This is a genomic window from Vreelandella sp. L-15 (assembly GCF_056857635.1).
Window position 1 is genome coordinate 1 of sequence record NZ_JBSXNN010000036.1, and the last position, 41,000, is coordinate 41,000.

Annotated in this window: 53 protein-coding genes; 27 read left to right on the top strand and 26 right to left on the bottom strand. The window is 60.0% G+C overall.

The window, feature by feature from the left end; all coding sequences use genetic code 11:
* The first annotated feature begins 529 nt into the window (after window positions 1–529).
* Entirely contained in the window at window positions 530–1,633 is a 1,104-nt protein-coding gene (locus AC13CY_RS04255) for a hypothetical protein (RefSeq protein WP_483052335.1), read from the top strand.
* 31 nt (window positions 1,634–1,664) lie between these two features.
* Here AC13CY_RS04255 and AC13CY_RS04260 read toward each other — a convergent pair whose 3' ends face one another.
* From AC13CY_RS04260 to AC13CY_RS04300, 9 genes are all read right to left on the bottom strand, one after another.
* Window positions 1,665–2,009, bottom strand: a complete 345-nt coding sequence (locus AC13CY_RS04260; RefSeq protein ID WP_074214926.1) for a hypothetical protein — start codon at window positions 2,007–2,009, stop codon at window positions 1,665–1,667.
* Window positions 2,010–2,349: 340 nt separating this feature from the next.
* Entirely contained in the window at window positions 2,350–3,870 is a 1,521-nt protein-coding gene (locus AC13CY_RS04265) for a type IV secretory system conjugative DNA transfer family protein (RefSeq protein ID WP_228219489.1), read from the bottom strand.
* 146 nt (window positions 3,871–4,016) lie between these two features.
* A complete protein-coding gene (locus AC13CY_RS04270) occupies window positions 4,017–4,433 on the bottom strand; it encodes a hypothetical protein (protein WP_074211788.1) in 417 nt (138 codons plus the stop codon).
* A gap of 574 nt (window positions 4,434–5,007) precedes the next feature.
* Window positions 5,008–6,621, bottom strand: a complete 1,614-nt coding sequence (locus tag AC13CY_RS04275) for a hypothetical protein (RefSeq protein WP_371858623.1) — start codon at window positions 6,619–6,621, stop codon at window positions 5,008–5,010.
* A gap of 611 nt (window positions 6,622–7,232) precedes the next feature.
* A complete protein-coding gene (locus AC13CY_RS04280; protein ID WP_074211786.1) occupies window positions 7,233–8,555 on the bottom strand; it encodes a hypothetical protein in 1,323 nt (440 codons plus the stop codon).
* Between the two features lies 1 nt (window position 8,556).
* The gene (locus tag AC13CY_RS04285) at window positions 8,557–9,315 is read right to left on the bottom strand and encodes a type-F conjugative transfer system pilin assembly protein TrbC (RefSeq protein WP_158414255.1); all 759 of its coding nucleotides are present in this window, start codon (window positions 9,313–9,315) and stop codon (window positions 8,557–8,559) included.
* A gap of 200 nt (window positions 9,316–9,515) precedes the next feature.
* The gene (locus tag AC13CY_RS04290) at window positions 9,516–10,523 is read right to left on the bottom strand and encodes a TraU family protein (RefSeq protein ID WP_022524162.1); all 1,008 of its coding nucleotides are present in this window, start codon (window positions 10,521–10,523) and stop codon (window positions 9,516–9,518) included.
* Window positions 10,520–11,206: a hypothetical protein gene (locus AC13CY_RS04295; RefSeq protein WP_022524163.1), complete on the bottom strand. Its 687-nt coding sequence runs from the start codon at window positions 11,204–11,206 to the stop codon at window positions 10,520–10,522. Before AC13CY_RS04295 ends, AC13CY_RS04290 begins: the two co-directional genes overlap by 4 nt.
* Entirely contained in the window at window positions 11,184–11,759 is a 576-nt protein-coding gene (locus AC13CY_RS04300) for a hypothetical protein (protein ID WP_053857262.1), read from the bottom strand. Before AC13CY_RS04300 ends, AC13CY_RS04295 begins: the two co-directional genes overlap by 23 nt.
* Here AC13CY_RS04300 and AC13CY_RS04305 point away from each other — a divergent pair.
* The gene (locus tag AC13CY_RS04305) at window positions 11,758–12,300 is read left to right on the top strand and encodes a hypothetical protein (protein WP_022524165.1); all 543 of its coding nucleotides are present in this window, start codon (window positions 11,758–11,760) and stop codon (window positions 12,298–12,300) included. The genes AC13CY_RS04300 and AC13CY_RS04305 overlap by 2 nt on opposite strands.
* On the opposite strand, the gene AC13CY_RS04310 is transcribed toward AC13CY_RS04305, so the two are convergent.
* Window positions 12,297–12,683, bottom strand: coding sequence for a DUF2274 domain-containing protein (locus AC13CY_RS04310; protein WP_082116937.1), 387 nt, complete (start codon window positions 12,681–12,683; stop codon window positions 12,297–12,299). The two genes, AC13CY_RS04305 and AC13CY_RS04310, sit on opposite strands and share 4 nt — an antisense overlap.
* A 119-nt stretch (window positions 12,684–12,802) precedes the next feature.
* On the opposite strand from AC13CY_RS04310, the gene AC13CY_RS04315 reads away from it, so the two are divergent.
* A complete protein-coding gene (locus AC13CY_RS04315; RefSeq protein ID WP_074214923.1) occupies window positions 12,803–13,420 on the top strand; it encodes a helix-turn-helix domain-containing protein in 618 nt (205 codons plus the stop codon).
* A 730-nt stretch (window positions 13,421–14,150) separates the two neighbouring features.
* On the opposite strand, the gene AC13CY_RS04320 is transcribed toward AC13CY_RS04315, so the two are convergent.
* From AC13CY_RS04320 to AC13CY_RS04330, 3 genes are all read right to left on the bottom strand, one after another.
* The gene (locus AC13CY_RS04320) at window positions 14,151–14,348 is read right to left on the bottom strand and encodes a hypothetical protein (RefSeq protein WP_483052336.1); all 198 of its coding nucleotides are present in this window, start codon (window positions 14,346–14,348) and stop codon (window positions 14,151–14,153) included.
* A gap of 385 nt (window positions 14,349–14,733) precedes the next feature.
* Window positions 14,734–15,270 (bottom strand): hypothetical protein, encoded by a 537-nt coding sequence (locus tag AC13CY_RS04325; RefSeq protein WP_074211784.1) that lies wholly within the window; start codon window positions 15,268–15,270, stop codon window positions 14,734–14,736.
* A 185-nt stretch (window positions 15,271–15,455) separates the two neighbouring features.
* Entirely contained in the window at window positions 15,456–17,810 is a 2,355-nt protein-coding gene (locus AC13CY_RS04330; RefSeq protein ID WP_074211783.1) for a DNA topoisomerase, read from the bottom strand.
* Window positions 17,811–18,269: 459 nt separating this feature from the next.
* Here AC13CY_RS04330 and recD2 point away from each other — a divergent pair, with 459 nt between their 5' ends.
* The 11 genes from recD2 to AC13CY_RS04385 all read left to right on the top strand — a co-directional run bounded on the left by recD2 (window position 18,270) and on the right by AC13CY_RS04385 (window position 25,332).
* Window positions 18,270–20,435 (top strand): SF1B family DNA helicase RecD2, encoded by a 2,166-nt coding sequence (gene recD2 / locus AC13CY_RS04335; protein ID WP_230834744.1) that lies wholly within the window; start codon window positions 18,270–18,272, stop codon window positions 20,433–20,435.
* Complete coding sequence (locus AC13CY_RS04340) at window positions 20,416–20,637, top strand: Rmf/CrpP family protein (protein WP_230834743.1); 222 nt, start codon at window positions 20,416–20,418, stop codon at window positions 20,635–20,637. Before recD2 ends, AC13CY_RS04340 begins: the two co-directional genes overlap by 20 nt.
* An 18-nt stretch (window positions 20,638–20,655) precedes the next feature.
* Complete coding sequence (locus AC13CY_RS04345) at window positions 20,656–21,129, top strand: hypothetical protein (RefSeq protein ID WP_230834742.1); 474 nt, start codon at window positions 20,656–20,658, stop codon at window positions 21,127–21,129.
* The gene (locus AC13CY_RS04350; RefSeq protein ID WP_074211779.1) at window positions 21,126–21,404 is read left to right on the top strand and encodes a hypothetical protein; all 279 of its coding nucleotides are present in this window, start codon (window positions 21,126–21,128) and stop codon (window positions 21,402–21,404) included. The genes AC13CY_RS04345 and AC13CY_RS04350 overlap by 4 nt, the downstream gene beginning before the upstream one ends.
* A gap of 76 nt (window positions 21,405–21,480) precedes the next feature.
* A complete protein-coding gene (locus AC13CY_RS04355) occupies window positions 21,481–22,503 on the top strand; it encodes a helix-turn-helix domain-containing protein (protein ID WP_074211778.1) in 1,023 nt (340 codons plus the stop codon).
* A 9-nt stretch (window positions 22,504–22,512) separates the two neighbouring features.
* A complete protein-coding gene (locus tag AC13CY_RS04360; RefSeq protein ID WP_074211777.1) occupies window positions 22,513–22,806 on the top strand; it encodes a hypothetical protein in 294 nt (97 codons plus the stop codon).
* Window positions 22,784–23,188, top strand: a complete 405-nt coding sequence (locus tag AC13CY_RS04365; RefSeq protein ID WP_074211776.1) for a hypothetical protein — start codon at window positions 22,784–22,786, stop codon at window positions 23,186–23,188. The genes AC13CY_RS04360 and AC13CY_RS04365 overlap by 23 nt, the downstream gene beginning before the upstream one ends.
* Window positions 23,185–23,676 carry a hypothetical protein gene (locus AC13CY_RS04370; RefSeq protein ID WP_139296702.1) on the top strand — a complete coding sequence of 164 codons (492 nt, stop codon included), beginning with the start codon at window positions 23,185–23,187 and terminating at the stop codon, window positions 23,674–23,676. The genes AC13CY_RS04365 and AC13CY_RS04370 overlap by 4 nt, the downstream gene beginning before the upstream one ends.
* 40 nt (window positions 23,677–23,716) lie before the next feature.
* Window positions 23,717–24,025 (top strand): hypothetical protein, encoded by a 309-nt coding sequence (locus AC13CY_RS04375; RefSeq protein ID WP_228219487.1) that lies wholly within the window; start codon window positions 23,717–23,719, stop codon window positions 24,023–24,025.
* A gap of 32 nt (window positions 24,026–24,057) precedes the next feature.
* On the top strand, window positions 24,058–24,633 hold the full coding sequence (locus AC13CY_RS04380; protein WP_228219486.1) for a hypothetical protein: 576 nt from the start codon (window positions 24,058–24,060) through the stop codon (window positions 24,631–24,633).
* Window positions 24,634–24,837: 204 nt separating this feature from the next.
* The gene (locus AC13CY_RS04385; RefSeq protein ID WP_228219485.1) at window positions 24,838–25,332 is read left to right on the top strand and encodes a hypothetical protein; all 495 of its coding nucleotides are present in this window, start codon (window positions 24,838–24,840) and stop codon (window positions 25,330–25,332) included.
* 126 nt (window positions 25,333–25,458) lie between these two features.
* Here the strand turns inward: AC13CY_RS04385 and AC13CY_RS04390 are convergent, their stop codons facing one another.
* The 4 genes from AC13CY_RS04390 to AC13CY_RS04405 form a co-directional block, all read right to left on the bottom strand.
* The gene (locus tag AC13CY_RS04390; protein WP_253557042.1) at window positions 25,459–25,764 is read right to left on the bottom strand and encodes a hypothetical protein; all 306 of its coding nucleotides are present in this window, start codon (window positions 25,762–25,764) and stop codon (window positions 25,459–25,461) included.
* Between the two features lie 147 nt (window positions 25,765–25,911).
* On the bottom strand, window positions 25,912–27,102 hold the full coding sequence (locus AC13CY_RS04395; protein WP_253557041.1) for a phosphoadenosine phosphosulfate reductase domain-containing protein: 1,191 nt from the start codon (window positions 27,100–27,102) through the stop codon (window positions 25,912–25,914).
* Between the two features lie 53 nt (window positions 27,103–27,155).
* The gene (locus tag AC13CY_RS04400; RefSeq protein WP_228219483.1) at window positions 27,156–27,392 is read right to left on the bottom strand and encodes a hypothetical protein; all 237 of its coding nucleotides are present in this window, start codon (window positions 27,390–27,392) and stop codon (window positions 27,156–27,158) included.
* Between the two features lie 41 nt (window positions 27,393–27,433).
* A complete protein-coding gene (locus AC13CY_RS04405; RefSeq protein ID WP_228219482.1) occupies window positions 27,434–27,661 on the bottom strand; it encodes a hypothetical protein in 228 nt (75 codons plus the stop codon).
* 242 nt (window positions 27,662–27,903) lie between these two features.
* Here AC13CY_RS04405 and AC13CY_RS04410 point away from each other — a divergent pair, with 242 nt between their 5' ends.
* The 8 genes from AC13CY_RS04410 to AC13CY_RS04445 all read left to right on the top strand — a co-directional run bounded on the left by AC13CY_RS04410 (window position 27,904) and on the right by AC13CY_RS04445 (window position 32,892).
* Entirely contained in the window at window positions 27,904–28,185 is a 282-nt protein-coding gene (locus tag AC13CY_RS04410) for a hypothetical protein (protein ID WP_228219481.1), read from the top strand.
* 120 nt (window positions 28,186–28,305) lie between these two features.
* Window positions 28,306–28,521 carry a helix-turn-helix domain-containing protein gene (locus AC13CY_RS04415; RefSeq protein ID WP_483052337.1) on the top strand — a complete coding sequence of 72 codons (216 nt, stop codon included), beginning with the start codon at window positions 28,306–28,308 and terminating at the stop codon, window positions 28,519–28,521.
* A gap of 34 nt (window positions 28,522–28,555) precedes the next feature.
* Window positions 28,556–28,744: a hypothetical protein gene (locus AC13CY_RS04420; RefSeq protein ID WP_228219479.1), complete on the top strand. Its 189-nt coding sequence runs from the start codon at window positions 28,556–28,558 to the stop codon at window positions 28,742–28,744.
* Between the two features lie 14 nt (window positions 28,745–28,758).
* Complete coding sequence (grpE, locus tag AC13CY_RS04425; protein ID WP_228219478.1) at window positions 28,759–29,859, top strand: nucleotide exchange factor GrpE; 1,101 nt, start codon at window positions 28,759–28,761, stop codon at window positions 29,857–29,859.
* 234 nt (window positions 29,860–30,093) lie between these two features.
* Window positions 30,094–30,546, top strand: coding sequence for a type II RES/Xre toxin-antitoxin system antitoxin (gene parS / locus AC13CY_RS04430; protein ID WP_228219477.1), 453 nt, complete (start codon window positions 30,094–30,096; stop codon window positions 30,544–30,546).
* Complete coding sequence (locus tag AC13CY_RS04435; RefSeq protein ID WP_228219476.1) at window positions 30,543–31,007, top strand: RES family NAD+ phosphorylase; 465 nt, start codon at window positions 30,543–30,545, stop codon at window positions 31,005–31,007. Before parS ends, AC13CY_RS04435 begins: the two co-directional genes overlap by 4 nt.
* A 137-nt stretch (window positions 31,008–31,144) precedes the next feature.
* Window positions 31,145–31,615, top strand: coding sequence for a LexA family protein (locus tag AC13CY_RS04440; protein ID WP_228219475.1), 471 nt, complete (start codon window positions 31,145–31,147; stop codon window positions 31,613–31,615).
* The gene (locus AC13CY_RS04445) at window positions 31,615–32,892 is read left to right on the top strand and encodes a Y-family DNA polymerase (RefSeq protein WP_228219474.1); all 1,278 of its coding nucleotides are present in this window, start codon (window positions 31,615–31,617) and stop codon (window positions 32,890–32,892) included. Before AC13CY_RS04440 ends, AC13CY_RS04445 begins: the two co-directional genes overlap by 1 nt.
* 322 nt (window positions 32,893–33,214) lie before the next feature.
* Here AC13CY_RS04445 and AC13CY_RS04450 read toward each other — a convergent pair whose 3' ends face one another.
* The 8 genes from AC13CY_RS04450 to AC13CY_RS04485 all read right to left on the bottom strand — a co-directional run bounded on the left by AC13CY_RS04450 (window position 33,215) and on the right by AC13CY_RS04485 (window position 36,967).
* Window positions 33,215–33,754 (bottom strand): hypothetical protein, encoded by a 540-nt coding sequence (locus tag AC13CY_RS04450; RefSeq protein WP_228219473.1) that lies wholly within the window; start codon window positions 33,752–33,754, stop codon window positions 33,215–33,217.
* 102 nt (window positions 33,755–33,856) lie between these two features.
* On the bottom strand, window positions 33,857–34,570 hold the full coding sequence (locus tag AC13CY_RS04455) for a DUF7168 domain-containing protein (protein ID WP_074211738.1): 714 nt from the start codon (window positions 34,568–34,570) through the stop codon (window positions 33,857–33,859).
* A 31-nt stretch (window positions 34,571–34,601) separates the two neighbouring features.
* The gene (locus tag AC13CY_RS04460; RefSeq protein WP_228219471.1) at window positions 34,602–34,796 is read right to left on the bottom strand and encodes a hypothetical protein; all 195 of its coding nucleotides are present in this window, start codon (window positions 34,794–34,796) and stop codon (window positions 34,602–34,604) included.
* A gap of 121 nt (window positions 34,797–34,917) precedes the next feature.
* Window positions 34,918–35,289, bottom strand: a complete 372-nt coding sequence (locus AC13CY_RS04465; protein WP_228219470.1) for a hypothetical protein — start codon at window positions 35,287–35,289, stop codon at window positions 34,918–34,920.
* Window positions 35,276–35,458 carry a hypothetical protein gene (locus tag AC13CY_RS04470; RefSeq protein WP_022524254.1) on the bottom strand — a complete coding sequence of 61 codons (183 nt, stop codon included), beginning with the start codon at window positions 35,456–35,458 and terminating at the stop codon, window positions 35,276–35,278. Before AC13CY_RS04470 ends, AC13CY_RS04465 begins: the two co-directional genes overlap by 14 nt.
* Window positions 35,459–35,480: 22 nt before the next feature.
* Complete coding sequence (locus AC13CY_RS04475; RefSeq protein WP_228219469.1) at window positions 35,481–35,840, bottom strand: DUF5983 family protein; 360 nt, start codon at window positions 35,838–35,840, stop codon at window positions 35,481–35,483.
* Between the two features lie 351 nt (window positions 35,841–36,191).
* Window positions 36,192–36,473 carry a hypothetical protein gene (locus tag AC13CY_RS04480; RefSeq protein WP_228219468.1) on the bottom strand — a complete coding sequence of 94 codons (282 nt, stop codon included), beginning with the start codon at window positions 36,471–36,473 and terminating at the stop codon, window positions 36,192–36,194.
* A complete protein-coding gene (locus AC13CY_RS04485) occupies window positions 36,458–36,967 on the bottom strand; it encodes a hypothetical protein (protein ID WP_483052338.1) in 510 nt (169 codons plus the stop codon). The genes AC13CY_RS04480 and AC13CY_RS04485 overlap by 16 nt, the downstream gene beginning before the upstream one ends.
* 474 nt (window positions 36,968–37,441) lie before the next feature.
* On the opposite strand from AC13CY_RS04485, the gene AC13CY_RS04490 reads away from it, so the two are divergent.
* The 5 genes from AC13CY_RS04490 to AC13CY_RS04510 all read left to right on the top strand — a co-directional run bounded on the left by AC13CY_RS04490 (window position 37,442) and on the right by AC13CY_RS04510 (window position 40,801).
* On the top strand, window positions 37,442–37,759 hold the full coding sequence (locus tag AC13CY_RS04490) for a hypothetical protein (protein ID WP_074211732.1): 318 nt from the start codon (window positions 37,442–37,444) through the stop codon (window positions 37,757–37,759).
* A gap of 4 nt (window positions 37,760–37,763) precedes the next feature.
* On the top strand, window positions 37,764–38,246 hold the full coding sequence (locus tag AC13CY_RS04495; RefSeq protein ID WP_228219466.1) for a PH domain-containing protein: 483 nt from the start codon (window positions 37,764–37,766) through the stop codon (window positions 38,244–38,246).
* Between the two features lie 7 nt (window positions 38,247–38,253).
* Entirely contained in the window at window positions 38,254–38,619 is a 366-nt protein-coding gene (locus tag AC13CY_RS04500; protein ID WP_074211731.1) for a hypothetical protein, read from the top strand.
* Window positions 38,620–38,695: 76 nt separating this feature from the next.
* Window positions 38,696–38,923 carry a hypothetical protein gene (locus tag AC13CY_RS04505; RefSeq protein WP_228219465.1) on the top strand — a complete coding sequence of 76 codons (228 nt, stop codon included), beginning with the start codon at window positions 38,696–38,698 and terminating at the stop codon, window positions 38,921–38,923.
* Between the two features lie 195 nt (window positions 38,924–39,118).
* Window positions 39,119–40,801 (top strand): LA2681 family HEPN domain-containing protein, encoded by a 1,683-nt coding sequence (locus AC13CY_RS04510; RefSeq protein WP_228219464.1) that lies wholly within the window; start codon window positions 39,119–39,121, stop codon window positions 40,799–40,801.
* Here AC13CY_RS04510 and AC13CY_RS04515 read toward each other — a convergent pair.
* A partial coding sequence (locus AC13CY_RS04515) for a hypothetical protein (RefSeq protein ID WP_483052339.1) occupies window positions 40,772–41,000 on the bottom strand: 229 nt, incomplete at its 5' end. The genes AC13CY_RS04510 and AC13CY_RS04515 overlap by 30 nt on opposite strands.

The following is a 41,000-nucleotide window of genomic DNA, read 5'->3' on the forward strand; positions in this document are numbered from 1 at the left end:
CTGAGAAAAACCAACGCACAAAAAACGGAATCGGTTGACCCATCGTGACCGCTCAGCGTACAAAACTCTCTCCAGCGTGAAGGCCGTGTGCAAATCGGTCACGATCACCGTAATGACCGGTCACGTTCGCCGGAATACGCATGATACCGGCATATCGGGATATGTTCAGGGTTCATTGCGTGGTGAAACGGGCAATAGCTCTTCTGACACTGAGCAGGCTTCTCGCGAAGAAGGTAGTAGTGTCTCTCAAAACGATAGCGGAAGGCTCGCTTTCGCTGAGGATGGTACGTTGTCGGTTACTGGCTCCGATGGTGAACGATACTCAGTTAAATACAATGAAGGGGAAGCCCGGCAGGTTCTTGAAAGCCGTGCAGGTGAGGATCGTGCCTCGATGCTATATGCTGCATCGACCGATTATCAGGAAGCTGTACAGGCTCAGCAGAAGGCACACGAAGAGTGGACTGCAAGTAGATCGGGCTCTTTGCCCACACCAGCTAATCCGCAAGTCGTTTCCGATATGCAAACTGACATGACCAATCTGCGAGGTCGTGTCGACCAAAAAATGGGAGAAGACCAGGCTGAGATAGATGGTCAAAGAGCCGATGTAGTTGGGACGGTTGGTGCTAACACTTCTGATGTCGGCGCAAGGGCGGGAGATGCCGCTGAGGCCACCGCTCCTGTCGCCGATCGGGGTGTGCGTGATCTTTCTGTCGATACCGGAGCACAACTCGACAACATACAGTCAGCTGCTCAAGCACCTGTAGAAAGGCCGGACGATTACCATGTGGTCGATAATGGGCAGTCCTTATCCGTGGTGGATAGGCGTGATATAGCGGCTGCGGATCAGGCAAACGCTGATGCTCTGATTACTGGAGGTCCAAGGAGTAACATCCAAGTCGGAAATGACACTTTTGTTCCTACCTTCTATACACAGGACGAGAGCGGCCAAGCTCAGGCTGTCTACGCTGTTGAACGTGAAGGTGGCCATGCTTATTACCAGTACGGCGGGGATGGAACATTTGAGCCTGTCGACGTAGCGGTTCCTCCCACTCAGGATCAGATCGACCAACAAGCGCAGACTGGGGCTACTGTTCAATCTATGGAGGCCAACCTGAATAGGTGGCAGCTCCGTGAGGATCAATCAGCTTCTGAATCGCAGCCAGGGAATGAGCAGCCTGAAGGCCCTGCGGACGATCAGGCATCCACTGGTACTACAGGGGTTGCTCCTGGGCCTCAGGGAGGTCAACAGGGTGCCTCCCCCGGCCAGGAGCCGGGAGCAACGACTCAGGGGGGCCAGGTGCCCCAGGCGTCCGCCTACGGTGCCGAAGCCGGTCAGCAGCCGGGGGCAGTCCCGCAGCCGGGTGACGTGCCCCAGGCGTCCGCCTACGGTGCCGAAGCCGGTCAGCAGCCGGGGGCAGTCCCGCAGCCGGGGGCAGTCCCGCAGAGTGGCGGTGAGCCTTGGGATTCGACTGGGCAGGCGCAGGAGGCCCCTGAGCCGAGAAGTGGCTGGTCCGGCAATAATAGTGGTGGTTCAAATTCGAGTGGTGAGCCACCAGCGTCGGCTCAACAACAGGAACAGCCCCCTGGCCAAGATGAGGAAATTGATCCCAGAGAAAATATGGACTCAAGGTAATGAAAAGCCCCCGCAGATTGCGGGGGCTTTTTTAGGCGTTACGGATAAGTTTCTTGTAACGGTGGAGGAAGATCATTTGCAGAATGAAAAATGCAATGAAGGAGGCCCAGATATAGGGGCTGTTATGGCTTATTACCCCACCTTGATTAGCGTTGGTGTGATAAAGAAGAAAGAGGAAAGCCACAAGGTTGAATCCTAGAATTAAATAGACGTTAACCTTGGCTCGCCACCGGATCGCCCTCACAACGCTTTCTTCGTCTGCTCCAATGAGATGGTGAAGCTCATTAGCGATCACAGAACCGCCAGTGTGTGATGCAGCCTGACGACGAGCATTGAGCGCCCGTTGGCGTTTTGCATTTCGCTTATTCTTTGCCATAAATCACCCCCGAGCGTTTGGTCATTCTTTATGGTTAATTTAAGTATACGGTACGACGTTTTCAATGTAAAACTATAAACTACTTCCTTATCTTGTCGGCGGGGTCAAAATAGCTGCGGGAATGTGAGAGGTGACTAATAAGATCAAGGTGAGCATGTATGATCGTTTTGACAAGCCAAAGCATGTAGCCCGCAGCAAATTTCACTACTTCCACGATTCCCTTTGACAGTATATCCATTATCGGGCGGAAAACCTCTTTGACGCCTGGTAGTACGCCTAAAAGGAACATGGCGAATATTGCGATAGTCCCCCAGAATACAATAGTTATCATCTTTGCACCTCAAGCTACTTCAGTGAGAAATTCATTAAGCCGATCCTCAAAATTGAGTGGCTGCTTGTTCGCTGGGATCTTTTTATTGTGCTTGACGGCCTTGAAGGATGGTATTTTCTTTGGGTAGTTAATCATTGGGGTTCTGAGGTGGTACATGCGCGCTCCCATCATCATTACCGCATGACCCATATCCATGGCTCTTAACTGGTCGGGCGTGACACGAAACTCCTCGATTTCACGCCAGCTTTCCCCCATGCCACCGCCGTCTGACATGCTTGACTGAGGCGTTGTGCGAAGATACTGGGCGCTTTCACCTTGATTGGCCGAAACGGACACCGATCGCTGGAACCGTTTTGTTTTGCCGAGAATTTCAGCCGCCTCCTCCGGGCTATCCTTCGAGCCAAATTTGAAGAATATCTTGTTCCAGGTGTTTTGGATCACAATGTCAGCAAAGTCAGGAGAGACACGGTTCAACTGGCTGAACGACTGAAATGCTGGTATGAGGGCGATGTTTGCCGAACGGGCTTGCTCAAAGAGCCTGCCTACGCCCTCCATAACATAGGCACCCATCTCATCGAGCAGAGCAATGAAATGTTCTGGCCGTTCTCCTTTAGGAAGATCCTGTATATGGGCAACGGCAGATCGTATGTCCGATACAATCATCTTGCCGAGATTCAGAGCAGCGGTGTCCTTCCCCATTGTTGGCAACGAAACATAAAGCATGTGCCCTTTGCGGATGATCTCTGTAAGGACGATCTCGGGTGCATACACGTTAAATACTTTCCCGAATTTCCCTTGTGCAAAGAGCGCAATGCGGCCTGCCATGCCTCCCAGCGTCTGCTTCATGCGGTTGAGGTCAATCTTCGTCCCTTCCTTGGTACGGGTGCGGAATTGATCCAGGAAGATCGAGAGGGCTCGCCTTTCAGAGCCCTGGGGTGTCATCCGTTCGAGGTTTTCAAGCGCCTTATCCGATTGTAGTAGGATGGAAAGATCACCGAAGTGGTAAAGCTGACCGGAGGCTTGCAAGGCTGCGATGATGACAGTCAAGGCGTGGTTGGCCGACTGTCGGTAGTGATCCGCGCCAGGGTTGTTTTCGGCGGAAGGGATCAAATTCATGAGGCGGGAGGCTACCTCATCTGGATCACCATGAAGGACGGGGTTATAGGTGTTAGCATTGTCAGGATCGGAGACATCGATGATATAGAGTTCATCCTCTCGCCCGGTCACTTTGGCCATGTAGGCGAGGTGGTCACGAGTATCGCGATCGATCTTCGCATCGATGAATAGCCAGCCCCCACCTCTTGCTGTCTGCTGCCACAGGATGTACTCACCAATGGTCGTTTTACCCACGCCGGATTGCCCCACGATCGCCGTGTGACGTTTCCCGAGGTTGTCTGGCATGTTGACTCTGGTGTTCTTATCGGTTGTCAGGCCAATGTGCAGGCCACTACCTTTGTCATCAATCGGTTCGTCAGACGGAAGAACAAACCCTTCACGCGAATCTTCATCGATCCTCTCAAGGGTCGCCATGGCTTGGCTCCAGGTGAGCTGGGCCATGCCAATAGTGCCCAGGAGCCCCGCAGGCCACACAGGCAGCGCTCCGGCTGCCCAGGGGGTGGCTGTGGCCACCCCAGCTGCGATCGCAGTGAGAGCCAGTGCATCCCTCCTCCCGGCAATCATGGGCAATCCTCCAAAATCACATCATCAGCCTTGAAGATCCCGGCTGCCCATGAGGCAGGAGCAATATGGCTCTTTGAATCTGGTAGCGGGGCTTGGTGACAGCGGATCGTTGGTGTCGCTGAGGGATCGGTACTATGAAGGCTGATCAGGTGCCCTGGGTAGGCAGCGAAAACAAGCACCCCAATATGGCCATGGGGCAGCTCGTGAGGGGGTTGGCCACCAAGGTTCTCGAACCATGCCGTCTGCCACTCAACCGCATCATAGGTAATGATCGATTTATTCGCTATTCCTCCAGAGTCAGGGCCACCATAAAGACGATTGCTTTCCCCTTCCGGCTGTTGGGCGTATGTACTTGCTGAAATAAGCAACGCTATGAATGCCGTCATAGATGCTGAATCTCTTAGGCTCATCATTTGCTGTTCCTGTCATAGTATCCGCTTGGAAGTTTGTCTCGACTGCCAGCCCCACCCACGCTTGGTAGCATAGTGTCTGGTAGGACGCGCCCTCCAGGAACGAGAGAGTCAAGAAAGGTATTCCACATGCTGTATTGGAATCTTTCGGTGTAGGCATCTCCAGATGTTGTGACAAAGGTTATTCGGCCTGTGTAAACTACGCTCCCATTAGGCGTTATAGAGCCTTCTTTTGTTCGATGCCCGTAGGTATGAAACGCAGGCGTCCCAGGCGTCACAGTAGTGATAGAGGAGCCATCGCCCCAGTCTACAACTGCCTTCTCGACTTGCCGAACATTCCGCCCGCCATGTTCAAATGAGGTATATGTCACAGCTATATCTAGCTTGGTTTCCAGACCAACATATCCGTTGTTTGGGGTAAATCGGAATGGTTTTTGGCCAGCATTCTGGACGACCTCCTTGGATGAAGCACTGCCTGAAGCCAAGGCATTAGCTTGATCAGTTATTCTGTCTATCGGGCTCCCGTAGGAGCCCGTAGAAGCTAGAGCCAAGCCAAAGCAGGTAATAACTCGCTTGGTTAGTTTGCCCATGTCTGATTGAACTCCGCTTTAGCTTTTTCAGACAAAGTTTCGACATATTCAGAGAAATCCATGTCGCCAAGGTCTAGCGCAAGAAATTCGTCAATGGTGAATCCTGAGCAGTCTGGTTTGTACTGGCGGTCGTAGGTTGTAGATGCCTCGGCCACACAGCTTCCCAGAACCTCGAGCATGCACGGTTCATACTTCTTCTCCGAGTAGGTATACCAAGGCTTTGCCGTCAAATTCACCTCCACGGTAGCTCGGAATTCACACTCACTGTCAGTGCAACCCCCCGTGAGTGTGACAGGCGGCGTGCTATTGACATAGTTGTTCATGTCGCTGATGTTGTTACTAATGTCTACCTCTGTCCATCCTGAGTTATACCGACATTGGTAAGATGACCCAATGCACATGCGAAGTCCTCGAGTTGGACTGTCTGTGCCGAGCGGATTTGTATACGCCTCAAAATGGACATTGTTGTGCGCCCATGAAAATTCACCCCATCCTGTATTCGGAAAGTTGATGGGCCATTTCATATCAATGGGCACACGCATTTGCCCTCCAGCCCCTGCCTTCCAGGCATGAACATCGTATTCGCAAGAACCATCATCGAAGCAGCCACCTTCCACTACTGAATAGCGGTTGATCGCACGAACGTGGTGGTCCTCAGCTGCTAGGCGATGTGTCTCCCAGCCTGGGCTGAAGCCATATACAGGATGGTCGGGTGGGCTCCCGCATGTGTCCTCTGAGCAGACTGCTGCATATATGTCTGGGCTTGATGGACAGTCATAGCCAGCCAGCATGGAGTTGGTATAACCCTCTTCAGTTGAACACTCTTCCTTCCATTTCCAGAACCTCACGCGGTTCCCGTTCACATTCAGCTCGTTTGTCCATCCTCCCGAGGACTGGTAGAAAGGGAAGCGTGCAGTTTTTGTCTCAGCACCCCCTGCATTTTGAGCTGCAAGCTGTGCTAGTTGCTCTCGCCCTTGCTCCTGAATTATTCGTGCCAGCATGGAATCAAATTCACACCAGCGCTGATATTCATCCACCTGGGTTTGAGTATTCGCCAGAGACCAAGGCCTAGTCCAGTGTGAACATATTTGCTTCGCATACGCCATATCCCCCTTGGCAGGGGCGTTGTAGACATAGTTTGCAATCGTGCAAAGCGTGTTATTTGTCGGAACAAACCCAGGCGTTACCTGGACAGCTCTTTTGGCCATCCTGGCTGCTGCCAGCTCAACATCCTCAAGGTCGCAGTAATCCGCGCCGACACCTGTGGCCATGGAGATGAAGGAGCTAGTGAGTACGACATCCTCAGGATCATCCTGACAACATTCCATGTGCTCGATAGCATTGAGAATATCAGCAGCCGCAGTGCCTGCTAGAACTGCGCCCAATGGGCCACCGTAAAAAGTAGCAAGCGCGGTTCCAACCGTTGCATTGAATTCCATCATGCGACGGAAATCACTTGTAATAGCTTTGCACTCACGCTTGAAGCCGGAAAAGATGCGCATGTTGTCATCCAAGCCGCCTTCCGCCGCAATCATGTCCATAACACCAGCTGCGGCTATAGCATCTGAGAAAGCACCCTCATCATCGCTTACCTCAGGCATCACCTCGTAGGAGCTGGGATCACACTTTCCTTCCTCGCGGCAGGAGTATGTCTGCTCTTGTCTGACGCAGAGGCCATCTTGCTCCTTTGTGCATTCGTACTCGGTAATGCTGCAATTCGGGTCATTGTTGCACCGCGGAGTTTCACCTATATAGCACCGCTTCCTGACTCGTTGACCGATCACATTACCAGAATCATCTAGTATATCTTCGCTACTTATGTCAGGTCCGCACCCGTAAGAGGTGTCAGCATTACAGGTCGATTCACTTTTCTGCCACTCCTCCTTCCAGCTGTCAGGCAATATATTTGAGTATTGTGTGAAGGTTCCTGGGTATGTCTCGTCAAAGGTATTGACCAGCTCCCATTCATCACTGTTGTTCAGTGCGTCAAGGTTGCAGCTATTGCTATAGGGGTCTCCGTAGCACATATACGTGACAGAGTATCGCCAACAGTTCCGATGCACTGTATGGCCGTTAATCTGGCGAGGTGCATTGTCTACACACACCTCCCCTGCCCGATAACATTCCGCATAGTCATTGAGATTTTGTGCGCTTGCATTACCAGTGACAATCACCATAGCCATTAGCGCGAGCGCTCTGATCGCGTACAGCATCAGTTTGTCTCCGGTCGACGTTGCTCAAAGGCATCACAATTTTCAGTCACGGTGTCCTGAAAAATCGGCGCCGCTTCGTCATAGCTATATTTCTTTGTGCTATCACTTGGGTTCCGCCGATAGTGAATGGTGCAGCGTCCATTGCTACACGTTTGCCTTATGTAATATCCAGACGGGGCACCTGGCATCAGCTCTGGGTAGTGCCACCCCAAGACACGAGAGTATTCAAATCGGAAGGATGACCGCCAGCCGTCTCCGTCCTGATTAAACTGGTAGACGAGACAGTTGAATGGGTGGTTACAAGCCTGGCAAACGAATCTCCGGTACAGATTGGAGTAAGGCTGCCATTGGTAAACAACCTGTCCTGGCGTACAGGCCTCACTACCGACTTGCTGGACTTGAAGTTTACGCTCACAAGTAAACTGAGCAGTCTCACGCTGTACGTCGCACGTTTTTGATTCCGGCTCACAAGTTACGAGTCGAGTAGGGATGTCGACGGTACATGTATCTGTTGTGATCCGATCAGGCTCACACTGCCCGCCGCCGTCGATGTCCAGGAAGTCTATCGTTCTGGGGTCATCAGGATTGCATGAAACCGGAATATCGCCTTCGCTGAACAGCTGGTTGATCTGTCCCCCCAGGCACTTTGAACGGTCCTCTGCATACTGACTGCCCTGATCGAAAGTCGGGTTGTCCCGGACATCCGCGATGGTGTTTGAGGGGTGATTAGGATCTTGATTGACGCGATCGTTGCCCTGTTGGCGCATGTTGTTGCCGCCCCAGGCATCTCCATGCAGCTGGTGCATCGTCATCACACAGGATGTTCCTGAGCACTCAGCCTCGACTCGGTATGCACCGTAGAGATCGCCGCCGCTGAACGCGGCCTCGCCCCCTGCCGGGACTTCTCGCGTCTGCGTATAGCGATCGTCGCTGCACCGGATGCCTTGCGTCAGGGCATCACAAACGGCGACTCGCAGCCTCTGCAAGTCACCGTCATCGGATTGCTGACACTCTTCGATATTGACCCGGATACCACCCGCCGTCAGTCGAGCGCCGTCACGGCACCGGAAATTCCGCTGCTGCTGTTGCTTCACCTGGAGCCCAACCTCGCCCCCCAGCTCCCCCGAGGTCTTGGTGTCCTCAAGGCCCAGGGCTGAAGTCGCTGACTGGAAGCTCTTACCAGGGTCGAAGTCTTTTGCCCAGGCGCCCCCTGCCCTCAGGCCCGATTCACTCGGCCCAGCTATCGCGATAGTGCTCAATGGCACGAGGGCCGCCATGGCGACCCCCGTGAAGAGCTGTTTCAGATGAACGCCCTTCGGCATGCTATTCCTCCCAGAGATGGTCAGTGTTCTGTCCCTTCGGCCCCACGGCTGGCCCCATTGGCGTGTCGTAAACTTCACGATCTGAGCCTTCGTACCGCTCCTTGAGACGTTCCGCGTTGCGTTCAGCCAGGTCATCGGTGAGTGATTCCCACCGCTCCGAGCCGATACCCGGCTGCTCGGACGCGCTGAGTGCCCCTTCGCCTTTCAAGGCATCGATGTACACGGCTGCATTGCTGGCCCCGCGGTCTTGGAACTCCTCTAGGGCATATAGGGCTGTCACTGACCCTTCGACCTTCCAGTAGGAGTCTGGGGCCGCCTCCGGGCAGGCTTTGTAGTCGAATGCCTGGCCATTGATTTCCCCTGTCCTGGGCTCTGCGGTTTGGCAAACTCCCATCGGGTCTTCTTTGGCAAGCACGATGGTTGGCACGCTGTCGACCGCATAGGTGTCGAACAGACGGGGATCTATCTGGATCGGTGCAGTCATCCCGCCTGGACGCAGCACCTTCAGCAGCCGCTCCATGGTGAATTGCCTGAGGTCCATCCCCGGCTCTACCCCCCGGAGCACCAGCTCACCACCGGCCCGAGCGGCATCGAGGGCATAACCGCGGATCATGCTTTCCGGCATTGAGAACGAGATGAAGAAATACAGGCGGTCTTGTTCACCCAACCCAAGCGAGCCGCGCAAGGCCTCCCATTCGGCTGCCATCTCTGGGTCAGCAATCCCGCCTGTCTGGCCGGGCTTACGGATGTTGTCCACCATGGCAGCCCCTGCGGCCTCCCCCGCAGAGTTGGCGCTACCTGCCCCCATGGCTTCGAGAACTCGCTCTGCGCTTCCCTGGCCAGGGAAAGGAAGCTGGGCTGCGCTCTCGCCTTGAAAAGCCGAGAACGCGCTGTGAGCGGCTTCCTCGGGTGTCTTTTGCCCGAGGGCTGTTGAGCTGGTGAGAACCAGTGCAAGGAGTGTCAGAGAGCGCAGCATTGCTTACCTACCCAGATCAGGAATGCGGAATCGGTACGGACGGCTGTGTTGGCGGGCGGCATCATCCCCCACCGAAATTCGGACATGCCCAGAACAGCGGTTTGGTTACTCGCGACCGGCGCAACCGGGTCGATCCTGTACTGGCTACGGATCATGTTCGGCAGATAGACCGACTGGCACTCGGCCCATGGGCCGATGGTGGAAAGCAGACCAGCCATCCGGGTCTTCCGCTGCATGTACTTTCCGAGGACGTGCAGATTGCCCCCCTGAGGAGAGCTGTGTGTCGGGCTGGAGCCGGTCAGCGGGTACAGGACGCCTTGCGATCCCTGGCACCAGAACATCATGTCAAGAGGTCGACCGGCTGCTGAGGCAACGGCGTCTGGAATGCAAGAAAGAGCGCCAACCGGGTTAGCGAACAGGGCGGACTCAGGAAAGGCGATCGAAGTCCAGGTATCGTCCTGCCAGGTGGGATCTACCTCGGTGAGATCCGCCAGGTTGAACCCCGAAGTGTTCATGCACCCGAGTGAACTCATCATGTTGAGCACACTGAACAGGGGGTAGATATACCAATGAACCTGCATCCTGGTGACGGAGCCGTGGTCACGGCCGGAGCCATACTTCTGGTTCGAGGTTTGCTCGTCATACCCCTCGAGCACTTGCACCCCGCCCAAGGTCGACATGCAACCGGGAGTGCGTGCCACCTCGGCCAGGAAGGTGGGCTCCCAGTACGTCATCCCAATCCCAGGCATATCCACACCGTAGGGGCCAGGGCACATGCAGATAGGGTCCATGTGCATCAGGGGCGGGTTTGAACCACCCCCCATGGATATGCCCGCCACAGTCACCGGAAACATGTTGTTCCAGTTGGGGTCGTTGATCGGATTGAACACCTCCCCCTGGCAAGCGGCTGAGCCTGTCAGGGGAGAGGCAGTAGCTAAGCTGGCCGCGGCCAGTGATAGGGCAGCCAGGCCGGAAAGGACCGTTCGTTTCATGGCAGGTGGGCCTCCAGGGTCTCGACATCGTAGGGGTAGGCAAAATGCGTCACTTCGATGGCGTCGGGACGGCTATCCCGCACGCCAGCCAGTGAAGGCGTGTGAGTGATGCCCAAACGGTCGAAATGCCATTCCTCGGCGAAGTAGACGGCACGCCCCAGGTCAGCAGCCAAATCGCCGGGATCGCCCGCGGTCACAATGACGGTCAGGTTGACCGGGTGACGCTTCTTCAGCTCCACGGCCAGTTCGCGCTGCCTGTCCACCCGTAGATCGACAACGAGGAGCCAGTTCTGCGGGCGAACCTTGTCCAGGGGATTAACCTTGGTGCCTGCCTCGTAGATGGTGCCCCACTGATAAGTGCCGTCCGGTTGCCGCTTCAGCGCTTCGATGTCTTCTTGAAGGGTGTAGGAGGGGTCTACGAAATGGGTTTCGGTATGCTCGGCGACGGGTACATACCAGTCGGGGATGTCGTTGGTGTGTGTCTGGGCCTGACCCGCCAGGTGCTCATGGACTGAATCCCAGTCGACGCCATGAGCTTCAGCCACGATGGCCAGACGCATATCCGGCTCGCCGATTTCCCAGGTAGGCCCGAGCGTTCCGAGATCCTGGTCAGCGGCCAGGGCGGTACTTGAGAGCGCTACCGTGAGCGCTGCAATTTTACTATACTGTACTACGATTTCCATTTTTCAGCCGTTCCAATCTGCGGTAGACACTGCGCTCGGTCATGTCAGCCGCCGCAGCGATTTCGGCAGCCGACAAGCCTTCACAGTGAAGGGCAAGCAGGTTCTCGTTGGACAGCCCTGATCGAGCTGAGCGTTTCGGAAGGTCGATGAGGTGGGCTGAGACGGTGGACGTGGGTTCAATCTCCACGGAAGCCTCAGTATCGATCTCGTCGTTGAATTCTTGGGTAAAGCCAGGGATCTGTTCAGCCATCAGATCGTACTGCTCAGCACGGGGCTCACTGTCCGCCTGACCCGCCTTATGGACAGTGACGGGGAGTACGGTATGCCGGCGCCAGGTGCTAATGGCCAGGAAGGCGGCTTCGCCCGCGTATTTCATGATGGCATCATGGGAATAGCTGGCGTCGTACTCCCGCCCAAGCCAGGCAAGGTAGATTTCCTGGCGCATGTCGTCCTGCCATTGCCGCGGTATGTGCAGACGGGAGGCGGTCCACCCGACCAATCGCTGCATTTCGGATGGCGGTTGTTTCGACAAGTATTCAAAGAGGTTAGCCATGCGAGACACGCTCCTGAACGACCTGATCAATACGCTTGAAAGGCATGGCTGCGAGATCAAAGTGAGCATCCCCACGACCCGTGGGCGTGCTGAGCGCAGCTCGACGGATAGCGACCTGGGCCGGCGCATCAATACATTGCGTGACGAGTACGGCATGACCCTGGCCAAGATCGCCGAGCTGCTGACCTCGAAGCTCAACAGCAAGATTTCCGTGGCATCCGTCAATGCCTGGACTGGTGGCGTAACCCCTCGGAAAGTCCCCTACGAGCGAGTGCAGGGCGCCCTCGAGGAGATCATGGAAGAACATGAGGCAATCGAGGGCGGCGCATGGGTCGCCGCTGATGAGGTCAAGGCAACGGTGGATCGCTGGATGGAAGTGATGACCCCACGACAAATCGCCGTAGCCGCCGACGAGGCTGTGACCTCGATTCGGAGCTGGCATACGGGCAACCATCGGGTGCTGCGTACCAAGTGGAACCGTGTGGTCCCTCTGGTCGAGCAAATGCGTGAGGTCATCCAGAAGCGGCATGGTGAAACCTAGCGCCCCATGCCCTGTTTTGGCTGACCGTGCTTGCGGTCTTCCTCGCCTGTGGTGTGATTTCTCCCACCCCCACCATCACGAGGCTCGCCGGCCGGGGCCTCACCCCCCTGGCCTTGCTGCTTGGCCTCTTGCTTGGCCTCTTGCTTCTCCTTCCGCTCCTGGTCCTTCAGAAACCGCTTGAACTCGCGGTCCCTGTCCATGACGTTCCTCAGCATTAGGTCGACCAGATCACTGGTCGAAACCTTCTCGCCGAAGGTGAGCTGGTACAGCTCACGGTATTGATCCAGCCGATTGATCGTGGATTCAGGCAGTTGTGCCTGAATCTGCTTTTTGGGGTCGTGCTCTACGCGGCCAATGAGCATTTCGGTCTCCTGGGTTATCATGACGACGAAGCAATCTTGCAGCTACGCTGACTGCTGCGGATAGCCCGGGACCGTTAGAAATCGTTATCTGGTATAGCTACATGTTAGTGGCGTCGAATTCCGGCGTATGGGAGAGAGCATTGGATCACGACAATGAAAACGACGACCTGAAGAAGGTCATTGAGGCCGGAAAGCGCAAGCCTGGCCCCGGCCCGAAGGGTGGGCAGAAGGGAAAGCCAAAGGGGCCGCGGAGTGACTACCTGCAAATCGAGCCAGACACCCCTGGCTACAAGCTGGTACAAATCATCTTTGAGCGGGCGGTAAGCGAAGGGATCTCTACCACTGAGCTGGCTGAGAGCCTTGGCATAGCACCCTCCACGTTGAGCCACCTGAAAACAGGCCGTCGCCAGGCCAGCAGCTTGGGCCGGGATGTGGTGGAGCGATTCGCGGAGTGGCTGAACTATCCCGTGCTGGCTGTCATGATCCTGGCCGAGCAGGTTCGTTTGGAGGACTTCTACTCGCCTCAGAATGACCTGGATCGTGCAATCGACAGGGCGCTGCACTTCATGGCTGATGATCCTGAGTGGGGCGGTATGATGCCCAAGGATCTCGATGGGGCCTCAACCCACATGAAGCTATGGAGTGTCTGGATGTACGAGCGAGCCACCAAGACTCGGCTGATCACGGGTGGCGTTGACTACCTGGACCTGTTGAAAGCCATGGAAGATTTCAGGGCTGACCACCCCTCGAGCAGCTAGGCGAATCCCCTTACCAAGGTCAGGGGACGCCTGAGCGGCGTGCCGACTGGCTTCAGTAGACAGCCTATGAGCCCCGGCCCTGGATTGGCCAGTACGGGAATCGATCCCCGTTCCCATGACTTGACTATGATTACGGGAATCGAACGGGTTAGACGCATCTTGCCGACTGGCTGAGATAGAGCATTCCGTTGGTGCTCTCATGAGAACCGCTCCTGTAACGCTCTTCATGGTGCTCTGGTAAAGCTATATCAGGGCACATATTTGGGCATAATTAGTTGGCATATCAGCACTTTTTCAGCGTTCCTAGTAATGCTCGATCGCTGCTTATACTGAATGCTCGAGACTCTTTCCACATACAACGAAAAGCACATGGGCCGCTCCGCGGCCTGGGTACGAGGCAAGCCTCGAAATGCCTAGCCCTGGTGGCTTCCTATCCTGCAATTTCGCCCGCATGGACTTCGTTCTGTGAGGGCTGTAAAGCTGCGCTGTGGTGACCATGCTTGGGCACTGCCGCTTGCAATACGAAAAGCACATGGGCCGCTCCGCGGCCTGAATACGAGGCGGGCCTCGAAATGCCTAGCCTTGCTCGATCCAAAACCCGGAATTCGCCCCAAAGGCACTTCGTTCTAACTGGCCCTGGCTGCTGTCGCTCACGCACCGAAAGCGCCAGCCGCAGGCCCGGTGGCATGGCCTCCCCACACCCCGAACAGCACACACTCGCCGTGGTCGCTCACGCACCGAAAGCGCCAGCCGCAGGCCCGGTGGCATGGCCTGCCCACACCCCGAACGGCACACGCTCCCCGTGGCTGCTCACGCACCGGAAGCGCCAGCCGCAGGCCCGGTGGCATTGCATCTCCACACCCCGAACAGCACACACTCGCCGTGGCTGCTCACGCACCGGAAGCGCCAGCCGCAGGCCCGGTGGCATTGCATCTCCACACCCCGAACAGCACACACTCGCCGTGGTCGCTCACGCACCGGAAGCGCCAGCCGCAGGCACGGTGGCATGGCCTCCCCACACCCCGACAGGCACACACTCCCCGTGGTCGATCACGCGCCGATAAGGCGTTCGTGAGGTCGTCACCTATGCCCGTTGGGGATGCCCTCCCGCAGTACGCTCGTACCCCCTAAGGATGCAGCCTGGCGATCGCACACCCATGTCGCCTGTAGTGCCCGTATATGCCATCTCGGATAACGCTCTATGGGACGCTCTGGCGGTGTCTTATCGCTCTATCTGCCAGCCAAAAAAAAGGCTCCGCGAGATGCCCCGGGAGCCTGTTTGCCGCTTGTCAGCGATACCGTATCAGGATGCTCTACTCACCCTCCCCTGTGTGCTGAAACCCTAGGTCGGGACGTGTACTGCGAGCTGCACCGATGGCCTTGTTGATGCGCTTCAGGTGATCGATAAAACGGGCTCTACGCTCGATCAGCGCCTGTGCTTCAGCAATCAGTTCGCGGGCCTCGTCGGGGATGCTTTTCGAGCGTGCGGCGGTGCCTGGGCGAGACAGTCGAACGGCAATCCACTTGGAGGCGGACTGGCGGTTATTCTTCTGCTTGTCCATCCACTTCACCCACACCGGATGCGGGCACCCAAGGCACCCGTACCCGCAGCGGTTGAGGTCCATCAGGACGGCGCCGTGTGAACGCGGCTGAGCGTCACGCAACCGCTCATGGAGTTCTACTAGCTGGCGGTTGTACTCCCCCATGATGGCCGTGATGTCATGACTCAGGGCGCCTACCATCTGGGCGGACTCGTCCAGGTAGGTTTGCCTGTCTACCGTGCGTCTATAACGCGACTTGCGCTGTGTCGGGGAAGCCCCCTCAGTGTTGCTGGATACGCTATCGGTCATGCGTCATTCCTGTGTCACCTACCATGTCCATAGCTGGTGCCATCCCCCCAGTGAGAGAGAGTCCAAGCTGTGTTCTTTCGCCCCCTTCCTTGGCGAGGGGAAGGGCCTATTCGAGCGGCATGCAGGTGGTCGATCTGGTGTGTCTATCCCCGCCCAGGGGGTGCCCGGGCGGGCCTCGTGCGCGGCTACCGCGGGTGCTCGCTCAGGAACAGCCGGCACTCCTTGATGCAGGTGCGGGCGGCCTCGGGAATCTTGACCCCGTAGCGCTTGGCGGCGGCTTCAGCGGCGGCCATCATCTTGGGGGTCGGCTCCCCGTTCTGGAGGTGCTTGTCGATGAACGCTTTGCACTCCCTGAAGGAGGTCAGCTCACCATTCAAGGTGACGCCGTTCTCGTCCGCCAGCCGCATCGCCAACGCCTTCATCTTGTCGGTAGGCGGGGGCGTCTGCTGCATCACTTCATCCAGGAATGCGCGGCAGGTGTCGAAGCTGTGCTCAATGCCTTCAGGCAGCGCCAGATCACGCGAAGCAGCGATCTTCCGGGCAGCGGCAATCATGTTCTCGGTCGGTGCGTTGGTGGCCTCACGAACGGCCTCGGGGGCGTTGTCCATGGTCTCGATAACCTCGTTGATGCGGGTGGTGATGAAGTCGCGTTGCTGAGTGATAAAGGTGTCGCGCAGCCGCTTGGCCTCGGCATCGCTGGAGGCGTTCTGGATCGCGTCGAGTTCGCGCTCCCAGGCGGCCGTCACGCGGACATCGGAGAGCATGCGCGGGGTGTTATCGATGAAGGCGCGGCCTCGGGGAGTGGACACGATCAGCTGCTGCTTGCCCTTGCGCTGAGTGGCGATGTACTCGCGATCGAAGAGCGTCTGAATCACCGTGTCGCGGGTGGCCGGGGTGCCGATCCCCTCGGCCTTCTTGAGAGCCGCGGCATCCTCGCCTTCTACCTGTCGTCCAGCGTTGAGCATGGCGCTCAGCAGGGTGTCCAGCGTGAAGTGCTTGGGAGGCTCCGTGCGGGCCTCGTGAAGCCTCACGGCCTCGATGGGCAGGCTGGCGCCGGATGCCAGCGGGGGGAGATCCTTTTGCGCTTTCGGCGCCTGGAACGCGGTCATCCAGCCCGGGTCAACGACGCGCTTGAAGGTGCCGGCGAACAGCGCTGGCTGGCGCTCCAGTACGTCTTCCACATCGACGCTGGCGCTGACCTTCAGTGACTCGACCGTGGCCGGTGGGAGCAGCGCTTGGATGAACTGCTGGGCACACGCCAGGTAGACCTTTCGCTCGGCGTCTGAGCGTGCCGACAGGTCCGGTGTCTTGTGCGTGGGGATGATCCCGTGGTGGTTCATCGGCTTGTCGGTGAAGCACCGTGGGCGCGGCACATCGGCCCCTTCCAGGCAGTGCCGGCGACCCGCCAGGCGTGCTGGCGCCATGAGCCCGTCATCGGCCTTGGCAGCGCCGCCCAGGATCGCCAGCAGGTCATCCCGGTTGTAGAGGCTGGCAGGCAGCTCTCCGTGCTCTGTCCGGGGGTAAGTCAGGTAGCCATCGCTCCGCATGGTGTCGGCCGCCTTGAGGGTCTGCGTGGCCGTCATCCCGTGCTGTTTGGACATGTCGCGCTGGAGCGCGGTGAGGCTGTACGGAAGCGGTGGGTGCTTGGCGGTTTGCTTGGTGTCCGCGGCCAGAATGTCGGCCGTGTCGGCGCCCTCGAGGCGTTGTGTGAAGGCCTCCATGGCGTCCCGGTCCAGGAACAGCGGCTTGCCATCGTCCTGGAGCTTGATGCCGCTGGCGCCAGCAGGCGGATCGACCGGGGCATAGCTCAATTCGCCACCGCCCAGGGTGATCTTCGCCTGGTAGTGGTCGACCGGGACGAAGCCCTCAATCGTGCGATCGCGATCGACCACCAGCCCCAGGGTGGCGGACTGCACACGGCCGGCAGAAACGACGCCTGCCTTGCCCTTCCCCTTGCCCAGATCCTTGCCCATGAGCCCGATGCGGGCGGACGCGGTGTAGGCCCGAACGAGGTACTGCCAGAAGCCATCGGCGTTGGCGCGGGCCTGCTGGGCTCGCCAGTAGGAGATGGTCTCCCCACCTTCCCGGAGGCGCTTGGCCGCGGCCTGCACGTCTGACGCTTCCATGGAGCCGGTGAGCCACATGCGCTTCACCATGCCCCGGTATTTCGCGTGTTGCAGAACCTCGTAGCCGATCGCCTCCCCCTCACGGTCGGGGTCGGTCGCCAGCCACACCTCACTGGCCTGGGAGAGGGCTTTCTTCAGGTTGCCCAGGTACTTCTTCCCCCGGTCTGTCGGGGTCTGCGGAAAAGCGGTAGGCAGCGGCAGCAGGCTGCGTGGATCACGCCAGTTGGCCTCAGGGCTCACAACGGCAGGCTCGACCGGCGCCAGCAGGTGGCCAGCCGCCCATACCAGCGTCAGGGAGACCCCATTCCAGGTGCCGGTATAGGAAGAGCCGTTGCGTGTCAGCCCCAGGGCAGGGGCTATCTTGTCTGCCTGATCCGAGTGCTTCTCACACAGAATGAGTGCTTGTGATGTCATCCTGTTGGTTGTCCTTCGGTAGGGATTGTCGAGCGGAATATCGCCCCGCTCGGGAGCATGCCGACAATACGATGTCTTCCATTCCCTGGGTGTGTTGCATTCCTATAAATCGTCGTCTAGTATAGCAACACATAGGCAGGGGAAACAGAGAAACCCCTGCCGACCGAATTACGCGGAGTGCGCCCGTGGCTCCTCTCTCTCCCCTGACGCGGCTTTGGGGATGCGCATCAGCCGCCTGGTCGTCCCGGTCACCGGGGCTACCGGAGAGCCCGCTGAGCAGCCCTGATCCGGCTTCTCTCTCTCACACCGCTTAGTGGGCTCCCCCGTAGTAGAACCAGCGCTTCAGTCGGGCGTGTCCCGGGCGTGCTAATAGGCCGCGCCGCTCTGCCAGAGCCTATTGACTCCCACCCTGCATTTGCCCGGCTCTCCCCAGCCGGGCTTTTTTTGTGAGGTAGCACCATGGACAACCTGGAGCAGTTGAGCGGAGTGGTTGCCGATGTCCGTTTCGTGGGCGAGGAGGGATTCCAGATCCTGACCGTGCGCGATGAGGCGGAACGCGAGGTGACCCTGGTGGCGGTGTGCCAGCCGCTCAATGAAGGGGAGTCGGTAGAGGCTCATGGCGCCTGGACGACCCATCCCCGCTTCGGGCAGCAGTTCAAGGCCGAGAGGCTGGTGACCCAGGTGCCCCGGGAGTCGAAGGCCCTGGGCGCCTACCTGGCCAGCGGCAAGGTGGCCGGTGTCGGCCCGACCTTCGCCAAGCGGCTGGTCGCGCACTTCGGTGACGGCCTGCGGGATGTCCTGGGCGACGAGAAAGCCCTGCGAGCGGTGCCCGGTATCGGCAAGAAGAAGGCCGCACGGATCGCCGGCAGCTGGAACGAGTATGAGGAAGCCCGGGAAGCCCTGATCTTCCTCCAGGGGCACGGCCTCGGCGCCTCGCGGGCCATGTCGGTATTCCGCCAGCTGGGCCAGGACACCATCGCGAAGGTGTCGGCCAACCCCTACCGGACCTTGCTCAAGACTCGCGGCATCGGGTTCCGCATCGCCGATACCATGGCGCGGTCGATGGGGTTCGAGCTGACGCACCGGGATCGCATCATCGCCGGCCTGCGTCATGTCGTGGATGCCCGCTCAGCCTCGGGCCACACATTGGCAACCTCGGGGGAGTTGGCCTCGGAAGGCGCGAAGCTCCTCGAGGTGGATGTGGCACGCACGACCTCGGTGGTTGAGCTGCTGCTGGCGCACGAGAAGCTGGAGCAGGTGGAAGGTGGGCTGGTGGGATTGCCGGCGCTGATCAATGCAGAGCGCACGGTCGCCGCTGCCCTGCTGGCGCGAGCGGTCACCTGGGAGGACAGCGGGCTGGCCAGTGTCGATGGCGAGCTATCCGATGGGCGCGTGCTCAGCGACGAGCAGCGTGAAGCCCTGGTGACCTGTCTGGCTTATGGCGTGGCGGTGCTCACGGGCGGCCCGGGAGTCGGCAAGACCACGGTGACCGAGGTGCTGGCGCAGACTCTGGATGACAGTCGCTATGAGCTGGCGCTGTGTGCGCCGACTGGGCGAGCCGCACGCCGGATGAGCGAGGCGACCGGGCGACCCGCGACGACCATTCACCGGCTGCTGGGGGCTGGCGCCAACGGCTTCGAGTTCAATGCGGACAACCCGATCGAGGCGGACGTGGTGATCATCGATGAGGCCTCGATGGTGGACGTGCAGCTGTTCCGCGCCCTCGTCGTCGCCCTGCCCGACCACTGCCGGCTCTACATCATCGGTGACCAAGATCAGCTGCCCTCGGTTGGCCCGGGGAACGTCCTGCGGGATGTGATCGCATCGGGGCGAGTGCCCGTCGCCCGGTTGCAGCAGATCCGCCGCCAGGGGGAAGGCTCCCAGATCATTGTCCAGGCGCACGCCGTCAATCAGGGACACCCGCCCCAGTCTGTCCCGGGTAGCGACTTCGAGATTGTCGCGGTGCCCGAGGGCAGTGACCCGGAGCTGGTCCTCCAGGAGGCGTTCCGCGTGGCCACGACCGAGATGCTGGCGCACGGCTTCGACACCCTGCATGAGGTGCAGGTGTTGACGCCCATGCACGGTGGCCCGGTGGGCACCCGATCGCTCAATGACGCACTGCGGGCCTACCACATCCCCGGCGACCGGGGCTCGGTGACGATCAACGGCCGGCGCTGGGCGGCCGGCGACAAGATCGTGCAGACCGAGAACGACTACAACCGGGAAGTCTTCAATGGCGACCTCGGGTTCGTGGTGGCGGCCGACCCCGAGGAAAAGACGGTGCTGGCGCGATTCGAGGACCGGGAGGTGCTGTTCACCAGCGATGCCCTCGGCAAGTTGCAGCTCGCCTACGCCATGACCGGCCACAAGGCCCAAGGGTCGGAGTTCCCCGCCGTGGTGATCCCGCTGGCGCGATCGCACTGGCACATGCTCGAGCGGCAGTGGCTCTACACCAGCATCACCCGGGGGAAGCGCCGCGTGGTGCTCGTGGGCCACCCCTCAGCCATCGAGCGAGCGGCCCGGCACGTCACCGGGCGGCGGCGGCTGACCTCCCTGCCGCTGTGGCTGCGCCAGCCCACCCCTGCAATAGAAGAAGGAGAGCCGCATGGCCAACCGAGCGCTTGATGGCGCCGAGAGGAAGGGGCGGGAGGCACGCGACCGTGGCGACCCCCGGCACGCCTGTCCCTACAACGACAACCGGAAGGACTGCGGCCGGCTGACCTTTTCGCGGGCCTTCCGCAATGCCTGGCTGCACGGCTGGGAAGACCGAGATCGCGAGCTGGCGCTGGCGCCAGCCGCCACAGACAACGGCGACCCTCGCCCCTGACCAAGATGGAGAATCCAGATGGAGCAAGCCTACGTTCCGATGGCCCGGTGGGGCCGAGACCACTGGCGCTGCCTGGTCTACGTCGAAGCCGTGATGGTGGAGATGGCCGGCTTCCAGGTGGGCGCTGATCCGCGCATGACCGCCAATCGCCGGCACTACCGCGTCCTGGCCGAGCAGTGCCCGCGCCCCAAGCGCCCGAGTCACCCGGTTCGCCCGGGAATGGTGATGCGCCCGGAATACGCCACGACGCTGGCGGACGGCACCCAGCCGGACCCGTGGCACGACGACTGGAGCTGCGTGCAGGACTTCGCCGCCGAGGGACTGTTCACGGTCGGCCCCGAGCAGGTTGAGCCCGGCACCACCCTGACCTTCAGTGAAGCGGGGCTGGCGCTGACGGCCAAGCTGCGCCAGCACAAGGCGGCCGGTGGCCAGTACCGGGATTTCGCATGCGAAATCGCCCCGGATGCTGCTGTGGCAGGAGGTGACCTATGACGCGCCTCCTGGTTCTGGTGTGGGTAGCCGCCCTCCTCTATGCCCTGTTCCTGACGGCGAAGCTGGTCACCCGGCGAGCCCGCCTGACCGATCGCCCGTTCCTGATCCGCTGGATGGTGGCCTGGGCCGCCATGCTGGCGCTGTCGACCGCGATTCGGGTGACCGCCCCCGAGACCGAGACACCCGAGCCGCCCCCGGCGCCGCGGCTGGGAGAGCCGGTGGACATGGCCATGCAGCCGGTCATGCGCAACGGCGTGGTGACGTTTTCGCTGTGAACGACCTCGGCCCCTTCCTTGGCAAGGGGAGGTGGCCTCGTCGGCTGGTGTGAGATTCGTGTGTGGGAGTGAGCCTGTGCGAGACAAGACAACGACAACCCGATACCTGGCGAAGCTGCCGGCGCTGGTGGTGCTGACCGGCGCGATCGCCCTGCTTCAGCTGCACGCCATCCAGTTCTGGACCGAGTTCGTCGGCCCGATGGGCTGGGCTTGGGCGGTGCTCCTCGAGGTCGTCGCCCTGTGGCTCTGGTATCAGCGCCAGCTGGCGCGACGAGCGCTGGCGCTGGTGACCAGCGTGCTCGCGCTCACAGGCCCGGTCTACACCGTCTGTGAGCCTCTGGTGGAGGAGTGGCAGGCGGCCTCGCATGTCGACGCCGGCCGTGAGCTGCGGATCGAGCGGCTGACCCAGGAGGCGGCGCGACTAGAGGAGAGCCTGGCGACCTTTCGGGATAACAGCGAGGCCCGGGCAGGTTGGCTCACGCCCATCCAGGAGGCCCAGGCACGGCTCACCGAGGTCGATGCCGAGCTGGCCGAGCTGCTGTCGACGCCCCCGGCCGAGGCCATGACCTGGCGCCAGCAGGCGCTGGTTGTGATGCAGGCGCTGGCGCTGATCATCTTCCAGCTGTCGGCGGTGCTGGCGATCACGTCTCTGTCGCGCATGGGGCGGCCGGTGCCCGCGCCAGCTGTCAGCGGTGGCCCTACCTCTTCAGGCGACAGGTTGCCCGAGGACACTGCTGGCCTCGGAGAGGATGTGGCCGTGCCGAGCACCCCATCCGCCGAGGCCGTGACCTTCAACCTCGAGCACAGGCTGGCCAAGCCCAGCATGAGTGAGACCAACGATGAGAGCGAGCTGAGCAAGGGTCACTTCGAGTACGCCGATATTGTCGCGCTGCGACAGGCCCTGGAGCAGCTGCTGGAAGAGCGCGGGACCACCCAGGCGGCGTTTTGCCGAGACCACGGGGTTTCGCCACGGGATCTCTCCCTGCTGCGCCGCCATGAGGCGCGTAGCGCGGCAGGCGAGAGGACGATCTCCATCACGGCCCTGGAGCGACTGGCCTCCATCATCGACGCGCAACCGATGAGCCGTGCTGCAACGTAGGAGGTAGAGATGGGCACTTCACTGCATACCGTGAACCCGTCACCGGAGCAGGCCCCGGATGAGTCTCTGGCCGGTCGTCTCCAGGAGTACCAGCGCCACCGCGCCGTCATCGAACAGGATCTTCGGCGGGCCGGCATTACCGACACCACCCCTCTCGAGCTTGCGGATCGCATCATCGGCGATGCGCTGCATTCCGCCTATGCCTGCATGGTCAGCGCTCACCGCATGGCGCATGCCGGCCTCGAGAGAGGGGCACAAGAACACCAAGGGGGACCGAATCATGGCGAAGCCGAGTCACCGTAAGGGAGAGCTGCTGGCGCTCTCCAGTGGTGGGACCACCTACTACCAGTGCAGCGGCCTGTACCGGGCGCTCGTGGATCTCAACCTGGGCGAGCTGGCCGAGCAGTATTGCCGCCAGGCGGCCTACCGCCAGGGAACGCTCGACGCCCTCAACAAGGGGCTGGTGACCATCGAGCAGATTAACGAGATGGAGGCTTCCGGGGCTTTCTCGCACCGCGACATTTCCGATCAAGGCTTTGGCAACTACCTGATCAACCGCGGCTACCTCCAGCTGGTGATGATCGATGAGGTCCACTGTGGTGCCGGCTTCTCTCCCGACATCGTGCGCGAGAGCGCCAATGCGCGGGCTCAGTCACTGAGCCAACTCTCCGGGGGCTTCGCATGAATGTCCGGTCTCAAGAACCCATCACCCAGCAAGCACCGGGAGGTGGCATGGCAGAGCGAGCGCCCTGCCCTGTCTGCGGCTGCGAGGACAGCCCGGACTACCAGCGGCGAGTGACCGACTGGTTCCATGCCCACTGGCTGTCCTGCCAACGCTGTGGCTACCAGACCGCGACTCACCCTGCCTTCGAGAGCGCCGAGCGTGACTGGGACAAGGCCGCCACCGGCCGCCAGGCAGAAGAGGCGGGGCTGCTGGTGCCGGCCGTCCAGGTCTTCTCCATGCGCGACCTCGAGCTGCTGGAGTCGCTTCAGATGCAGGTGCCCGAGGGCGACTGTGCCCGAACCTACCTCGTGTCCCGGGATGCCCTGGAGCGCTGGAAGGAAGTCGCCCGCTTGGGCAGGGAGGAAGTGGACGAGACGCTGGCGCCAGCCGTGGCATCGGTTGAGCACGAGATCGCCGCCCTGCTCCACGCGCAGCAGGACGAAGACTGACCCTCTGGCGCCAGCCATTGAGGGACGAAGGAGGATAGACGTGACCCCTGACGGATTTATTGCGAACCCCAGGCAGAGTCAACCTGGATGCCTCATCAAGCCTCGCCGTCTTGTCGAAATGGCCGAGGAGGGGTCTGGGTCTGGCTGCGGACTTCACTACGAGCTTTATCACTTCGAGGTCGTGACGCAGCTTCGCCGCTGGCACGACATGCTGGGTGACCCCGCAGATCGAGACGCATTGATGGCGGCAGCTGAGCGTCGGGGTTTCCCCTTCGATGATGCTGACCTCCAGGCAGCACAAAAGGAACGCGAGACGTTACTGGCCGAGCTTCGGGGAGAGATGGAGTGACCCGGCCGCCCACCACAACTTGAGGAGAACCTATGGCGACATGCTTGTTCCATGTGACCGGCCCGGTGCAGGCCTACCAGATCGCGAAGGCGGGCCGGTATGCCCCGTTCTCGGTTGACCCGATGAACACGGATGCCTGCCTGAACCTGTATGCCACGGCGGTGCGCGGCAAGCCCGTCGCCTATGCCCCGGATGGCCAGCAGGTGGAGGCAGCTGGCGCAGCCCTGGTGGTCGAGTGGGATGGCCCCGAGGAGGTGCTGTCGACCTGGCAAACCGTGCCCAAGCCCAATGTGCTCTACCACCAGCCCTGGGACCAGTACAAGCACGCTGATCCCCTGGAGGAGCCGGAAGCCTACTACCGGAGTCTCGTCGCGGCCGGCACCGATCACCATCTCAAGATCGTGGGCTTCAAGCTGGACGAGGAGGCCGTGGAGGAGGCCTGGGTAGCCGGTGACCTGCCCGACGAGATGATGGGGCTCTGGCGTTTCGCCCCGAAGGCGCTCAGGCGCCTCAAGTCCGACCGGGGGATCAAGCGCATCTACGCGGCCATGCAGCGCGTGATCGGAAGCGGTGATAGCGGCAGTGGACTGGTGGTGGAAGGCCGTTGACACCCTGACCGATGAAAAGGAAGCGAAATGGACAAGCGGGTATTCCCCTTCTGGCCGCTGGAGCACTGAGTCTTGCAAGCCTGAGGCTGTTGCGGTTCTTCCATGCGCCTGAGTGGGTCGTCTGGGGCGCAAGAGTCGCTGCTGTAGGGCTTGGGGTTATCGCTCTGTACCAGAGCCAAAAGGCATAGAACAAGCGGAGTAGCAATGAAGACCATAAGCACGTTCCAGTACGATCACTGGGCACCCAAGCCCGTCGAAGAGCTAGTGGTCGGGGACTTGATCTCACACGGGGGCACCGTCGCCACCGTGACTGCACCGCCCTATGAAGAAGCGGGCGTGACGCGCATTCCTGGGAAGCCCTATGACCCTGGCCCGATAAAGTTGATGCTCGGCGAGTTTGCCGATGGCAAAGAGCACATCGTCATGGCCATGGATCTGGTGGGGTCAGGCCTAGCCGAGTTCGATGATGGCACGGCACTGATCACGGATCTGGAGGAAGGTCATGGTCTCATCTACTCCCCTCGCCTTCCGATCGCTGAGCTTGAGGCGTTCTGCGCTGAGCACATCGAGCGCTACCAAGCGTTCTACGATGCCAATGCCGATGCGATTGATAGATGCCAGTTGATACCGATGCAGCCCTGGTGGCAAGAGAGCCCGGCCCAGGAGGGTGGCATCATCTCGCTCTCTGGGCCGGAGTAGCAGAGCCGGTTGAGCATGCGCAAGAAGGCCCCAGGGTTTCCCCCGGGGCCTTTTCATATCCCACCTTAGGTGACGATTTCGCATGCGAAACTGAGGCCCCTGATTGCCCGGGGCCGTGGTGTGAGATTACCCCACCATCTCCAGCTGGAATTCGTTGCTGGCCAGCTCCGGGCGGCCACCGTGGAAGGCCCACTGCATGACGCCTTCCTCGCGCAGCCGGGCGACCGCGGTGAGGCGGCGATCCAGCTCGCCACGGCGGCTGGCCGGGATGCTGACCACGCCACGCATGAGCAGCGAGTTGGCCACGCTCTCCGGGGCCTTCTCGGTGTCGGCCGCCAGCATGTCGCCCTCGATGCTCAGCATCTCCATGGCGCCCTCGGGGTCAACCTCGAGGCGAGAGCCGGTGGCCACCGTGACGCCGGCATTGGCCATGAGCGGGGTGGTGACAGAGCCCAGGGTCTCCCCTTCCAAGGGGTGCAGTGATTGGCCGCCTGCCTGAGCCGGGGCTGCGGTGCTGGCGCTGGGAATGGGGAAGCGCTTGCCCTGGTGGTGGACTTCGACCCAGGCGCGGGTGGCCTCCTAGGGGCGCACCTGGATGCCGCGGATCGCCCAGTTCCACTCGATCGCGACCAGCTCCTGCGGGGTGATGATCTGGAAGGCCGGGTTGTCGGAGCGCTCCATCTCCTCGGCGTCGAGGGTCAGGCAGGCACGCAGCAGGTCCAGCAGGACACGGCCACTGTAGCCGGCAGCGCTGATATTGATGTCTCCACCGTCCTTGATGTCGGTGCCGATGAAGTTTCGGGCGCCCACGTCATGACGCAGTGAGACGATGTACTGGCGCAGCGCCAGCAGCGGCGCCATCTCCGGGTTGTCCTTGGCCATGTTGGTGAGGCTTTCGTCAGACTTGCCGGCATACGGGCACGCCCAGCAGCCGGTGCGAGCGCCGCACGGGGCCCGCTTGCCGCTGTCGCCGACGATGGAGCACTCGCCGTTGGCGCTGTTGTAGACCTCCAGCACGTCCGCCAGAGAGGTGGCGTAGCTCGGGAAAAGCCCTCCCTGTCCAAAGGGCTGGGCGAACAGGATGTAGTCCCACACGTCGCTGGTCGTCCAATCGGCAATGGGGTAGGCCAGCAGGCGCCCCTGGTGATCCACGACGCCGCTACCGGCGCCCTGGTCGTTCATGTTCGCCGTACGGCGAGCGGACTCCTCGAACCGGCTGCCCAGCAGAGTCACCTGACGCACGCCCTTGGGAAGGGACTCTGCATGCTGGCGCTTGAGCGCATCGATCGGCTTGATCTTCCAGTCGACAGAGCAGTATTGGCTCTGGCCTTCGCTGGGCCAGGCCATTTGGCGACGGCCACCCAGGACGCTCACCTGCCAGCTCTCGGCCAGGCTCGGCAAGGCCCACTGTGCCTTCAGGGAGATGCCGTGCTCGGCGCAGAACGTCCGCATGGCTCGCAGATGGCTGCCGACATGGCGCTCGATCACAGGGTTCTCGATGCCGGTGTTGGAGGTCACGGCCATGTGCTCGATGTCTCCACTCAGCTTCCCTTCCTGCGCCAGCTCGGCCAGGGCCGCCAGCGCGAGGCTGGTGACCACGGTGGAGTCCTTGCCGCCCGAATAGGCGATCAGCAGTGAGGTGGGCTGCTCGGTGACAATCGCCTTGAGGAGATCGATAGCCTGACGCGCCCGCTGGGGCAGCGGCGCCGCGGCCGGCTCGAAAGTGGTCGGTGCTGCGGTTTCGGTGTCCAGGTTGATCGCCAGGTTCATGGTCTGCTCCCTTCCCTTGTCGTTGTTCGGCTCGTGCGATGCGTGGTCGTGCTTCAGGCGCTGGCGCCTTGATGGATCTGGCCGACCAGCCGCGCCCCATCGGCGCTGTATTCGATGACGCCGACCTGCTCGTGAGCGCGAGCACGGCGGGCCATCTTCTCGGCCTCGCGCTCAGCGACGTGCTGCACCGGATAGGTCTGCGTGGAGATCGGCATCCACTGGTTCCCGGGCTCGCTCTGGCTGGAGAGGCCGGCGACGACATAGAGCGGGTGCATGATGTTGAGCTTCATGGGGGTTCCTCGCGTTCGGATGTTGGCAGCTGGTTCGTGGGTTACAGGCGCTTCACGATGTCGTTGGGCGTCTCGGAGGTGGCCATGATCCTTCCGGTCTTGTGCCACCGTTCGGCGGTGCCGGAGCTGACATAGCGCCCTGTGCAGTTGAAGTCGTGGCGACTGGAAACCCGCTCGACCAGGACGCGCTCACCGGCCCGAGTCAGGTAGTGGCCGGGCTCGACCACGATGGTTGGGAGGGTGAACAGGGGGATGAAGTAGGTCGTCATCGGTGCTCGTCCTGCGGTGGCGGTATTCAGAAGGCCTTGGCCTCCACCTGATGACTGTCATTTTAGTGTGCTTTGCACACTTTATCAAGGCCGGCGCACACTTTTTTCGTAGCCGAAGCGGCACATTTCCGATGGTCCTGAATATCTAATAGGGGCTATCGCGGGGATGGGTCACACTTGCAAAGGTGTGCATTGCACATATAACATTCGTGTTATGTCCACGCCGTTCACCTGGAGGCTGTATGTCGGGCGAAGAGATGCGAGAACGCCAGCTGGCGACGATCAAGGGTCATGCCGAAATTCAGCGCCTGATCCGCGACAACGAGGAGGTCGCCCAGCTCGACCCCTGGACGACCATCGAGATTCATCAGGCCGTCGACCACCTTGTAGGGATCGACCTCGACCTGAATGACCGAGAGCTGTTCGGCGAGCTGCTGGCGCACTTCAATGCGCAGGAGGCCCAGGAACGGGCGCCCAGGACGGCGCTGGAACGTGCCCGCCAGCGCTGGGGGCTTGAGGCGTAACCCCTCTCTGGCGCCAGCAGAAGGCCGCAGGCGCCCCTATGAATCTGGCCACTCGCCACGGCGGGCGGCCCTGAGTGAGAGACCTAGATGAGCACATCCGAGACATCGAACAACGAGGCCTTGCGCCAGCTCATGGAGCGCCATGGACTGAAGCAAGAGCATGTCGCGACCTTGACGGGCTACAGCGTCGAAACGGTGAAGGGCTGGTTTGCCTCACCGGAGTCGACCCGCTATCGCATGGTGCGTAGGCCGGTCCTGGAATCCGTGCGCCGGGCTATCGAGCTGGGCGAGCACTACAACCTGGAAGGCGTGAAGATCCCCAAGCCGAAGTCGTGATGGGGAGGGGCTGAGAAGGCAAGGAGGTGTTGAGATGGGAGCCGCGATCGCACAGTACCACGCGATGTCGGAGCAAGAGCTGCGGCGCGAGTGCATTCGCCTGGCAAGACGTGTCGCCCGCCTGGAGAAGGATAAGGCCCAGGCTGAGGCACGTCGCGACCACTGGTTCCGAGAGCGGGAGACTGCCTTGGATGAAATCGAGCAGCTGCGGCAGAGCGCTTGAGCCAGGAGGATGACGTGTCTGAGATTGCATTCAATGAATGCCTGAAGGGCCACGCGCAGCCGGTCCCAGGCAAGGATGTTCGGATCACCAAAGCGGCTTCGCTTCGGTCGGTCGCCGAGCACAACCTCATTCGAGTCGACTACCGCCGCAGAGTCCGATGCCAGTCGTGCGTCAAGGCTATCTGCCGGGTGTGCCGAGCCCCTTACCTCTCCCAATCAGCTCCCATGGCCGGTGACCCTTCGTGCGAAGGCTGCGGGGGAACGGGAGTCCAAGGCTTCATGCCCTACTCTGAGGAGCACTGCCTGTCCTGTGATGGCCAAGGCCTGGTCGAGAAGCGGGAGCGCATCCGGGTCGCTCTGAAGCCTCGCTTCATCGACAACACAAAGTTCCCCGTCAAGGTCCAGGGGCAAGGCAGTGAAGGGCTGAATGGCGGGGAAGCCGGCGACCTTTACATTGAGGTCGAAGTGGAGCATCCACCTCACCTGAAGGTGGAAGGCAAGCATCTGATCGCCGTGGTGGAGGTGCCCTACCTGGCCATGGTGTTTCCGGCCGAGGTAGAGGTGGCCTATCCCACCCTCAAAGGCCATGAGCACTACCCTTTTATCGAGGGCTACACGCCTGGACGGCCGCTCTATTTCCGGGGTCGTGGTGGGTACGTTCGTGGTGATGCCAAGCGAGGCGACATCCGGTATGACATCGAGCTGGTAGGTAGCGACCTGGAGAAGCAGGCAGCCGAGAAGATCCAGACGCTTGAGGCCGATCGCGAGAAAGAGGTCCGCCAGGCACGAGACGAGACGATCACGGCCCTGACGAATGACCTGCTGCCAGCGATCGATGGGCTCGAGAAGGCGATCAGCAGCATGACGGGGCCTGAAGATGCAGCCCACCGGCAAGGGCTCGAGATGATCATCCAGATGCAGCGGGACGCCCTGGCCCAGCATGGGGTTGAAGTGATCCAGGCTGAGCGCCAGCGGTTTGATCCTGAGCGTCACGAGGCGGTCGGTATCGACCACAGCACTGGCCTCGGTAAGGGAGTCGTGACCGAAGTGCTCCAGACCGGGTACATCTATGCAGGGCGCCTTCTTCGCCCTCCCCTCGTAAAGGTAAGTGGTTAAGTCAACTGGAAGATGACCTACCACGCTCCTGCCGCTGATCTGGAGGCTGCTCGCGAGGGTGGGTGATCCTGGTCCCCCGTGAAGCTAGCAAGGTATTTCTCCTCTTCACTCCGCATGCAGAAACGCAGCGTTATGCTTCATCGCTTTGAGCCTCCCTAATGGTGTGGAGGGATAGCGGCAAAGCGCTGATCATCTGATACACTAAAGAGGTATCAAATGCTGCGAGGAGGGTTTATGGAAGCCGCGATCAAAGAGTATCGGCCGAAGGTGAGGCGCCGGAAGGACGACTTCTGGAAGGCTCTTGGCCTCCCTCCGCGTGGTGCCAAGCTGCACGAGGCGCTGAATGAGGGCGTGTCGTACAAGGTCTACACCAAGCTGACCGAGGCCTCTGGGCTCGAGAGCAAGGAGCTGGCGCGGTATGTGGTCATCCCCCCGGCGACACTGAAGCGCCGAGCTGACGCTGGCTACTTCAAGCCGGCCGAAGGTGATCGTCTGTACCGCTTCGCTGAAGTCTACAAGAGCGCGGTGGACCTGTTCGAGGGTGACAAGGCAAAGGCGAAGGAATGGCTCCTCAGCCCGGTGCGTGGGCTGGGCGGTCGCCGCCCGGTGGAGATGGTGGCAACGACTGCTGGCGCTGAAGCTGTCCTGGACCTGATCGGTCGACTAGAGCACGGCGTCTTTGTATGACCTCGGTACGCGGCTATCGGCTCGTCAAGCGGAAGTGGCTCAAGACAGCCTTTGATGGTGAAGGGGCTCGACTGTACGGCGGGCGCTGGAACAGCAAAGGTAAGGCCTGCGTGTACCTCGCGAGCACCGAGTCGCTGGCCATGCTCGAGGTGATGGTTCACCTGGAAGACAACCAGCTGCTGAAGGAGTACGCGCTCTTGGAGGTGACGTTCCCGGAAGAGGTGCTGATGCAGCTCCCGGAGGACGTGCTGCCTGCTGATTGGCGAGCTGAGCCGGCGCCACCCTCCACAGCCGAGATCGGTGACGACTGGCTCGAGGGGCAGTCGAGCCTGGCGCTGGCGGTTCCGAGCGTTGTCGCGCCCCGAGAAACGAACTACCTCCTCAACCCTGAGCACCCCGACTTCCAGGCGCTTGCCGATGGCGCCAGGGAGGTCGACTTCTCCCCCGATAGCCGCCTGTAGCGCCCGTGCGCAGCGCGTCAGCGCTTCCCTTGGGCCGGGAGTGCTGGGCATCGACCTTTCCCGTCTGGCACCGCCGCCTTGCCACATCCCCGTCGACTCTCTGATACTGTGCGCATGTACAGTATTGGGAGAGAGCCATGCCACCCCTTCAGCATGATGACGTTACCGCCTGGGGCCTCGAGATCCTGGGCCAGTCAGCCGGTGAGTCTCGCCATGCCCTGCCGTTGATGGCTGGGGAGGTGCGGGCCGGGTTTCCCATCCACGCGGATGCGGAGCTTGATCGTGTCCTGGACCTCACCGAGCACCTGATCCCTCACCCCAGCGCCAGCTACTTCTGTCGGGCCAAGGGCGACAGCATGGTGGGTCACGGCATTCATGACTCGGACCTGCTTATCGTTGATCGATCGCTGGCGCCTGTGACGGGTGACATCATTGTGGTCGCCCTCGACGGGGAGCTGACCTGCAAGCAGCTGGGCCGGTGGCATGGTCAGCCGGCGTTGCTGTCGGGGAACCCCGAGTATCCGCCTATCGCGCTGCGTGGCGTGGAGTGTGAGACCTGGGGCGTGGTCACTCACAACATCCATTCCCACCGTCGCCGAGGCCGGTGATGATCGGGCACTGCGACTGCAACAACTTCTACGTCAGCTGCTTCCGAGTGTTCATGCCGGAGCTGGCGGGGCGTCCTGTAGGGGTGCTCTCCTCGGGAGATGGCTGCATCGTGGCGCGGTCGAACGAGCTGAAGGCGATGGGGGTGGCCAACGGCACGCCGGTATTTCAGCTGCCTCATGAGGTGCGCCGGCAGGCCGTGCTGCTGAGTTCGGCCTATCCGCTGTTCGGGGAGTGCTCACGGCGCGTGGTGGCCACCATGCAGGCCTTCACCGGCCCCGTTGAGCCGTACTCAATCGATGAGCAGTTCATTGACATGTCGGGCCTTTCTCTCGAGGTTCTGCAATCGCATTCCCGCGATCTGCGCCAGCAGGTTCAGCGCTGCACGGGCATTCCGGTATCGATCGGCGTAGCGCCCTCGCGCACCCTGGCGAAGGTGGCCACCGGCATCGCCAAGAAGCAACCCGCCTATGGGGGTATCTGCGTCCTCGAGGCGGACCATCCGGCGACCCGGGCTCACCTGGGGCGCATGCCCGTGACGGATGTGTGGGGCGTGGCGAGCCGGACAGGCGAGAAGCTGGCACGGCTGCGCATCCACACCGCCCTGGATCTTCGCGAGACCAACCCCAGCGAGATCCGCAGGCGCTTTGGCATTGTGCTGGAGCGGACCTTGTGGGAGCTGCGCGGCCAGAATGTGATCCGCCTGGATGACATCGACCAGAAGCGCCAGAACATCATGACCAGCCGCACGTTCGGGAGCACCACTGGGCGCCTCGAGGATCTACGCGAGGCGGTTCGATCGCATGCACAGGCTGGCGCTGAGAAGGTGCGCCGCCAGCAGTCCGTGGCTCGGGCCGTGATGGTGTTCCTGTCGACGCCTCGCTTTCGCAGCGACCTCCCCCAGGACTACCCCAGTCTGACCCTCACCTTGCCGCGGCCGACCGATGACAGCCGGCTCATCGTCGCTGCGGCACAACGCGCCCTGGAGGCCATCTATCGGCCAGGGCTGCTCTATGCCAAGGCAGGCGTGATGATGGTCGACCTCGCGGATCGTGAAGGCATGCAGCTCGATTGGCTCGAGGGTCAACAGACGGAAGCCGAGCGCCAGCAGTCGGCGAAGGTGATGGGCGTGATGGATGCCCTCAACCGCGAGTTCGGCCGGGGCACGGTGACGCTTGGGGGCCGCCGTCAGGATGAGCGCTGGCGCCAGCGGCATGCACGGCAGACGCCGCGGTTCCTGACCTCATGGGATGAGCTGCCCAACGTGAGAATGGGCTGAGATGCAGCGGAAGGCGCTACTTCGCCCTTGGCGGGGGGAGCATGCGCTGAAGCACCCTGTCGGTGAATCCAGCGTCATCCTCTGGCACGTTGCCGCCCTCCTCCTGGATGATCCAGCTGAGCGCGGCATGGAGCATGTAGGCCTGCACATGAGACGGCACCGGAAAGGTGCCAGCCCGCCATTCATAGAGCCTGTTCGGACGGTACTTGGTGCCCAGGTCGCGATTGAGCTGGGCCAGGGCCTCCGACTTGGGGTGCGTACCGCCAGCAGTGGCGACGTGGAGCCAGGAGTCTATGAGGTTGGAGGGCTTGGGCATCAGGGATTATCGGTTCGTGAAGAGGGAGTGTAGGGCCTTGCTCAGAAAGCCTCGCTTGGGCTCACCCGGCGCTTCAGGGGGTTCCGGTTCCGCCTCGGGTGCTGGGGCCTCGTCCTCAGCATCGCTACTCAGGGTGGCCGCCTCGGGCTCACCTCGGAAGTAGTTAGCCAACGCGACCCGCTCCTCAAGATACGGTGTCGAGACGCTGTTGGACAGGTCCGCGGCCTCTGCCGGCGTGAGCACGGCAGGAGAGCCCTCGACCTCTTCAGCGATCGCCCTCAGGCCTTCCTGGTTGAAGGGCAGTTCTGCGCCCCTGAAGATGGCCGAGAGGATGGCTTGCAGCATGCCGATGGTCGGTATCTCCTCGCCCTCTATCCCGAAGATCCAGCTGCCCTCGAGGTTGAAGAAGAACGTCCCCATGGCCTCGTCGTAGCCGGCCACGCCATGGCTGAGCCAGTCATAGAGGTCGTACCCTACGAGGTCGGTGAGGTCTTCCTGGGCCTCGGTGGGGTCGTGCAGCACCTTGAAGAAGCCGTGTCGTGACATAGGTAGTGTCCTATCCCTGTGATGGTGTGTGCTGGTCGATCCAGCAGAAGTGTCGCCTGGCGTGAGCCACTGGCCCTGGAAGTTGATATTTCTCCAGGCGCCCTACAGAGCGCCCTCCTCGAGGTGGATCTGTGCCGGGGCCGGTTGCGCCCCGACGCCGCGGAAGAGCTGCGCGGCCTTGCCTGCCTCGCGACCTGAGCGGATCGCATGGATTTCCTGCTCGCTGCTGGCTGGGGGTTGCTCGCGCCACTCGGCCTTTTCCAGCTCGCCGTAGGTCTTCTCCTTGAAGCGCTCGATCACGTCGCGGTCCTGCTCGCTGATCGCGATGGCCTCCACCTTGGAGCGCACGGCTTGTACCCAGGACTCGCAGAACAGGTCGCAATGACGGCTTTTCCGGCGAGGCGCCATGCGCGGGTGAAGCTCTTTCTTGTAGCGGTTACGGTCAGCGCTGATCTGCCGGAACAGCACCTCATAGCAGTATTGGGCCGCCTGGGGTTTCTCGCCGATGCCGACGAAGACGGCCCAGTTCTGCCAGACGCCACCGAGCTTCTGGTAGCGATTCATGACTTGCACGCCGAACACCTCACCGATGGTGCTTCTCAGGAAGACCACCCAGGCTGGCAGTGACTTCGCACGAGACGCGCCCCGCGCCTCGGCCTCGCTGACGGTGTGCAACGACAGGTCTGAAGCGGTCAGGTTGTGCTTCTCCATCAGCTTCTGAGCCTGACGCAGCGCGGCAGCCGCCTCTGCCGGGTTGTCGCTGCTGGCGAGGCTCATGCACTTCTGGATCTTGTCCAGGATGCGACTCGTGCTCATGTGGGAAGGCCTCCTTAGGCGTTCAGCTGGCTCATTGGCTATTGGCCGCGGTGCTGGCTTTCTTGTTGGATGCTTCAGCCCACTGGCTCACTTTTCTGGCAATGCTGTCGAAGCTCTCCCCCTCGAGGAAACGGTTGATCGCCTTCTTCTGGTCAGTGCGCTTGAGGCGGTCGAACGGGGTGTGAAGGCTAAGCTGGCGGCGAACAGCATCCGTCTTCATCGTCATGTGCCATTTCTCGTGTCTGATGGATGGAAAGGCCGAGCCCATGGGGCTCGGCAGGCCTTTCCGGCTATCCAGGCCGCGTGGCCACCGGGCATGGAAAGGCGTGGAAAGCATGGAAACGAGGTCACCTCGCGTCCCAGCAGCAGGCTTCCCAGGCGTCGACCACCGACAGGAGGACTGCCGAGCAGGAGGCCTGCATGGAGGTGATGGGGAGGCGCCGGCCGGGCTCGACGGTCAGCGAGGCTGTCTCACCCGATTCGGTGGTGAGGGTCAGCGTGCCTTTGCGCTGTTGCCCGAGGGCGCCCACCAGCTCCTCGAGGCTGACTGGTTGCCGCTGCTGCCAGCCTGTTCCGAGGGTGACGCGCTCGAGCGATCCGTTGACCAGCTTGCCGATCCCTTTCGGTGACAGCTCACTCAGCAGACGTTCCAAGATGCTCATGAGGGTCGAGGGTGTCTCGGCACAATTCGCCGAGGGGGCTTGTTCAAATGCCAGCATGGTGATGGAGGCTCCGTGTTTCCTCGCGAACCTTGGCAACCCAGTCCCAGTAGGAGAGCTGTGTGTCGCCGTTCTGATATTCGAGCTGCCAGTCCTGGCGGGGGAATTGCGGGTGCTCATGGGAGGCCTTGCGGCCTCGAAGCGGAATGTTCTGGTTGTGATCGGTCATGAGATCGCTCCGTGATGCAGAGTTACGCAGCAGCCTCGCTGCAAAACGTGGCTTTCCAGTCATGGATGGGAAGTCCGGGGACGGGGCGGGCATCTGGGTCGAGCATGAGCCACTGAAGGCCAGCGCCGCGTGCTTCCTTGGCGAGGGCGCACAACACCGGCAGATCGGCATGAGCGGCCTCACACGGGTAATGCGCCGCGCAGTCCCGTGGAAAGTCGGCGGATATGACGAACCATTCTCGATGGGCGCTTGCCCCTTTGATCACGCGATTAGCCAGCAGGATGGCCACGGTTTCCGCTTCCTCTTCCGGGAGGTGGAAAGTCCTCAAGGCCACCATGCGCTGGGCCTGATTGATGGAGGCAAAAGCCAATGGAGATGCCATGCGTTCACCTGTCCCGCCGAATGGATGTGGCTCTATTATAGTCCCAGATATGGGACTATTCCAAGAGCCCGAGGCGACGATCCCGGCCCAAGGAGAGCCTGTGTCACAGCAAGGGTAGGGGCATGACCGTCACCTCAGAGGGAGTAGCGATTTCGCATGCGAAATCGGCGTGGGGTTCTCCAGGGCGGGTTGATCCAGTTCCGCATGCGAAATCGGAGCGAGGCGACAAGAGCGGGGCGCTCCCAGGCAAGAAGGCGGGGCCAACGGAAACCGGGCAGCCGCGGTGAGACGGCTGCCCGGTCAAGGTGGGTCACATTCATGGGCGGCAACGCTATTGTGCCGGGTCGAGCATCACTCTCTGGCTTGTTCATCCAGAGTGTCAGAGGCAGCCGAAAGGGATGCCTCGGCCATGGCAGCCGCGTTCTCTCCGACTTCCTCGGGGCTGAGCTGCCCCCCTCCCTCGCCAAGCAGGATCGCGTGCATGGCGACCATCGTGTATGCCTCAAGCCGCGTCATATCCAGGGCAGGCTTGGTGAAACGTGAGGTGTTGAGGGTGTCATCGCCCATGATGCTCTCCTTACGGTTGGGGGCCGCGCCGGACGCGACCCCTTTCTCGATCAGACTTTCTCCCAATCACCCTCTGCGTTCTGGCAAGTGGTGACGTTCTGCTCGCTGTCCTCGGGGCCGCCTGTGACGCTGATCTGGTAGTCGATGCAGGTGCGACCTTCGGCGTCCACATAGGGATCGCTCTTGGTGACATTCTGCTGCATGTTGGCTACGTCCTCGAACCCTACCTCGGGATCACCTTGCATGGCGGCGAAAGCCCCGCGCATCCCCTTATCGACCACGCCCAGCGCCGTTGCGCCAGCCGCGCCGTAGGCGGCACCGCTCATGCCCGCGCTGCCGCCATTGACCAGTCCACGAACGCCGCCCATTTGCCCCGCTGCCTGTGCGCCTGCGGCACTGGCGCTATTGGAGCTGCGACCGCTGATGGCGTCGGCAACGCCGCCGATGGCATTGGCCGCGGCCCCCTTGAGGTGTCCTGCGCTTTGCGGCACGGCACAGCCTGTCGCCAGAGCGAGCAGGGAAGTGGCAGCCAGACCTTGGAGTGTGCGCTTGATCATCATTGTCTTCTCTCCATTGGTTGTGATCCCGAGCAATGTTGCCCTATAGATGTAATTATACAATACGACGATTTACAGCTAAAGCCGCTGCGGCATCTTTTGAGTATCAGTATGCTTGCCTCGGGTCAGGATTTCGCATGCGAAATCGCTAAAGCGAGTGTACCGCAAAGGCGTTGGTCTGATACCGCAACCGCATGGCCTGGCAAGGCGACCGCCAATGCGCCGGGTGGACTTAACTAAAAAACGTCGTATTGTATAGATAAGGGTTTATAATGGACTCTGACACGTTGATTCAGGAGGCAGAAGCCGACCTTTCCCTGCTGTCGAGGCTCGTTGTGGGACGGGCCTCAATGCAGGAACGCAACGGGAAACTCGTGCTGGGGATCGACCAGGAGGGAGCGCGATTACTGACGATGGATCGCGTGAGGCAGGAGATCGAAAGCGCGGTTGAGCGAGTCTGGGGGCTGGAGGTCGTGTATGAGCGAGCGTAGTACCCGCCAGGCCCGGCAGTTAGTCAGGCGTCTTGCCCGCGACTGCAACCTTGAGTGGCCTGGCGGCGAGGAAAACGCCGCGCTCCTCTATGACCGCTCGACTCGCCGCTGGGAGCTGCGCTGCATCGACAGCACCCCCTCCCCCGTCATTCGTGGCCCTACCCCTGTCACACACCTGTTGCGCGATGGCTTCGTGCTGATCCGCTGGCCTGACGACCAAATTGAGCTGTTCCACGTTGAGACGGTTCATTCACAACTGCGCCACCGGCTTGAAAAAGCGGAGGTGGCCCAAGCCGGAGCATAGTTCGATGAGTACGAGCATCACCTATCGAGTCAGCCACCGTGCCTTGCTGGGCTACTGGCTGCTCATCCCCGTTGGGGCGGCGCTGTATGCTGCCCCCGACGCCCCATTCACGTTGGCCGGGGTGAACCCCGCCGCGCCGCTGACAGCCGCCCTTACCTGGGCCGGGATGGGGGTAGCCGCCTGGGGGCTGCTGAACGTGGCCTACCAGCGACTGGCTCACAAGTACGTCATCGAGTCGGATCGCGTCATAGAGCGCCATGGGATCATCGCTCGCCGCGTGACGCCGCTTCACATCCACCACATCCGCTCAACAGAGGTGAACCAGACCATCATGGGGCGGTTGCTGGGCTATGGCACCGTGGAAATGTCCGCCGCAGGCACAGGCACCAGTGAGGCCCGTTTCGATCGCGTATCGCGCCCCATGGACGTGATGGCCGCGATCGACGGTTCCGTGAGCAACAAGGCGTCCACCGCGGGAGGGGAGTAGCAAGACCATGGAAAGACTCACTTCGACCCTCGCCAGTGTGTTGATCCCCGGCCACCATGTTGCCATTGGCACTCCTGGGGGACAGGAAACCCTGCCCGAGCGCCAGCTTCTCTCTCAGGTATTCCTGAAGGCCATTGATGACCTGAAGAGCGACAACCTCAAGCACCAGTATTCCGCGGCCGAGTTCCTGGCTGGCCCGGTGGCAGAGGAGTACATCGGCCACCTTGGGCTGCCTGAGTGGACGCCGAAGCTGGCGCTGCTGATCCACGCGCAATGCGATCTTCGCTCGTGCCTGGAAATCCCCGATGACCTGGAGGACGTTCTGAGCCGCTACCGGCCCGCCGTCGGGGGTGGCAACGAAGCCTCGCTGTGACTTGCCACACGCCATGCCCCTCGGCATCCTGCGGGCTTGTTCACGTCAGGATCGACTACCGAGGAGGGGAAATGGCATGGCCGACTTTCGTTCGACAAGGATTGGCGTAGCCAACGCAGCCCGCATCCTCAATGTGCGGGTTGCCGAGCTGAAGGAAGCGGTGCGTCACGACCAGCCGCTGTACGGTGTTCGCCTCCCCAAGCCGATTGGCTACCTGGGAACCTCGGCCAAGGAAATGTACTTCACCGCTGGCGAGATCATGGACGCGGCAGACCTGATCGCGCAGCAGCGGAAAAACTCCTAGGAAATAGATTCACAACATGCGCTCCACGCTGATAGGCAGTCATCCACGTTTTCCCGCCGAATCCGGGAAGTAGGACGGCCACAGTGCGTCGATGATCTACTGCCATGGCTTCAGGCTTTCCACTTGGACAAGAGAAAATTCTGTGATTTTTTGATAACTTTGAAATTGTCAGTATTGAATGACGGGGAGAGCTACATGCTTATGACAGCGGATGAAATTAACAGGCTCAGCGAAGAAGCTGATTGCCACATATTAAATAGAGACTACGAATCACTAGCAAATATTATTGAAAGACTGACATTGCAGGATTTTGAGTTTGAGCATTCTTTTTATGAAGCCCATTACCTCTACACAATAGCGAACTGCTATTCAGTACTCTATGATACTAGAAGGGTTGAATGGTTCTCAGACGACCTAATGAAGGCCATAATCTATTACAGAAAGTGCCTTCACTGCATCCCGAAACCTGACTGGCTTGAAGATCCTGTTAATGTCCAATCATACAATGATCTCAGGGCGATGGTTCTGACTAATTTGGCTAACAGCCTCTCTTCGCAAGGAAGGGTTTTGTGCTGCATACCATTTTATGACGAAGCTATATCCATAAACCACAAAATAGAGGCGGTTTCTGAAAAGGCTAGAAATCAACTATTTCTTGGGGATTCTTTATACGATAACGGGCATAGGCAGTACCATTATTTCGTGGCTTATAATCTTATAGAAGATGCCATAGAAAATATAAATAAGCTGCACCCAGAGCATAGAGTAGACCTAGAGGCAGGTGGGTATTTGTTTAAATTCAAGGAGTGGTTCAAGAAGAATTTTGAGCTATCCTCGTTTGATTATTTTTCAGAGAAATACAGCAATGCAAAAACCAGAAAAGAAAAGCAATATTTGCAGTGGTGTGCAGAAAAAAGATTGTTTATCAACGACTTAAATGATGTAAGCAAATCTGAAATATCACATCAGGATGTTTTGTCTCTTCCTTCATTTGTCCAATCGATAAACTCATCTCTGACTATGAACGAGGAGCTTGTTTATCATGGAAATTTTGACGAAATAAAAAATGATTACTGCTATGCACGGTATTTGTTCTTTTCGGCTAAAGCTATACCTGACCACGTTCCACATTTTTTTAATTCAACATATCAGCATGTCGATGACATGTCTCATTCTATTAGCAATCTAAAGGTTGGTCATTATAAGTCGGCCTTTAGGACGCTTTATTCCTTGTTTGACAAGATTGCTTACCTAGCCAGTAGGTTTTTTGATCTGAACGACATAAAAGATGATAGGCAGATTAGTATTGATAATTTATTCAGAGACGTGAGAAAGAGGAAGTGGGAGCCTAACGAGAAGCTGAAAGATAGCGATAACCCCTTTATTCATGCGCTATTTTATATATTGAAGGATATAAGAGATGTTAAGGGATCATCTTCTGTATCACAATGGATAGATCCAGATGCGAAAGCATTTTCGGAAATTAGAAATGCAATGGAGCACAGGTCTTTTAAAGTGGTGGATGATTTTGGTTATGAATTAGTGGGTTCGCACAACAAATATCATGAAGCTGAGCTAGACGAACTTATAAAAGAAATGGATGAAATAAGAGGTCAGCTTTGTTTGTCCCATGATCCTCATGAACTCAGTTCGCTGAAGGCTAAGCTATCTGAATTGGAATCAAAATTGTATGAAAAAAAGAAGTTGTCCTCTCACTCTTTGTTGATTCCAATGGGGCAATTCGAATCCCGCATAATGACTCTGATCAAATTGGTAAGAAACTCGATTATTTACCTGTCGCTGTCCATCCACTTTGAAGAAAAAAAACGTCCCGATGATAAAATATATTTACCAGTAGCTGTTCCTTTGAAAAATTAGGTCGTAGAAGAGGCGGCTCATCACTGTCTCTTCTCCTGAATCCGTGAGACCGGCCCCAGGAAGCACTTCTAACCCACTGACCTGCATGGCAATATAGCCATTATCGCCATTCACCCAGACAGTGCCATGCCCAACATAAAGTTCCGCGCCAGTTGCCGCACCCTCACCAGCCACGCCGGGCTGTCCATCATCGGGCAAT

What these genes read in the sequence shown, in the direction of transcription:
- AC13CY_RS04380 (WP_228219486.1), top strand. Translation starts at nt 24,058, where the DNA reads ATGGCGACATGCTTGTTCCATGTGACCGGCCCGGTGCAGGCCTACCAG.
- AC13CY_RS04270 (WP_074211788.1), bottom strand. Translation starts at nt 4,433, where the DNA reads ATGATGAGCCTAAGAGATTCAGCATCTATGACGGCATTCATAGCGTTG.
- AC13CY_RS04465 (WP_228219470.1), bottom strand. Translation starts at nt 35,289, where the DNA reads ATGCTGGCATTTGAACAAGCCCCCTCGGCGAATTGTGCCGAGACACCC.
- parS (WP_228219477.1), top strand. Translation starts at nt 30,094, where the DNA reads ATGGAAGCCGCGATCAAAGAGTATCGGCCGAAGGTGAGGCGCCGGAAG.
- AC13CY_RS04500 (WP_074211731.1), top strand. Translation starts at nt 38,254, where the DNA reads ATGGAAAGACTCACTTCGACCCTCGCCAGTGTGTTGATCCCCGGCCAC.
- AC13CY_RS04400 (WP_228219483.1), bottom strand. Translation starts at nt 27,392, where the DNA reads ATGAAGCTCAACATCATGCACCCGCTCTATGTCGTCGCCGGCCTCTCC.
- AC13CY_RS04460 (WP_228219471.1), bottom strand. Translation starts at nt 34,796, where the DNA reads ATGACGATGAAGACGGATGCTGTTCGCCGCCAGCTTAGCCTTCACACC.
- AC13CY_RS04440 (WP_228219475.1), top strand. Translation starts at nt 31,145, where the DNA reads ATGCCACCCCTTCAGCATGATGACGTTACCGCCTGGGGCCTCGAGATC.
- AC13CY_RS04410 (WP_228219481.1), top strand. Translation starts at nt 27,904, where the DNA reads ATGTCGGGCGAAGAGATGCGAGAACGCCAGCTGGCGACGATCAAGGGT.
- AC13CY_RS04325 (WP_074211784.1), bottom strand. Translation starts at nt 15,270, where the DNA reads ATGACCGATAGCGTATCCAGCAACACTGAGGGGGCTTCCCCGACACAG.
- AC13CY_RS04450 (WP_228219473.1), bottom strand. Translation starts at nt 33,754, where the DNA reads ATGTCACGACACGGCTTCTTCAAGGTGCTGCACGACCCCACCGAGGCC.
- AC13CY_RS04285 (WP_158414255.1), bottom strand. Translation starts at nt 9,315, where the DNA reads ATGGTGGACAACATCCGTAAGCCCGGCCAGACAGGCGGGATTGCTGAC.
- AC13CY_RS04320 (WP_483052336.1), bottom strand. Translation starts at nt 14,348, where the DNA reads ATGCCACCGGGCCTGCGGCTGGCGCTTCCGGTGCGTGAGCAGCCACGG.
- AC13CY_RS04340 (WP_230834743.1), top strand. Translation starts at nt 20,416, where the DNA reads ATGGCCAACCGAGCGCTTGATGGCGCCGAGAGGAAGGGGCGGGAGGCA.
- AC13CY_RS04305 (WP_022524165.1), top strand. Translation starts at nt 11,758, where the DNA reads ATGCGAGACACGCTCCTGAACGACCTGATCAATACGCTTGAAAGGCAT.
- recD2 (WP_230834744.1), top strand. Translation starts at nt 18,270, where the DNA reads ATGGACAACCTGGAGCAGTTGAGCGGAGTGGTTGCCGATGTCCGTTTC.
- AC13CY_RS04420 (WP_228219479.1), top strand. Translation starts at nt 28,556, where the DNA reads ATGGGAGCCGCGATCGCACAGTACCACGCGATGTCGGAGCAAGAGCTG.
- AC13CY_RS04510 (WP_228219464.1), top strand. Translation starts at nt 39,119, where the DNA reads ATGCTTATGACAGCGGATGAAATTAACAGGCTCAGCGAAGAAGCTGAT.
- AC13CY_RS04390 (WP_253557042.1), bottom strand. Translation starts at nt 25,764, where the DNA reads ATGGCCAATGCCGGCGTCACGGTGGCCACCGGCTCTCGCCTCGAGGTT.
- AC13CY_RS04385 (WP_228219485.1), top strand. Translation starts at nt 24,838, where the DNA reads ATGAAGACCATAAGCACGTTCCAGTACGATCACTGGGCACCCAAGCCC.
- AC13CY_RS04295 (WP_022524163.1), bottom strand. Translation starts at nt 11,206, where the DNA reads ATGGAAATCGTAGTACAGTATAGTAAAATTGCAGCGCTCACGGTAGCG.
- AC13CY_RS04350 (WP_074211779.1), top strand. Translation starts at nt 21,126, where the DNA reads ATGACGCGCCTCCTGGTTCTGGTGTGGGTAGCCGCCCTCCTCTATGCC.
- AC13CY_RS04300 (WP_053857262.1), bottom strand. Translation starts at nt 11,759, where the DNA reads ATGGCTAACCTCTTTGAATACTTGTCGAAACAACCGCCATCCGAAATG.
- AC13CY_RS04485 (WP_483052338.1), bottom strand. Translation starts at nt 36,967, where the DNA reads ATGATGATCAAGCGCACACTCCAAGGTCTGGCTGCCACTTCCCTGCTC.
- AC13CY_RS04365 (WP_074211776.1), top strand. Translation starts at nt 22,784, where the DNA reads ATGGCGAAGCCGAGTCACCGTAAGGGAGAGCTGCTGGCGCTCTCCAGT.
- AC13CY_RS04330 (WP_074211783.1), bottom strand. Translation starts at nt 17,810, where the DNA reads ATGACATCACAAGCACTCATTCTGTGTGAGAAGCACTCGGATCAGGCA.
- AC13CY_RS04310 (WP_082116937.1), bottom strand. Translation starts at nt 12,683, where the DNA reads ATGATAACCCAGGAGACCGAAATGCTCATTGGCCGCGTAGAGCACGAC.
- AC13CY_RS04280 (WP_074211786.1), bottom strand. Translation starts at nt 8,555, where the DNA reads ATGCCGAAGGGCGTTCATCTGAAACAGCTCTTCACGGGGGTCGCCATG.
- AC13CY_RS04475 (WP_228219469.1), bottom strand. Translation starts at nt 35,840, where the DNA reads ATGGCATCTCCATTGGCTTTTGCCTCCATCAATCAGGCCCAGCGCATG.
- AC13CY_RS04275 (WP_371858623.1), bottom strand. Translation starts at nt 6,621, where the DNA reads ATGCCTGAGGTAAGCGATGATGAGGGTGCTTTCTCAGATGCTATAGCC.
- AC13CY_RS04435 (WP_228219476.1), top strand. Translation starts at nt 30,543, where the DNA reads ATGACCTCGGTACGCGGCTATCGGCTCGTCAAGCGGAAGTGGCTCAAG.
- AC13CY_RS04255 (WP_483052335.1), top strand. Translation starts at nt 530, where the DNA reads ATGACCAATCTGCGAGGTCGTGTCGACCAAAAAATGGGAGAAGACCAG.
- AC13CY_RS04405 (WP_228219482.1), bottom strand. Translation starts at nt 27,661, where the DNA reads ATGACGACCTACTTCATCCCCCTGTTCACCCTCCCAACCATCGTGGTC.
- AC13CY_RS04495 (WP_228219466.1), top strand. Translation starts at nt 37,764, where the DNA reads ATGAGTACGAGCATCACCTATCGAGTCAGCCACCGTGCCTTGCTGGGC.
- AC13CY_RS04490 (WP_074211732.1), top strand. Translation starts at nt 37,442, where the DNA reads ATGAGCGAGCGTAGTACCCGCCAGGCCCGGCAGTTAGTCAGGCGTCTT.
- AC13CY_RS04370 (WP_139296702.1), top strand. Translation starts at nt 23,185, where the DNA reads ATGAATGTCCGGTCTCAAGAACCCATCACCCAGCAAGCACCGGGAGGT.
- AC13CY_RS04360 (WP_074211777.1), top strand. Translation starts at nt 22,513, where the DNA reads ATGGGCACTTCACTGCATACCGTGAACCCGTCACCGGAGCAGGCCCCG.
- AC13CY_RS04445 (WP_228219474.1), top strand. Translation starts at nt 31,615, where the DNA reads ATGATCGGGCACTGCGACTGCAACAACTTCTACGTCAGCTGCTTCCGA.
- AC13CY_RS04290 (WP_022524162.1), bottom strand. Translation starts at nt 10,523, where the DNA reads ATGAAACGAACGGTCCTTTCCGGCCTGGCTGCCCTATCACTGGCCGCG.
- AC13CY_RS04505 (WP_228219465.1), top strand. Translation starts at nt 38,696, where the DNA reads ATGGCCGACTTTCGTTCGACAAGGATTGGCGTAGCCAACGCAGCCCGC.
- AC13CY_RS04455 (WP_074211738.1), bottom strand. Translation starts at nt 34,570, where the DNA reads ATGAGCACGAGTCGCATCCTGGACAAGATCCAGAAGTGCATGAGCCTC.
- AC13CY_RS04395 (WP_253557041.1), bottom strand. Translation starts at nt 27,102, where the DNA reads ATGAACCTGGCGATCAACCTGGACACCGAAACCGCAGCACCGACCACT.
- AC13CY_RS04260 (WP_074214926.1), bottom strand. Translation starts at nt 2,009, where the DNA reads ATGGCAAAGAATAAGCGAAATGCAAAACGCCAACGGGCGCTCAATGCT.
- AC13CY_RS04470 (WP_022524254.1), bottom strand. Translation starts at nt 35,458, where the DNA reads ATGACCGATCACAACCAGAACATTCCGCTTCGAGGCCGCAAGGCCTCC.
- AC13CY_RS04345 (WP_230834742.1), top strand. Translation starts at nt 20,656, where the DNA reads ATGGAGCAAGCCTACGTTCCGATGGCCCGGTGGGGCCGAGACCACTGG.
- AC13CY_RS04265 (WP_228219489.1), bottom strand. Translation starts at nt 3,870, where the DNA reads ATGGCGACCCTTGAGAGGATCGATGAAGATTCGCGTGAAGGGTTTGTT.